A 54,939-nucleotide genomic window follows, 5' to 3' on the forward strand; every position below is an offset into this window, starting at 1 on the left:
AGGGTGAGGGCGGTGAGTTCGGGGGTCATTGATATCTACGCAAGCGCCTCATTCCACCGCCGTCAATGTCTCGCGCGCCTTGGCGATTTCCTCATCGAGAGAACGCCCTTCCTCATGCGCCTTGACGATCCGCTTCAGGACGGCACGCAGGCGGGCGGCCTCGCCGGGGGCGGCGGGGCGGGCGCGGGCAAAGAAATCCGTGTCAAGCGGCGGGTTATCGTCGTAGTTCTCGGGCGGTTTGGGGCGGGCGGTCATGGAATTTCCCTCCGGTTGGCCTTGCGCAGCGATATTACGCGGATGCGGTCCTTGCGCCAAGCATAGACAAGAACGTGGTATCTCTGTCCGATCATGCCAAGGGCCTGCATGCGCGTTTCGCCATAGTCATAACGGGTATCCTCGGCCTCTATCGCTGTGCTCCAGTCGAAATTCTCAACAGCCTCGAAGGGGACACCGTGCTTGGCCAGGTTTTGTGCGGCCTTTTCGATGTCCCATTCATAAAGTAGGGAAGTCACCTGCCTTACAAATCCATCAGCAACCGCCGCGGGTCTTCCAGCGCCTCTTTCACGCGCACGAGGAAGGTCACGGCGCCCTTGCCGTCGACGATGCGGTGATCGTAGCTGAGGGCGAGATACATCATCGGGCGGATCACGATCTCGCCTTTCACGACCATGGGGCGCTCCTGGATCTTGTGCATGCCGAGGATGCCCGATTGCGGCGGGTTGAGGATGGGCGATGACATGAGCGAGCCATAGACGCCGCCATTGGAGAGCGTGAAGGTGCCGCCCTGCATCTCGGCCATGGAAAGCTTGCCGTCGCGGGCGCGTTTGCCTTTCTCGCCGATCTCTTTCTCAATCTGGGCGAAGGATTTCGAGTCCACGTCGCGGATCACCGGCACGACGAGGCCCTGCGGGGTGCCCGCGGCGACGCCCATATGCACGAAATTCTTGTAGACGACATCGGTGCCGTCGATCTCGGCATTGACCTCGGGCACTTCCTTGAGGGCATGGACGCAGGCCTTGGTGAAGAAGGACATGAAGCCCAGCCGCACGCCGTGTTTCTTCTCGAACTCGTCCTTGTAGGTGTTGCGCAGGTCCATCACCGCGCCCATGTCGACCTCGTTATAGGTGGTCAGGATCGCGGCGGTGTTCTGCGCGTCCTTGAGGCGGCGGGCAATGGTCTGGCGCAGTCGGGTCATCTTGACCCGTTCCTCGCGCGCGGCATCATCGGCCGCCACCGGCGCGCGCTGCGTGCTGGTGGCGGGTTTGGGCTCGGGCGCCGGGGTGCTGGTGCGGGCATCGGACGTGCCTGCGGCAATGGCCTTTTGCACGTCTTCCTTCATGATCCGCCCGTCGCGGCCCGTGCCCTTGACCTGCGAGGGGTCGAGCCCGGCCTCGGCCATCATCTTTTCGGCCGAAGGGGCGTTCTCGACATCCTTTCCGGTGGCTTCGTCATCGCCGCTTTCCTGCGCCTCTTCGGCGCCCGGACGCAACCCGGGTTCGACGGTGCCATCGGCCGAGCCGCTGATCCGGGCCAGTTTGGCGCTGGCCTCGACCGTGCTGCCCTCTTCGGCGAGGATCTCGGCCAGAACGCCGGCGGCCGGTGCGGGCACCTCGACCGAGACCTTGTCGGTTTCCAGCTCGCAGAGCATCTCGTCCTGCGCGACGCTGTCGCCGACCTTCTTGAACCAGGTCGAGACGGTGGCCTCGCTCACGCTTTCCCCAAGGGCCGGGACCATCACATCGACGGTGTCACCGTCGCTTTTCGCGGGGGCCTTGGCGGGCTTGGCGGGTTTGTCTTCCTTGGCGGGTTTGTCTTCGGACTTCGGCTTTTCGGGCGTTGCCTCGCCGCTTTCCGAGATCATCGCCAGGAGCGCATCCACCCCCACGGTGTCGCCCTCGGCGGCGACGATCTCGCCCAGCGTTCCGGCGGCGGGCGAGGGCACCTCGACCGTGACCTTGTCGGTTTCCAGTTCGCACAGCATTTCATCCACCGTGACGGTATCGCCGGGTTGCTTGAACCAGGTGGCGACGGTGGCTTCGGTGACGCTTTCGCCCAGGGTGGGCACGCGGACTTCGGTTGCCATGTATCAGTTCCCTTCCAGATTGAGCGCGTCTTTGACCAGCGCGTCCTGTTGTGCCTTGTGCTGTTTTGCCAAGCCCGTTGCGGGCGAGGCCGCGGCGGGGCGCCCGACATAGGCGGGGCGTTCGTGCTTGGCCTTGATGCGGCCCAGCACCCATTCGATATTGGGTTCGATGAAGCTCCAGGCGCCCTGGTTCTTGGGTTCTTCCTGGCACCAGATCATTTCGGCCTTCTTGAACCGTTCGAGCTCTTTCACGAGGCTCATCGCGGGGAAGGGGTAGAACTGCTCGATCCTGAGCAGGTAGATGTCGTCGATCCCGGCCTCGTCGCGCGCTTCGAGCAGGTCGTAATAGACCTTGCCCGAACACATCACCACGCGGCGAACCTTGTCATCGGCCACCAGCCTGGTGTCGGAATGGCCCTTCTCGGCGTCGTCCCAGAGCACGCGGTGAAAGCTTGACCCGATGGTGAAATCCTCGGCGTTCGAGACCGCCAGCTTGTGCCGGAGCAGCGATTTCGGCGTCATCAGGATGAGCGGCTTGCGGAACGAGCGGTGCAATTGCCTCCGCAGGATGTGGAAATAGTTGGCTGGCGTGGTGCAATTGGCCACGATCCAGTTGTCGCCGCCGCACATTTGCAGGAACCGCTCAAGCCGGGCCGAGGAGTGCTCGGGCCCCTGGCCCTCGTAGCCATGCGGCAAAAGGACGGTCAGCCCCGACATGCGCAGCCACTTGCTTTCACCCGAACTGATGAACTGGTCGAACATGATCTGCGCACCGTTGGCGAAATCGCCGAACTGCGCCTCCCACAGGGTGAGTGCGTTGGGTTCGGCGAGGCTGTAGCCGTATTCGAACCCCAGCACCGCGTATTCCGAGAGCATCGAGTCGATGACCTCGTATTGCGCCTGGCCCTCGCGGATGTTGTTGAGCGGGAAATAGCGATCCTCGGTTTCCTGATCGATCAGGCCGGAATGGCGCTGGCTGAACGTTCCGCGGGTGCTGTCCTGGCCGGACAGGCGCACCGGGTATCCTTCGGTCAGCAGCGAGCCGAAGGCCAGCGCCTCGCTCGTGGCCCAGTCGAAGCCGTGCCCGGTTTCGAACATCTCGCGCTTGGCGTCGAGCAGGCGTGAAACCGTCCGGTGCAGCGGGAAGCCTTCGGGCGCGCGGGTCAGCGCGTGCCCCACCTCTTCCATCGTCTCGGTCTTGATCGCGGTTTCGCCGCGCTGGTATTCGTCGGCGTCACGCTTGTCGAGATGGCTCCAGCGGCCATCGAGCCAGTCGGCCTTGTTGGGCTTGTAATCCTTGCCGGCCTCGAACTCGTCGTTGAGATAGGCCTGGAATGCGGCCTTCATGTCCTCGATCTCGCCCTCGGGAATCAGCCCGTCCTGAACCAGGCGGTCGGTATAGAGGCTGAGCGTGGTCTTGTGCGTCTTGATCCGCTTGTACATCACCGGGTTGGTGAACATCGGCTCGTCGCCCTCGTTATGACCGAAGCGGCGATAGCAGAACACGTCGATGACCACGTCCTTGTGGAACTTCTGGCGGAACTCGGTCGCGACCTTGGCGGCGTGGACCACCGCCTCGGGATCGTCGCCGTTGACGTGGAAGATGGGCGCCTCGACCATCAGCGCGATATCGGTGGGATAGGGCGACGAGCGCGACAGGTGCGGCGCGGTGGTAAACCCGATCTGGTTGTTGACGATGATATGGATCGTGCCGCCCGTCTTGTGCCCCTTGAGGCCCGAAAGCCCGAAACATTCGGCAACCACGCCCTGACCGGCAAAGGCCGCATCGCCATGCAAAAGCACCGGGATAACCTGACTGCGCTTCTCATCGCTCAACTGGTCCTGCTTGGCGCGGACCTTGCCCAGCACCACCGGGTTGACCGCTTCGAGATGCGAGGGGTTGGCGGTGAGCGACAGGTGCACGGTGTTGCCGTCGAACTCGCGGTCGGAACTGGCGCCGAGGTGGTACTTCACATCGCCCGACCCATCGACCTCGTCGGGTTTGAAGCTGCCGCCCTGGAACTCGTTGAAAATGGCGCGATAGGGTTTGCCCATCACGTTGGCCAGCACCGAGAGCCGGCCGCGGTGGGGCATGCCGATCACGACTTCCTTGGCGCCGAGGCTGCCGCCGCGCTTGATGATCTGCTCCATCGCGGGAATGAGCGCCTCGCCCCCGTCAAGTCCGAACCGCTTGGTGCCCATGTACTTGACATGCAGGAACTTCTCGAAGCCCTCGGCCTCGACAAGCTTGTTGAGGATCGCCTTGCGCCCGTTCTTGGTAAAGGCGATCTCCTTGCCATAGCCCTCGATCCGCTCCTTGAGCCAGCCGGCCTGTTCGGGATCGGAGATATGCATGTATTGCAGCGCAAAGGTGCCGCAATAGGTGCGCTTCACGATGTCGATGATCTCGCGCATCGTGGCGAAATCGAGCCCCAGGACCTTGTCGATGAAGATCGGCCGGTCCATGTCGGCCTCGGTGAAACCGTAGGATTTCGGGTCAAGCTCGGGATGCGGGGTCTGGCTGCGCATGCCCAGCGGGTCGAGATCGGCCACGAGGTGGCCGCGGATGCGATAGGCGCGGATGATCATCAGCGCGCGGATCGAATCGAGCACGGCACGCTTGATCGCCTCGTCGGTGACCTCGACACCCGCGGCGCTGGCCTTGTCGCGGATCTTCTCGGCGGCGGTTTCCATCTCGTCGGGCAGCGGCGCCCAGTCGCCGGTCAAGGCACCGGTCAGATCGTCCTGCGGCATGGGCGGCCAGTCACGGCGCGCCCAGCTTGGCCCCTTGGCCTCGGCCTGCACGTCTTTTTCGGTATCGCCCATCTGCTTGAAGAACTCGATCCAGCCTTCATCGACCGATCCGGGGTCATCGGTATATCGCGCGTAAAGCTGTTCGAGATACTCGGCATTGTGCCCCTGCATGAAGGAGGAGGCACGAAACTGGTCATTGGGGGAATGTTCGGTCATGGCGATTACCTCGTGGGTTGAGGACCGTAATCATTGGGGCCGGGTTGGCTGGGGCGGGTCAGCCACCAGACGACAAGAATGAACAGGGCGATCTGGATCAGCCAGATCACCGCAAATCCGCCCAGTCCGAAGCCCGGCATCGGCATCGCCCCGTGTGACATCATCCCCAGCATGCCGCCGGTAAAGATGAGGCCAAGTCCAAAAGACACAAGGACAGGCAGGAGCAGCCACCAGCCGGGGCGCCCGGTGTCGTGCATTCTGCGCCACCCCACGGCCAGGAATGGCAGCAGGGTGGCAAGCTGAAACAGGGGCGCGAAGATGCGTGTCGCCTGGCCGTGCGGGTCCGGCTCTGTGGATGTGCCGAACACCAGCGCATCAAGCACGCCAAAGACCAACCCGCCAAGGAACACGAACAGCGCGAACCACCAGAATTCAGGGCGCGCCGCGCGGCCCGAAAAAGCGACGTATTTCTGCATCAGGCAGGTTTTCACGCTGGTCTGGAAATCCATCGCCGGCACTTTCCCGATCAGCCCTTGTCGATCGCGGCTAACATCGCCTCACCAAGCTGGGCAGGGCTGTCGGCGACCACGATCCCGGCGCTGCGCATGGCCTCGATCTTGTCGTCGGCGCCGCCCTTGCCACCGGCGACGATGGCGCCCGCGTGGCCCATGCGACGGCCCGGGGGGGCGGTGCGCCCGGCGATGAAGCCCGCGACCGGTTTCTTGCGGCCCTTCCTGGCCTCGTCTTTCAGGAATTGCGCGGCCTCTTCCTCGGCCGATCCGCCGATCTCGCCGATCATGATGATGCTTTGCGTCTCGTCATCGGCGAGGAACCATTCCAGCACGTCGATATGCTCGGTTCCCTTGATCGGATCGCCGCCGATACCCACGCAGGTCGATTGGCCCAGCCCCACGTCTGTGGTCTGCTTGACCGCCTCGTAGGTGAGCGTGCCCGAACGCGAAACCACCCCGCAGGAGCCGCGCTTGTGGATATGGCCGGGCATGATGCCGATCTTGCAGGCGTCGGGCGTGATCACGCCGGGGCAGTTGGGGCCGATCAGGACCGATGTGCTGTCTTCCAGCGCGCGCTTGACCTTCATCATGTCGAGCACCGGAATGCCCTCGGTGATGCAGACGATCACCTCCATCTGCGCGTCGATCGCCTCGAGGATCGAATCCGCGGCAAAGGGCGGCGGCACGTAGATCACGGTGGCGTTGGCGTCGGTCTCGTGGCGCGCTTCGTGAACGCTGTTGAACACGGGCAGGTCGAGATGCGTCTGCCCGCCCTTGCCCGGCGTCACGCCGCCGACCATCTTGGTGCCATAGGCGATGGCCTGTTCGGAATGGAACGTGCCCTGCGAGCCGGTGAAGCCCTGACAGATGACATTGGTATTTTCGTCGATGAGAACTGCCATTTTCTTATCCCTTCACCGCTTTCACGATCTTTTCCGCGCCGTCCTTGAGGTCGTCGGCGGCGATCACGTCGAGGCCGGAATTCTTGATGATCTCCTTGCCCTTCTCGACATTGGTGCCTTCGAGCCGCACCACGAGCGGCACCTTGAGGCCGACCTCCTTCACCGCGGCGATCACGCCCTCGGCGATCACGTCACAGCGCATGATGCCGCCGAAGATGTTGACGAGGATGCCCTTGACCTGCGGATCGCTGGTGATGATCTTGAACGCCTCGGTCACCTTGTCCTTGGTCGCACCACCGCCCACGTCGAGGAAGTTGGCAGGCTCGGCGCCGTAAAGCTTGATGATGTCCATCGTCGCCATGGCAAGGCCCGCACCGTTCACCATGCAGCCGATTTCACCGTCGAGCGCGATATAGTTGAGGTCGTATTTGCTGGCCTCAAGCTCCTTGGGGTCTTCCTCGGTCGTGTCGCGCAGGTCGGCGATGTCGGGGTGGCGATAGATCGCGTTGCCGTCGAACCCCATCTTGGCATCGAGGCATTTGAGATCGCCCTTGTCGGTGAGGATCAGCGGGTTGATCTCAAGCATCTCGACATCTTTTTCGATGAAGAGCTTGTAGAGCGTGCCCATCAGCGCGACGCATTGTTTCACCTGCGCGCCGGTCAGACCCAGCATGAAGGCGATGCGGCGGCCATGGAACGGCTGATAGCCGGTGGCCGGATCGACCGAGAAGCTCAGGATTTTCTCGGGCGTGCTTTCGGCGACTTCCTCGATATCCATGCCGCCCTCGGTCGAGGCGACGAAGGAGACGCGGCTGGTTTGCCGGTCGACCAGAAGGGCGAGGTAGAATTCCTTCTCGATGTCCGAGCCGTCCTCGATATAGATGCGGTTGACCTGCTTGCCCGCCGGGCCGGTCTGTTTGGTGACCAGCGTGCGGCCCAGCATCCGCTTGGCTTCAAGCTCGGCCTCCTCCACGGACTTGGCAAGGCGCACACCGCCCTTTTCGCCGGCATCGGCCTCCTTGAAGCTGCCCTTGCCGCGGCCGCCCGCGTGGATCTGTGCCTTGACCACCCAGAGCGGTCCGTCCATTTCGCCCGCGGCGGTCTTGGCCTCTTCGGCCCGGGTCACCACGCGCCCGTCGCTGACCGGCGCACCATAAGAGCGCAACAGCGCCTTGGCCTGATATTCGTGAATGTTCATCGGCTCACCTGTGTGGTTTACGTTGCCCTTCCTAGTGGCATATGCTTTTCCGAAACCTAAGTGCAAATCGAATGATACATGGAATTTCGCAGAATTTTTACATTTTGTGATCACACGATTTCCGGCTGTGATCACAAAATGAGACATGCACCGTTTCTCAGGTTGCGGAAAGAGAATCATCCCGGCACGCTGGACTTGCACCGATTGATATGGAACCTTTCGTCGCAGGCTGGAAAGGGCGGGCCGATGAAAGCGGCGGCACCGTGGCGGGGATGAGCGCGCCAGGCTGGGGCATCGTGATGACCGCGCGCGAGCCGGGCAACCTGGTGCTGGCGAACGTGGCCTATCACCTTGGCCTCGGCGCGGGCGAGGCGCATGTCTATCTCGACGACCCGGACGATCGGGCAGCCGAAACGCTGGCCGCGTTGCCCGGCGTGCGATTGACCCTCTGCGACACGGATCATTGGCAACGCCTGGCGCGGCGGCGCCCCGAGGGGCAGAACCGGCGGCAGGGACTCAATGCGACCCATGCCTATCGCCTGGCCGATGTCGACTGGCTGATTCATCTCGATGCCGACGAATTCTTGCGTCCGATGCGCGGTGTTGCGGCGATGCACGCGGAACTGGCCGCCTTTCCGCGTGGGTTCGGGTATGTCTCGGTGCCCCCGGCCGAGCGGGTCATGCCCCGCGATGCAGCGCAGGTGGGGCTGTTCGACGGGGTGTTTCGCCGCCCCGCGCGGGTGCCGCCGCGCCTGCATCGCGCGCTTTACGGCGAGGCGGCGGATTTCCTCGATGGCGGGATGTGCAGCCATGCCAGCGGCAAGGCGTTCACACCCACCGGGTTCGACTACCAGATCCGCATTCACCGGCCCCGCGCGGGCAAGACAGACCCTCTGCCCGCCCATTCTGCGCTGAAGGCACAGGCGGTGGAGCTGCTGCATTTCGACGGGCTGACGCCGCTGCACTGGTTGGTCAAGCTCCTGCGCTACGGTGAACACGCGGCCGAGGTTCAGGCCGGGATGAACGGACCGCACCGGATGCGGCAGGTGGCCGCGCTTCGCGATGCAGGGGATATCGCCGCGGTGCGGGCGCTTTACGAGCGGGTGCAGGTTCTTGCGCCCGCGCAGAAGGCGCGGCTGGCCGCGCTGGGATTGTGCGACACCGCGCCTTTCGATCCGGCGCCGGTCATCGCGCGGGTGCTCGAAGATGTGCCCGACCTGTCGGCAGCGCGCTTTGACGCCGATTTGCGCCGGGCGCATGAAAACAGTCCCAATCCGCGCCTTGCGGAGCTGGTCGGCCGGTGGCCCGGCTGACCATCAAGGCGGGCGCGGCGCGCCCCCGGTGACCCGCCCGACCCTGCCCGGGATGTGGATTCGCGGTGGAAAATGAAAGATGACCATGGGACAGTTCGCGCAAGGCAAGCAACACGACGAGAGGTGAGGAATGCAGGCAACGCCGGCAAGATGGTCCGTCGTGGCGACGGTGGCGGAACGCCCCGAGCCGCTCTTGGCCTTTGCCGCGCATCACGCCCTGCTCGGCGCGCATCGGATTCATCTTTACCTCGATCGCCCCGATCCGGACCTCAAGGCGCGCCTGGAACAGGTGCCCGGCTGCGATGTGACACTGTGTGACGATGCCCATTGGAAACGCCTGACCGGTGGCGCGCGACCCAAGCCGGTGGAGGCACGACAGATCGAGAACGCGGCCGATGCCTATCGCAGATCCGATGCGGATTGGCTGGCCCATCTCGATGGTGACGAGTTCATCAGTTGCACGCGAGAGCTTGGCATCGAGCTGGCGCATGTGCCGGAGGCGTTCTCGCTCGTGCACCTGGACGTGCGCGAGCGCGTTTACCTGGAACGCGACACCGATCCGGACCTGTTCTCCGGCGTGTTTCGCAAGCATTACAAGGCGCGCTTCGGCAATCAGCAGCATGTGCTGGGTGACCTGGCCCGCTATGCCGATGGCGGCTTTTTCGGACATGCGGTCGGAAAGTGCCTCGTCCGGACAGGGCGGGAGGGGTTGATCATGGGCATTCATCGCCCGCGCCCCATGCGAACGGAGGGCCGCCGCATGGAGCGCCCGCGGCGCATCACCGCCAGCAGCGCGGTGTTGCTGCATTTCGACGGCCTGACAGAGCGCCACTGGATCGAAAAGGTGAAACGCTATTGCACGCTCAAGCGGCCGGAGGGGGATATGAGGCGGGCGCAGGCCCGCAGGCGCCTGCTGGAGTTTTTCGACGCTCACATGCACGATGACGCGGCCTTGCTGGCCTTTCATCGCCGTATGAAAGTGCTTTCAAAGTCCGGGGAACGGACGTTGCGCGCCCTGGGCCTGATCGAGGATGCGGCGATCGATCCGAGGGCGGGACTGGCGCATTTCGGGCTGGCAGACAGCCTGGACCTTTCCGCGCGCAGCTTTGACCGGGCCCCGGCCGCCGCGCAGGAGAGCGGCCGATGAAAAGGGGCCCGCAGCGGTCGCAGCGGGCCCCTCATACATCATTTCACGGCATTCACGCCAGCGAGCTGTCGATCTCCTTGCAGGCCTTCACAAGACCCTTCACGGCATCGACCGACTTGTCGAACATCGCCTGCTCGTCCTTGGTGAGCTTGATGTCGATCACCCGCTCGACCCCGCCCGCGCCGATCACCGTGGGCACGCCCACGTAAAACCCTTCGAGCCCGTAGGGGCCATCGACATGGGCCGCGCAGGGCAGCACGCGCTTTTGATCCTTGAGATAGGAGATTGCCATTTCGATCGCGCTGGTGGCCGGGGCGTAATAGGCGCTGCCGGTTTTCAGAAGGCCGACGATCTCGGCGCCGCCGTCACGGGTGCGCTGCACGATCGCGTCGAGCTTGTCCTGCGTGGTCCAGCCCATCTTGACAAGGTCGGGCAGGGGGATGCCCGCAACGGTGGAATAGCGCGTGAGCGGGACCATCGTGTCGCCGTGCCCGCCCAGCACGAAGGCGGTGACATCGCGCATCGAGACCTTGAATTCCTCGGACAGGAAATGCCGGAACCGGGCCGAGTCGAGAACGCCCGCCATGCCGCAGACCTTCTCATGCGGCAGGCCCGAGAACTCGCGCAGCGCCCAGACCATCGCATCGAGCGGGTTGGTGATGCAGATCACGAACGCGTCCGGTGCATTGGCCTTGATGCCTTCGCCCACGGCCTTCATGACCTTGAGGTTGATACCCAGAAGGTCATCGCGGCTCATCCCCGGCTTGCGCGGCACACCGGCGGTGACGATGCACACATCGGCGCCCGCGATATCGGCATAATCCTGCGTGCCCTTGAGCTTCACGTCGAACCCTTCCGAGGGGCCGGATTCCGCGATGTCGAGCGCCTTGCCTTCGGGGATGCCCTCGGCGATGTCGAACAGGATGATATCGCCCAGCTCTTTCATTGCCGCCATATGGGCAAGGGTGCCGCCGATCATGCCTGCGCCGATCAGTGCGATTTTGGGTCTGGCCATTTGGTTTCACTCCGGGTGGTTGCCAATTTCGCGACTGCCTAAGCCGATCCGGCGCGCACTGCAAGGGTTCCACGTCGTGACGCGGCGGTCATGTCGGCCTGTCGCGCCCGTGCGTGAAAGGTTAAAGAGGTTGGGAAACCGTAATTTAACGAGGACCATCCCGTGCCGCCACTGGACCTGAGCTTTTTTGCCATCGCCGGCCCAGCGGTTGTTTTCGCGGGCATATCCAAGGGCGGTTTCGGCTCGGGCGCGGCCTTTGCCTCGGCGGCGATTCTGGCGCTGGTGATGGAGCCGGGGGCGGCCATCGGGGTCATGTTGCCGCTCCTGATGCTGATCGACCTGGCCACGCTCAAACCCTATTGGAAACGCTGGAACACGCATGACGCGCTCGTGCTGATCCTTGGCTCGCTGCCCGGCGTGGTGCTTGGCGCGGCCTTCTACACGGTGGCCGATGCCGACCATCTGCGGCTCTTGATCGGCGGGATCGCGCTCTTGTTCGTGGCCTGGCAGATCGCCGGGCGGGCCGGGAAAATTCCCGTGGCGGGGCGGCCCATACCGCTCTGGGGTGGGTTGGTGGCCGGGCTGGCGGCGGGGTTCACCAGTTTCGTGGCCCATGCCGGGGGGCCTGCGGCGGCGGTCTACCTCTTGTCGAAGCGCCCCGGCAAGACCGAGTTCCAGGCCACCACCGTGATCGTGTTCTGGGCCAACAACGTCCTCAAGGCCGCGCCTTACGGGATGCTGGGCATCTTCACCGCCGAAACCCTCTGGGCCGACCTGTGGCTGGCGCCGTTCGCGCTTTTCGGCACATGGCTGGGGGTGCGTGCGCATTTCGCCATTCCCGAACGGGTGTTCTTTGGCCTCACCTATGTACTCCTGTCCGTGACGGGGGCCAAGCTCGTTTGGGACGGGCTGACTTGAACCGACATCCCTGAAAGAAGCTGTCAGGTGACAGTGATGCGCCCTTTGGCGTCACCCGGAACAGCGGCGCAGCCGCCCGGGTAGCACACGGCCGCCCCGACGTGCCGGAGGCACGCCTTCGGCGTGACCGGGTGCTTTGGACGGGGTGTGCGCCGTGCGAGGCAAGGGATGACGCGGAGAGATAAAGTGCCTGCCGCATATGCCGTGCGCACCCGACCGCGGCCGTGCGCTTCCTTGCCGTTGCGTTCTGCCGCGCCCGCCTCTTCTGCGCTGCGGCGAGAAATCTCTTGAACATTTCGAGCAAAAAATGCTCTATCCGCAACAATATTACCGGAGAATCCCATGACCGTGCGCCCCTACCGTTCCGTCCTCTACATCCCCGGCTCGAAAGAGCGCGCGCTCGACAAGGCGCGGGGGCTGCCGGTGGATGCGATCATCTTTGATCTTGAGGACGCGGTGACACCAGATGCCAAGGTCGAGGCCCGCGCCACGCTGGCCAAGGCGCTCAAGGAGGGCGGCTATGGCAACCGGGCAAGGATCGTGCGGATCAACGCGCTCGATACCCAATGGGGCCGCGAGGATGCGCTGGCGGTCAAGGAGATGGAGGCCGATGCCATCCTCTTGCCAAAGGTCAACAACGCGCTCGACGTGCAGGCGCTGGGCGACCTGGTGGGCAAGATGCCGATCTGGGCGATGATGGAGACCTGCCACGGCGCCTGGAACGCGATGGAGGTGGCCGCGCATCCGCAGGTGCACGGGTTCGTCGCGGGGACCAACGACCTCGCCAAGGAGCTCAACTGCCGCGCCCGGGCCGACCGTCTGCCGCTGATGGGCGCGCTCCAGATGATGCTGCTGGCGGCGCGAGCGCATGGGGTCGTGGCGGTCGATGGCGTCTATAACCAGTTCAAGGACGACGAGGGCCTGCGCACCGAATGCGAACAGGGCCGCGACCTGGGCTTTGACGGCAAGACCCTCATCCACCCCGCGCAGGTCGACGTGACCAACGCCGTCTTTTCGCCGTCCGAGGCCGAGATCGACCTCGCCCGCCGCCAGATCGAAGCCTTCGAGGAAGTCGAGCGCACCGGGCAGGGGGTCGCCGTGGTCGATGGCAAGATCGTCGAGAACCTGCATGTCGAGACTGCGAAAAAGGTGCTTTCGATGGCCAGTTCGATCGCCTCATTGTAGGGTGGGGGCCAACCCACCGTTCCGAACGAAAAGGCATCCCCATGACCCTTCTGATCCTCGGCGTCCTTCTGTGGTCGCTTGCCCATCTCTTCAAGCGTCTTGCCCCGGCTCGCCGTGCCGCGATGGGCGACAGGGCCAAGGGCGGCGTGGCGCTGGCGCTTCTGGTGTCGCTGGTGCTCATGGTGGTCGGTTATCGCGCGGCCGACCCCGGCACGATCTTCTGGGGCCGCTCGCCGATGATGACGGGGATCAACAACCTGTTGATGCTGGTCTCGGTCTATCTCTTTGCCGCCTCGGGGATGAAAACCCGCGCCGCACGGATCATCCGCCACCCGCAGCTGACGGCGGTCAAGGCATGGGCACTGGGGCATCTGCTGGTCAATGGCGATCTGCCGTCGTTCATCCTCTTTGGCGGGCTGCTGGCCTGGGCGGTGGTCGAGGTGATCCTGATCAACCGCCAGACCGAATGGCAGAAACCCGCCCCCGCACCGATGGGCAAGGAAGTCGGCGCCCTCGTCGGCACCGTCGTCGTGTTCGGGGTGATTTCGCTCATCCATGCGTGGCTGGGCTATTACCCCTTCGGGTGATCCGCAAAATCAGGAGTGTGCGCATATGGCCAAGACCAATCCGGGCCGGTTCTTCGAGGATTACAGACTGGGCGAGGTGATCGATCACGCCGTCCCGCGCACCGTGGGCGAGGGCGAGCGCGCGCTCTACCACGCGCTCTACCCGGCGCGGCACGCGCTTTACTCGTCGGACGTGTTCGCGGCTGAATGCGGGCTGGAGGGCAGCCCGCTGGATGACCTCGCCGCGTTCCACGTGGTGTTCGGCAAGACCGTGCCCGACATCTCGCTCAACGCGGTGGCCAATCTCGGCTATGCCGAAGGGCGCTGGCTCAGGCCCGTCTATCCCGGCGACACGCTGCGTTCGGTGTCCGAGGTGATCGGCCTCAAGCAGAACTCCAACGGCAAATCCGGTGTCGTCTGGGTGCGCACCACCGGGCTCAACCAGATGGACGAGCCGGTGCTGAGCTATGTGCGCTGGGTGATGGTGCGCAAGAACGATACGGATGCCCCCGCGCCCGAAACCGTGGTGCCCGACCTCAAACCGGCGCTGGATGCTGCCGATCTGGCGGTCCCCGAGGGGCTTGATTTCACGGGCTACGATTTCGCGCTCGCGGGCGAGGCGCATCGCTGTGGCGACTACGCGGTGGGCGAGGTGATCGACCATGTGGACGGCGTCACCATCGAGGAGGCCGAGCACATGATCGCCACGCGCCTGTGGCAGAACACCGCCAAGGTGCATTTCGATGCCACCTTCCGCCCCGATGGCCAGCGGCTCATCTATGGCGGGCACGTGATCTCGATGGCCCGCGCGCTGTCGTTCAACGGGCTGGCCAATGCGCAGATGATCGCGGGGCTGAACGGCGGGGCACATGCCAACCCGTGCTTTGCCGGACTGACGGTCAAGGCATGGTCCGAAGTGCTCGACAAGGCCGAGACACCCGCGCCGGGTGTCGGCGCGATCCGCCTGCGGCTTGTGGCCACCTCGGACGGGTCGGTGGGCGAATTGAAGGGCGCGGATGGCAAATACCGTCCGGGCGTCCTGCTCGATCTCGACTACTGGGCGTTGATGCCGGTTTGACGGCATTCACATATGTGATCACAAATCAGACTCGACGCACCGGAGCATGGGGGCGACTTGTGCGGATTTAATGCATCAAGCTTATTTGTGATCACACGAATATTTCCGTGATCACAAATAGTCGGATTCTTCGAGGAATTTACCCAAAACCGTCGCGTCACATGTCAAACACCCGTGACACCGCCCTGCAATCCGTTTTAATCATGTGGCAGGCATCGCACGTATACTGACGTGTGCAAACCGAACAACAGGGGGATCGCCCATGGCCGAGACAAAACCCGTCGAACGCCCGCTCAGCCCGCATATCCAGATTTACCGCCCGCAGCTCACCTCGATCACCTCGATCCTGACGCGGATCACAGGCAATGCGCTCATCGTCGCCGTGATCCTCGTGGTCTGGTGGCTGCTCGCGGCGGCGGTGTCGGATGCGTCTTTCGCCACCGCCAACGCGGTGATGACCTCCTGGTTCGGCGACCTGGTGATGACGCTCTCGCTGCTGGGCATCTGGTATCATTACCTTGCCGGGCTGCGGCATCTCTATTTCGACGCGGGCCATGGGCTCGAGATCGAAACCGCCGAGAAGCTGGGCATCGCCTGTCTCGTCGGGTCGGTCGTCCTGACCGTCATCACCATCCTGATCGTGTGAGGGCCGAGCCATGCGTTACCTGACCGACCGCAAACGCGCCGAAGGCAAGGGGGCCGCGCATACCGGCACCGAACATCACTGGTACATGACCGTCAGTTCCGTCGGCCTGGCCTTCCTGGTGCCCACCTTCCTGATCGTCTTCGGCAGCGCGCTGGGCGGCACACGCGAAGAGGTGCTGGCCACGTTCGCGCGCCCCTTCCCGGCAATCCTGACCGCGCTCACCCTGCTGGTGGGGATGATGCATTTCAAGAACGGCGCCAAGATGATGATCGAGGATTACTGGCAGGGCACCCTGCGCAAGGCGCTGATCATGCTCGTGGTGGGCCTGAGCTGGACCATCATCGCCACCGGGCTTTACGCGCTCGCCAAGATCGCACTTTGAAGGATTGACCATGGCTGCTTACGAATACGAAACACATGAATATGACGTGGTCGTGGTCGGCGCCGGTGGCGCGGGCCTGCGTGCCACGCTGGGCATGGCCGAGCAGGGTTTGCGCACCGCCTGCGTGACCAAGGTCTTCCCGACCCGCTCGCATACTGTCGCGGCGCAGGGCGGTATCGCCGCCTCTCTGTCGAACATGGGTCCCGACCACTGGCAATGGCACATGTTCGATACCGTCAAAGGGTCTGACTACCTGGGCGACACCGACGCGATGGAATACCTTGCCCGCGAGGCGCCCAAGGCCGTGTACGAGTTGGAGCATTACGGCGTGCCCTTCTCGCGCACCGAAGAGGGCAAGATCTATCAACGTCCTTTTGGTGGCCACACCACCGAGTTCGGCGAAGGCCCCGCGGTGCAACGCACCTGTGCCGCCGCCGACCGCACCGGCCACGCGATCCTGCACACGCTCTACGGACAAAGCCTCAAGGAGAAGGCCGAGTTCTATGTAGAGTATTTCGCCATCGACCTCGTCATGAGCGACGACGGCGCCTGCACCGGCGTGGTGTGCTGGAAACTCGATGACGGCACCATGCATGTGTTCAACGCCAAGATGGTCGTGCTGGCCACCGGCGGCTATGGCCGCGCCTATTTCAGCGCGACCTCGGCCCATACCTGCACCGGCGACGGCAACGGCATGGTGGCGCGCGCGGGCCTGCCGCTTCAGGACATGGAATTCGTGCAGTTCCACCCCACCGGCATCTATGGCGCGGGCTGTCTCATCACCGAGGGCGCTCGCGGCGAGGGCGGATACCTCACCAATTCCGAGGGCGAACGCTTCATGGAGCGTTATGCGCCCCAGTACAAGGATCTCGCCCCGCGCGACTATGTCAGCCGCTCGATGACCATGGAAATCCGCGAGGGCCGCGGCGTCGGCCCCGAGGGCGATCACATCCACCTCAACCTCAGCCACCTGCCCGCCGACGCGCTGCAACTGCGCCTGCCCGGAATCTCGGAAAGCGCGCGCATCTTTGCCGGCGTCGATGTCACCAAGGAACCGATCCCTGTGCTGCCCACGGTGCATTACAACATGGGCGGCATCCCCACGAATTACTGGGGCGAGGTGCTCAACCCCACCAAGAGCGATCCCAATGCAGTGGTGCCCGGCCTCATGGCCGTGGGCGAGGCCGCCTGTGCCTCGGTGCATGGCGCCAACCGGCTTGGCTCCAACTCTCTCATCGACCTCGTGGTCTTTGGCCGTGCCGCCGCGATCCGCGCGGGCAAGGTGGTCGATGCTGAATCCGCCAACCCAGCCCTCAACACGGCATCGGTGGACAAGGCGTTCGACCGGTTCGACGGGCTGCGCCATGCCAAGGGTAGCGTCCCGACCGCCGAATTGCGGCTCGAGATGCAAAAGACCATGCAATCCGACGCTGCCGTGTTCCGCGCCGCCAAGACCCTCTCCGACGGGGTCGAAAAGATGATCTCCATCGCCGGCAAGGTGGATGACCTTTCGGTTACCGACCGAAGCCTGGTGTGGAACAGCGACCTGATGGAGACGCTGGAACTGACCAACCTCATGCCCAACGCGATGGCCACCATCGTCAGTGCCGAGGCCCGCAAGGAAAGCCGCGGTGCCCACGCGCACGAGGATCACCCCGAGCGCGACGACAAGAACTGGCGTGTGCACAGCATCGCGCGGGTCGATGGCGCCGAGGTGACGCTTTCCTATCGCGACGTGATCAAGGATCCGCTCACCACCGAGAAAGAGGGCGGCATCGCGATCAAGAAAATCGCGCCCAAGGCGCGGACGTTCTAAGGAGACCGACAATGGTTCAACTGACTCTACCAAAGAACAGTCGCATGACCACTGGCAAGACCTGGCCAAAGCCCGAGGGCAAGAACGTGCGCAAGTTCCAGATCTATCGGTGGAACCCCGATGACGGCAAGAATCCGCAGATCGATACCTATTTCGTCGATCTCGACGATTGCGGGCCGATGGTTCTGGATGCGCTGATCTACATCAAGAACAATATCGACCCGACGCTGACCTTCCGCCGCTCGTGCCGCGAGGGGATCTGCGGCTCCTGCGCGATGAATATCGACGGGATCAACACGCTGGCCTGCATCTATGGCATGGACGAGGTCAAGGGCGACGTGAAGATCTATCCGCTTCCGCACATGCCGGTGGTCAAGGATCTCATTCCCGACCTCACGCATTTCTATGCCCAGCATGCCAGCATCATGCCGTGGCTGGAAACCAAGACCAACCGCCCCGCGAAAGAGTGGAAACAGTCGATCGAGGATCGCGAGAAACTCGACGGGCTCTATGAATGCGTGATGTGCGCGTGCTGTTCGACCTCCTGCCCGTCTTACTGGTGGAATGGCGACAAGTATCTCGGCCCGGCCGCGCTCCTGCATGCCTATCGCTGGATCATCGATTCCCGCGACGAGGCCACGGGCGAACGGCTCGACGATCTCGAAGATCCGTTCAAGCTCTACCGCTGCCACACCATCATGAACTGCACCAAGACCTGCCCCAAGGGCCTGAACCCGGCCAAGTCGATTGCCGAGATCAAGCGCATGATGGTCAACCGCGTGGTGTGACCGCCGCTCGGGGCGACGGGATCGCGAGTCCGTGCTAACCTTCCCGCGAGGGAGGATTGCACGATGGAAACCACCATATGCCTCGGCACCACCAAGGGGGCCTTTCTGATCACCTCATCCGGTGAACGGGCCGATTGGCGCGTCTCCGGTCCGCATTGCGACGGCTGGCCGATCAATCATGTGCTCGGCGACCCCGTGTCCGGTTCGATCTGGGCGGCGGGTGGCGGCGAATGGCATGGCGCCGGGGTCTGGCACTCGGACGATGGCGGGCAAAACTGGACCCTGTCGCATCTCGCGGGCGGGCTTGTCGATGAATGGGCGGCCAGTGATTCCGACCTCGCCGCGATGATCGGCTGGGAGCCCAAGGATTTCCCCTTCCCTGGCGAGATCGACGCGATCTGGTCGCTGCATCATGCCCGTGGCGCGCTCTATGCCGGTGCCAAGCCCGCGAACCTCTACGTGAGCCGCGACAACGGCAGGACATGGGAACGCAACGCGGCCTTGGCGGAGTTTCCCGGCCGTGACGACTGGAACCCCGGCGCGGCAGGGCTGACACTGCACACGATCCTTACCGTCCCTGACGATCCGGCGCGGATGTGGCTGGGCATTTCCGCCGCGGGCGTCTTCGCAACCGAGGATGGCGGCGCAAGCTGGGATCGGCGCAACCGGTTGTCAAACGCGGCGGCGCAGGCGACGCATGACCACCCCGCCGCACCCTCCGGGGGCGAGATCGGCCATTGCGTGCACAACATGGCCCGTGCCGCCGATGGCACGATCTACCAGCAGAACCACCACGGCACATGGCGGTCACGCGATGACGGGCGCCATTGGGATGACATTGGCACCGGCCTGCCCTCGACATTCGGATTTCCGATCGCGGTGCATCCCTCCGATCCGCACTCGCTCTGGGTGATCCCCCTCAATGGCGACATGGCGGGTCGGTTTCCCCCGGACGCCCGCGCGGCGGTCTGGAAATCGACCGACGGCGGCGAGACATGGAGCGACAAGCGCGCCGGCCTGCCGGGCGAGTCCTGTTTCTTCACGGTTCTCAGGCAGGCCATGGCGACCGACCGGGCCGATCCGGCGGGCGTCTATTTCGGTACCAACACCGGCTCGCTCTTTGCCAGTTTCGACGCGGGCGAAACCTGGTCCGAAATCGCCCGCCACCTGCCCACGATCCTCTCGGTCGAAGTGACGACCCGTTGAACTGGCTCCGGATCGCGAGGACCAGCGCGCTGGCTGTGACGGCAGAGTTCATGCCGCCGCCTTTTCTCCAATTGATGCGCGCGTTATGGAACGGGTTCCACGCCTGCCCGCTGCAAGAGGCCCTGAATGATCATCGTTGTCGGCCTGATCCTGGCCTTCATTCTGATCCTGATCTTTTCCAACCGCGCCATGCGCCATTGCCGCTGGCGTGCGCAGGGCATGGACGATGACGGCAAGCGCGACTTTCGCTGCATGGCCTGCGGTGCACGCACGACCACGTCCGACGGCAACCCGCCACGCGTCTGCCTGCGTCCGGACGCGCCGCACGGGCGTTGATATCGTGCCTGGTTGCGATTTGGGTCCGCATGTCCGAATGTCGCGTGAAACCGAACCGGAGGACCGCCATGCACCCGCCCGCCGACGCCGATGCCCGCCGCGCCATCGCGCCCGTGATCTGCTATCCCAACGACAGCCTGCCCGCGCCCGATCTCGCGCTCTACCGCGCGGCGCGGGACGGCGCCGACAAGGCCGGCGAGGTGCTGGTGCCGCCGCGCGATGCCCGGGCCTTCCGCGTGCCCGCCGGGCATGTCTTTCGCATTTCCTCGGTCGAGGGGCCACAGGTGGGCGACCTCAACCTGTGGAACGCGCATGACCTTTCCGAACGCTTCTACTCGGGCAAGTCCCGCGCGCTGCATGGCACGCATCTGGCAACGGGCGAGCGGATGTGGTCGTCCTTCCCGCATCTGCGCCCGATGGCCACCATCATCGAGGACACGCTTTCATGGTATGGGATCGACAAGTATGGCGGATCGGTCCATGACGTGATCGGCACGCGGTGCGATCCCTATACCGGCAACCTGCTCTCGGGCACCCAGTATCACCATTGCTGTCATTCGAACCTGACCCGCGCGCTGGCCGACGAAACCGGCATGACCGTGCACGAGGCCGAACCGCATGTGCACGACGTGCTCAACGTCTTCATGTGCACCGGCTTCACCCGCGACACCGGGCAATATTTCATGAAGGCGTCGCCGGTGCGGCCCGGCGATCATCTCGACTTCTTCGCCGAGATCGACCTTCTGGGCGCGTTGTCGGCCTGTCCGGGGGGCGATTGCTCGTCCGAGCATTCCTCGGATGCGGCCGCCTGTCACCCGCTCCTGGTCGAGGTCTTTGCCCCGCAGCCGGGCGCGCTGGATGGGTGGACCTCGCCGCCGGTCAACGGCTATGATCGCAGCCACGGGCGCTGACCGGCGCGCGCCGGGTTAACCAAGTTTATCGTGAAAAATACCCGGCATACCCCGGCAGCCGGATGGCAGCCGGGCGGCAGCCGGGAGTCACCCCCCGAAACTGGCGTAATATGTGCCGTTAACCGCAGCGAACGGTGGGGTCAGTCGAAGGCCGCTTCCAGGGCGATCTCCACCATGTCGCCAAAGCTGCGCTCGCGCTCGGCGCTGGAGAGCGCTTCCTGGCGCAAGAGGTGGTCCGAGACGGTCAGCACCGCCAAGGCCCGCACCCCGAACCGCGCCGAGACGGTGTAAAGTTCAGCCGCTTCCATCTCGACCGCAAGGAGACCGTGGCGCGTCATTTCTTCATTGAGATCAGGACGTTCGTCATAGAACGCATCCGCCGAATAGATGCCGCCTACATGCGGCGACACCCCCCGGGCCCGCGCTGCCGCGACCGCGCGTTCCAGCAGGCCATGATCGGCGCAGGGAGCGAATTGCAGCTCTCGGAAAATACCGCGCGACGGTGTCGAAATGCTGCTCGCCGTCATCGCGATCACCAGGTCGTGGAGGTTCACACTGTCCTGCATCGCCCCGCAAGAGCCGATGCGGATCAGCGTTTTCGCCCCGAAATCGCGGATCAGCTCATTGGCATAGATCGACAGGCTCGGCATCCCCATGCCCGACCCCTGAATGGTAACGCGCTGGCCCCGCCAGGTTCCGGTCAACCCCAGCATCCCCCGGGTTTCATTGACAGTTTTGGGGTCGTCCAGAAACCTCTCGGCGGCCCATTTGGCGCGCAACGGATCGCCTGGCATGAGAACGGTCTCGGCGATCTCGCCCGGTTTCGCACCGATATGGATGGTCATGCGGCGCTTACCTCTGGTACTTGATGAATGGCGTGAGGGTGGCGATCCGGTCGTAAAGCCGCCGCGCCGTTTCGTTGAAATCCTGCGTCATCCAATAGACCGAAGGGGTGTCATTGGCATCTGCCGCGGCATAGACCGCCTCGATCAGCTTGCGTCCGACACCGGTTCCGCGCACATCCGGGTCAGCGTACAGATCTTGCAGATAACACACATCTTCGACCCGCCAATTGTGCGGATGGAAAATGTAGTGCACGAGCCCCACCGCGCGCCCGTCCTGCCGCGCGATCAGCCCGTTCTGAGGTGGATGATCGGGGTCGCAAAGGCGGGCGAAAGTCGTCTGGTAAACTTCTTCCGGGACTGCGGTTTCGTAAAATTCCAGATACCCGGTCCAGAGACGGCGCCAATCGTGCTCGTCGGCGGGGCTCAGGGGGCTGATGACGGTGTCCATGGCGGTTCTCCACGTTATGTCGCTTCACTTTGCCCACCGGGTGGTGCGGGAGCAATGGTCAAAGGCAGATGGCGATGGGCATTTTTCCGCCTGCCTGTTTGAATTTCCCGTTCCGATGCTCCAACTCTGTCCTGTCCCCAAGCCGGGGAGACATGCGCAAAAATGGAGAAGACTGTTGAAACTCAAACCGAAATTCCTGACTGCCATCGCCGCCATCGCGCTTGGTTTTTCCACGCCGGTCGTTGCCCAACAAAGCGAAGTGCCGAGCATCGCCGCCGAAGACGTCACCGAGACGCAGGTGAACGCTTTTGTTGATGCAGCGCTCGCGGTGCAGGATGTGCAGAACGAGTACATGCCCAAGATTCAAGCCACCGAGGATGAGACCGAGCGTAACGAGATCATCGAGGAAGCCAATACGGCAGCAGCCGCCGCCGTCGAGTCGGTGGAGGAGTTGACGATCGACGACTATCTGGCCATCTCGGAAGCCGCCCGGCAGGATGAGGATCTGAATGCTCGGATCATGGCGCGGCTTCAATCCGAGCAGGAAGAGTAAGCCGTAGCGCAGCGGCCGTTTTCGAATTTTCAAAGGGCAGCAACATAGTAGCTGCCCTTTGAAACAGTATCCTACTCGGCTGCGATTTCCTTGGGATCAGCCAAGCTCACGATATCCATCATTATGGTGTTGAGCTCGAAATCCTTGGGGGTATAGACCTGCGCGATGCCGAGATCGCGCAGGGTTTTCGCGTCTTCTGCGGGAATTATCCCCCCTACGATCACCGGCACATGCCCAAGACCCGCATCGCGCAAGCGGTTCAGCGTATCTTCGACGAGGGGCATGTGGCTGCCTGACAGAATCGACAGACCGATCACATGAGCGGCGCTCTCCTTTGCCGCGTCGACGATCTCTTCGGGGGTCAGCCGGATACCTTCGTACTCGATATCCATCCCGCAATCGCGGGCGCGAAAGGCGATTTGTTCGGCGCCGTTGGAATGACCATCAAGCCCCGGTTTGCCGACCAGAAACTTGAGCCGGCGTCCGAGACGGTCGCTCACGGTGTCCACCGCCGCGCGAATGTCGTCGAGTCCCTCGGTCTTGTTCGAAACCGCCCGCGAAACGCCTGTGGGGCCACGGTATTCGCCGAAAACCTCGCGCATGACTTCGGCCCACTCACCGGTCGTGACGCCGGCCTTGGCCGCGGTGATCGACGGTTCCATGATATTCGCCCCGCTTGTGGCGGCAGAACGCAGGTCGGCCAATGCCTGCTCTACGGCGGCGGTGTCGCGAGCGGCGCGCCAGTCATCGAGCCGCTCGATCTGTTCTGCCTCGACCGCTGGATCAACCGTCAGGATACCACCCTCGCCACTCGTAAGGGGGCTGGGTTCGCCCTCTATCCATTTGTTGACCCCGACGACCACGGTTTCACCGGCTTCGATCCGGTTCAATCGTTCGGCATTGGAGTCGACGAGACGGGCCTTCATGTACTCGATCGCGGCCACCGCGCCGCCCATCCCGTCGAGTGTTTCAAGCTCATGTCGTGTGCCCTCTTTCAACGCGGCGACCCTGGCATCGACTGCCGGGTTGTTGTCGAACAGGTCGTCGTATTCGAGAAGATCGGTTTCATAGGCCATGATCTGCTGCATCCGCATTGACCATTGCTGATCCCATGGGCGCGGCAGGCCAAGCGCCTCGTTCCAGGCCGGAAGTTGTACCGCGCGGGCACGGGCCTTTTTCGACAGGGTCACGGCCAGCATCTCGATGAGGATGCGGTAGACATTGTTTTCCGGCTGTTGCTCGGTCAGGCCAAGGCTGTTGACCTGGACACCATAGCGGAAGCGGCGGAATTTCGGGTTTTCGACGCCGTAACGGTCAAGCAGGATCTCGTCCCACAGGTCGACAAAGGCGCGCATCTTGCACATTTCGGTGACGAACCGGATGCCGGCATTGACGAAAAAGGAAATCCGTCCGCAGAGCGCCGGGAAATCCTCGGGTGGAACGCGTGGTTTCAACTCGTCGAGAACGGCAATCGCGGTGGCCAGCGCAAAAGCCAGTTCCTGCTCGGGCGTGGCTCCGGCCTCTTGCAGGTGATAGGAACACACGTTCATCGGGTTCCATTTCGGCACGTTTGCATAGCAGTATTCCGCGACGTCACCGATGAGTTTCAGCGATGGTTTCGGCGGGCAGACATACGTGCCGCGGCTTAGGTATTCCTTAATGATATCGTTTTGTACTGTGCCTTGCAGCTTGGTCACGTCCGCGCCCTGTTCCTCGGCCACCGCGATGTAAAGTGCCAACAGCCATGGTGCGGTCGCGTTGATCGTCATCGAGGTGTTCATCTGATCGAGAGGGATCTGATCGAACAGCGTGCGCATGTCGCCAAGATGGCAGATTGGAACGCCGACCTTGCCGACCTCACCCCGGGCCAAAACGTGGTCGCTGTCATATCCTGTCTGGGTCGGCAGGTCGAAGGCCACCGAAAGCCCGGTCTGGCCCTTGGCGAGGTTGCCCCGGTAGAGCGCGTTCGAGGCTTTGGCGGTCGAATGGCCGGAATAAGTGCGGATAAGCCACGGACGATCGGCCTGGCGATCGGACCTGCTGGTCTGGCGGTCTTCGTGTGTCTTCGACATGGGTGGCCTCGTGAATCGGGTGGGCAATTTTGTTGCGTCCTGATGTTGATACTTGGAACTTTGTGGCGCTGTCAATTCGCTGCGTCGCGGCATGGGGTGATTTACCCTTGGTGAAAACCCTGCCACGGTGTGCCGATGACAAGCTCCGTAACCATGCCGCTCTGGCTCTTGATCGTGATTCTCGGCTTCGCGGCGGTCACCTTCGCGTCGCATTTCCTGTTTCCTTCCGTGCGCTGGTTCTTCCGCCTGCGCATGGAAAGGGTCGTCGCGCGCCTGAACGAACGGCTGGAGCGGCCGATCCAGCCATTCAAGCTGGCGCGTCGCCATGACATGATTCAACGTCTCATTTATGATCCCGAGGTTTCAAAGGCCATCATCGAACATGCCCGCCGCGAGGGCGTGCCCGAGAATGTCGCGTTTCAGAGGGCAAGGGGGTATGCGCGCGAAATCGTTCCGTCCTTCAGTGCATCGCTCTATTTCGGTCTGGCCATCAAGCTGGCAAGACTGATCAGCACCTCGCTTTACCATGTCCGGCTCGGGCACCATGCCGAAGATCACCTCAAGGCGATTGACCCCGAAGCCACTGTGGTCTTCGTGATGAATCATAGATCGAACATGGACTATGTCCTCGTCACCTACCTGGCCGCCGAGCGCAGCGCGCTGTCCTATGCCGTTGGCGAATGGGCGCAGGTTTGGCCTCTGAGCCGCCTGATCAAGGCGATGGGCGCCTATTTTATCCGGCGCAAGTCGCGCAATGCCCTCTATCACAAGGTGCTGGAGCGTTATATTCGCCTGGCAACGGACGCTGGGGTGATGCAGGCCGTGTTTCCCGAAGGTGGCTTGTCGCTTGACGGGGCATTGGCCGAGCCCAAGCTTGGAATATTGAAATACATCGTCGAAGGGCATGATCTGTCATCGCGCGATGTCGTTTTCGTGCCAGTGGCAATCAATTACGATCGTGTTTTCGAAGATCGAATCCTCGTGAAGGCGGAACAGATCGGCACGCGGCGCTTTCGGGCAAGAATTTCGGTTATTCTTCGGTTTCTGTTCAAGCAGGCCTGGCTTCGGCTGCGGGGCCGCTATCATCGGTTCGGCTATGCGGGAGTGAGTTTCGGGCCGCCTGTGAACCTGCGCAGGTTTCTTGAGGACGAACCCAATAACACGATTCAGAAACTTGCCCGGCAGCTGATGTGGCGGATCGGAAAAGAGATCCCGGTGCTGCCCGTTCCGCTGGTGGCGTCGGCGTTGCTTGTCGCGTCCGCTCCGCTGGATCGCCCGGCACTGGAAAAACGCGTCAATGATATTGTGGCTCGATTGCCTGAGGCGCATTTGTATTTGCCCCGCAACGATCTGTCATATGCCGTGGAAGTGGGAGTGCGAAATCTCCTTGGCCGTGAACTGGTGGAGGAAAATGAGGGCCGGTTCACGGTGACGCAGGAAGGACGGGCGCTTGTCGCCTTCTATGCGGCCTCGATCGAACATCTTTTCGAAAAGCCGCGTCACGGCGATTTTTCTGCGGCTGCGAGGTTATAAAATTTCAATATGCGGCGCTTGGGGATTGCATTGTTGCGTGATGCTCGATATCTCGTCTTGAACAGCCGCGATTCTGCGCTGCGGCACAGTTGCAAGGGAGCATGACATGGCACTGGATACGGATATCGGGATCGCCTCCTATGACGCGCCTGAGAAAGATCTCTACGAAATCGGGGAAATGCCGCCGCTGGGACATGTTCCCAAGCAGATGTATGCATGGGCGATCCGCCGTGAGCGGCATGGCGAGCCGGACAAGTCGTTTCAGGTCGAAGTCGTGGATACCTGGGAGATCGACAGTCACGAAGTGCTGGTTCTCGTGATGGCCGCAGGTGTGAACTACAACGGTGTCTGGGCTGGCCTCGGTGTGCCGATCAGCCCGTTCGATGGTCACAGGCAACCCTATCATATCGCGGGGTCCGATGCCTCGGGTATTGTCTGGAAGGTCGGTGACAAGGTGAAAACCTGGAAAGTCGGTGACGAGGTGGTCATTCACTGTAACCAGGATGACGGCGACGATGAGGAATGCAACGGTGGCGACCCGATGTTTTCGCCCACCCAGCGGATCTGGGGATATGAGACTCATGACGGTTCGTTCGCGCAATTCACTCGTGTGCAGGCTCAACAGCTCCTGCCGCGCCCCAAGCATCTGACCTGGGAGGAGTCGGCTTGCTACACGCTGACCCTAGCCACGGCCTACCGGATGCTCTTCGGGCATCACCCGCATGAACTCAAGCCCGGGCAGAACGTGCTGGTATGGGGTGCGTCGGGCGGGCTTGGATCCTATGCGATCCAGTTGATCAACGCGGCTGGTGGTAACGCGATCGGCGTGATCTCCGACGAGGACAAGCGCGACTTTGTCATGGATCTCGGCGCCAAGGGCGTGATCAACCGCAAGGATTTCAACTGCTGGGGGCAGCTTCCGACGGTCAACACCGAGGAATACAAGCAGTGGTTCAACGAGGTTCGCAAGTTCGGCAAGGCGATCTGGGATATCACGGGCAAGGGCAACAATGTCGATATCGTCTTCGAGCACCCGGGCGAGGCGACGTTTCCCGTCTCGACCTTCGTTTGCAAGAAGGGTGGAATGGTCGTGATCTGTGCCGGGACCACCGGTTTCAATTGCACCTTTGATGTCCGCTATGTCTGGATGCATCAGAAGCGCCTGCAGGGTTCGCATTTCGCGCATCTCAAGCAGGCAGCATCTGCCAACCGTCTCATGGTCGAGCGGCGTCTTGATCCTTGCATGTCGGAAGTGTTCCCCTGGAACGAGATTCCGCATGCACATATCAAGATGATGCGAAACGAACACAAGCCCGGCAACATGGCGGTCCTCGTTCAAGCGCCGACGACCGGGCTTCGCACGGTGGAAGATGTGGTTGCGGCGGGCAAGTCCTGACTTTGGAAGGTAACGAGAATCGCCCATGCGGAACACGCGTTGTGCATGGGCGATCCGCGTTTCGGCGTTGGGACTCGCGCCAGCCCGGTGCATTGCCTATTACGACCCCGCAATCCCCAGAAATGTCGGAGATTATAATGCCCCTGTGATCTGACCGGTGCCTTGGACCCGGGCGAAAACGGGGCACTTGCTCTGCGAGCAAAGGCGCCATGTTGTGAATGGTGAGGCCGCTCGATAATGTCTGCGCATGAATTCGCCCAGTCCGACCTTTTCCCATGATCAGGCAGATGCCTTTGACCGCATTGCGCAAGCCTTGTGCGAAATGGGTATCGATCTTGAAGATTGCATTCTGACACCGCCGCGTGATGGCAAGGGCGCGGTACTGGCCATCGTTGGCAAGGCCGGTTCGGGCAAGACACTTCTCCTGGCCGAACTGTTCAAGGCGATGGAGAACTGTGGCGTGGAAGTGGTTTCCGGCGACTATGAAAGCCGCCGCCGCAAGGATCGCCGCACATTGGCCGTGTTGGCCCCGACGAACAAGGCTGCCAGCGTATTGCGGACACGGCGTGTGCCTGCGACCACAATCCATCGCATCCTTTACACGCCCGTCTATGACCCGGAATATGAGCGCATCGCGGAATGGTTGGCTGGAGAGGGTGAGCGCCCCGATATAGAGGGGTTGACTGAGATTGCGCTCGAACGGGCGGCGGCTTTTTTCAAGACACACCGTTCCATTCCCGGGGCCCTAGCGGCGGCTGGATTGCGTGGCTCGGACTTCATTACCGGCTGGAAACGTCGCGAAGAGCCGCTCGATGTTGGGTTCGTTGACGAGGCCTCGATGCTCGATGACCGACAATTCGACGACCTGCGCGAAATCTTCCCGATGCTGGTGCTGTTCGGTGATCCTGCGCAGCTCGCACCGGTCAATCAGTCCGGCACGATGGTCTTCGACAAGCTTGATGATGATGCGAAACTGATCTTGCATCGCGTTCACCGTCAGGACGCCGACAATCCGATCCTCGATCTCGCGCATGCACTATCCGACCCTGACTTGGGTTTCGAAGACTTTGAAACCATGATCGAGGAGACCGCGCGTCGCGATGATCGCGTTGTCTGGGGGCAGCGCGTCGAAGTTGACCTGATGGCGCGGAGCCCGGTGTTGGTGTGGCGCAATGCGACCCGAATTCGCCTCATCAATGCATTTCGGCGGGTGCATGATGCGCCGGAAATGGAATTGCTGCCGGGCGAACCGCTGATTTGTGACGGTCTCGAGCTTCCGCTGAAGCATCGCAAAAAGCGGCTCGACCTGGAGGCGCGCGGACTGATCAAGGGGGCGCAGGTTATCTATTTGGGGCCCGGACGTAAGGCCGGATTTTCCCGCTTGCATGTGATCGGAGCACCTGATCCGCAAGTATCGGCCGCGTCAATCGTGAAGATTGAAAAACCGGACGAGGAAGAGCCGTTCATTCCCTTCGCTGCCCGAATGGGAGCGACCTTTCTGCACGGGGCCGCGGTCACGATCCACAAGGCGCAGGGCTCGCAATGGGAGAACGTGCAGGTCTTCGCCCCTGATTTATATGCAGCGGCGCGCATGGGGCGTATGGAGGCGGGGCAACCGCTCTGGAAACGCCTTGCCTATGTCGCGATCACGCGGGCACAAGAACGGCTTTTCTGGGTGGTGCGGAACCGCCTGTCGAAGCCGACCGAGCAGTTAAGGACCGACGATCTTGCCGTTCCCGTTGTGCCGCTTGAGCTGGAAGGAACAGACATATGAAATCGATCCTGATCACCGGCGCAAGCGCCGGAATAGGGCGTGCCACAGCTCGTCGCTTTCTTGCAGAGGGCTGGTATGTAGGGTTGATGGCACGGCGCCGCGATGCGCTGGAGGATGTGGCCGAGGGGTTCGAGAATGCGGTGACGCTGCCCGGTGATGTGGTTTCTGAAGCCAATGTGGATGCAGCTGTTTCAGCCTTTCTTGAGCGCGCGGGACGGTTCGATGTCCTCTTCAACAATGCCGGGATGTTCGGTCCGGCCAGCCTGATTGACGAAATCGGATTGGACGAGTGGCGCACAGTGGTGGATGTGAATCTCAACGGCATGTTTCTTATGGCGCGCGCGGCATTTCGCGCCATGCGGGCGCAAGCTCCCCAGGGCGGTCGGATCATCAACAACGGTTCGATTTCGGCGCATGCGCCGCGTGACAGGTCGATTGCCTATACGACGACGAAACACGCGATCACGGGCATGACCAAGTCGTTGTCGCTCGATGGGCGGGCTTTCGATATCGCCTGCGGTCAAATCGACATAGGCAACGCGCGAACCGAACTTCTCGAAGGGTTGATCCGCCGCAATCCCGAAAATCCGCCGCCGGTGATGGACGTGTCACATGTCGCGGATGCCGTCTTTCAGATGTCCACGCTGCCGCCGGAAGCAAATGTGCAGTTCATGACGATGATGGCGACAAAGATGCCTTTCATCGGACGTGGGTGACTGGGGAAGCGGCAGGTCAAGCTCGACGAAAAATCCTGAAAGCTGCCGAAGCGCCCCAACCGGCCGCGATGGCAATTGCGAGCGAAAGCAATCCATAGATGACGGGTTGTTCCCGCGACAGGTTGAACAGGAAGCGTTCCAGCCCAACTTTGCGCACGTTGATCACAGTTTCATAATCCGCAACAACAGTTCGGTCCCTCAACAGGAATACACGCGTCTTGTAATCGCCCTCGGTAAGGTTTGAGGGCAGGGAGATTGATGTTCTGAACAATGTCTGCTGATCGACGCGGACGGCGTTTTCCAGGAACTGGTACAGGCCGTTCTTGCTTCGAATTCGGATCAGGGCGTCGGAAAAGGCGTCGGCGTCCATGATATGGCCAGGCGCCCCGACAAACCGGATCGAGCGCGGGATCGAAACATGATGCCGCATGTCATCAGAGTCGGAGATGATTTCATTGAAGGGGCCGCTGGTCGCCACTGCATAAAAAGCAGGAGCCGAGTCAATTTCAAGCGCATCGGTATTGATCCAGATGCCGTACCGTTTTTCCTTGCGGCGGACAGTTACGGGAAGGGATGGACCTTCGATCGTGACAATCACATCCAGAGGCTGGTCCGCCGGGGGCAGGCTCTCACGCTTGACGGCCCCGAAAATCAGGATCTCCGATCCATCAAAATTGGCGGTGATCGCAACCCGGTTTTGGCTCAATCCCAGAACGACCTCTTCACCAGCATCGGCTGCCGTGAAAGGCAGCAACAGAAGGAAAAAGGCAAGGAGACGGCGCATCAATGACCCCCTGCCGCGCCAAGGGAATAAAGCTCTGCAGGTTGCAAGAGCAGTTCCAGCGCGAGTTTCGCACAAACGACAAGCACCATCATGGCCAGAAGGACACGCAATTGCTCGGCTTTCATGTGAACGCCGATACGTGTGCCGATCTGGGCGCCAATCACGCCGCCGATCAGAAGCAAGACGGCCAGTGCCATGTCGACCGTGTAGTTGGTGGTCGCATGCAGCATCGTTGTGAATGCGGTCACAAAAATGATCTGGAACAACGAGGTTCCAACCACCACCTTGGTCGGCATGCCGAGCAGATAGATCATCGCCGGAACCATGATGAACCCGCCGCCCACGCCCATGATCGCCGCGAGGACGCCGACGGACAGCCCGATCAGGAGCGGCGGTATCACCGAGATATAGAGGCCCGAGGCGCGAAAGCGCATCTTGAAGGGCAGGCTGTGCACCCAGTTGCGTTGCCGGCGTCTGGGCGCCGTCGCGGCTCCTGCCTTCCGCGAGCGACGGATCGCATTGACGCTCTCGATGAACATCAAACCACCCACCACACCAAGAAAAACGACGTAGGACAGCTTGACCAGAAGCTCGACCTGGCCCAGCGCCTTAAGGTAATTGAACAGCAAGACACCTAAAGCGGCACCGACGAGGCCACCGATCAGCAGCACAGTACCCATCTTGAGATCGACGGTCTTTCGCTTGAGATGGGCCAGCACACCCGAGAATGACGAGGCGACGATCTGATTGGCTTCGGTTGCAACCGCAACGGCGGGTGGGATGCCGATGAAGAACAGGAGCGGTGTCATCAAGAAGCCGCCACCCACCCCGAACATGCCCGACAAGATGCCAACGATCCCGCCAAGACCAAGCAGGAGAAACGCGTTGACCGACACTTCGGCAATGGGGAGATAGATTTGCATGGTCGTAGCTAGCGCGGGAGAGATCGGCAATGCAAGGAGGCGAATGCGGCTTTGCAGCACGTTAGGTCAAATTATCCACGAGTCGGCGTGCATTTCTGTTCGAGTTCACGGCTCGTTCATGTGGGGCCGGCCGCCGGCTTCGGGTGGAGCCGCCCTGCCAACACGCGCGGTGAGAATCACTTTGGCCAGGTTTGTTGGCAGCACCTGTAAGAAGGGCTGGTGGTCAGTTCCCGATGCGCTTCTCCATGATCAACGCATCACTATGCCGGCCGTCCTGATAGGAATAGTAGGTGCTGCGTCTTGCAATCAGGATGTAGCCGCAGGTCTTGTAAAGCCTGTGTGCCGCCGTGTTCTCGGCGGACACTTCCAGAAAAGTGCGGGTTGCGCCGCGTGTTCTGGCCATGTCCTCGAACCGTTTCAGACAGGTGCGGGCCTGTCCTTGCCGGCGCGCGCCGGGATCGGTTGCCAAGGTCAGCAATTCGGCTTCATCCGCGATTACACGCCCAAGCGCAAAGGCGTTTTCGGTCGTGGTCAGGAACACATGATCGCTTGAAAGCAGTTCAGAAAATTCATGCGCGCGCCATCCGCGTTGGTCGGCAAAGGCACGCTGGTGAATCTCGGCGAGCGTCTCAGGCGTCATCTAGGAGTTCGGGTGCAGCATCGCGGGCAGGCGCGGCATCAGCAGGGCGGATGTAGAGGGGGGCCGGGAGCGTCGTGTTCGTCTCGATGCGGTTGGCCGCGATTCGCGCGATGGCCTCGACGCAGGCGAGGGTCGGTTCGGACACCACGCCAGACAGGCGTGCGGCGCATTCTTCTGCATGGGCGCCGATCCATCGTTGGTTCAGATACCCGGACCTGGTGTCGATCTCGTCCAACATGCTCAGCTTCGGCGGGGCCGCCCCGGACTCTTCGAAACGCTGGAGATAGAATTGACCGCGCGGCGCATCGACAAGGGTGATGCAGGGGCGTGGTTGACCAAAGGCAAGCGTATCGAACCGGGTGACTCCGATGGCGGGGATGCCAAGCGCCAGCGCAAGGCCGCGTGCCGTGGCGACCGAGATGCGAATACCGGTGAAGTTTCCCGGTCCGGTTCCGACGCCGATCGCGCTCAGATCGTTCCAGCCGAGCCCGGCCTCCGTCAGAGTTTCGTCAAGCAAGGGCATGAGGCGCTCTGCCTGGCCGCGGCCCATGTTTTCCTCGCGCAAGGATCGAAGCGAATGGTCTGACAGCAAAGCGGCGGCGCAATGCGCCGCCGATGTGTCAAAGGCCAGAATATGCGTGTTAGACCCCAATCGGGCGCACCTCGGTCACCTCGGGGATATAGTGCCGCAACAGGTTCTCGATTCCCATCTTGAGCGTCAGGGTAGACGAGGGGCAACCGGCGCAAGCGCCTTGCATGTGGAGATACACGACCCCTTTTTCAAACCCGTGAAAGGTGATGTCGCCACCATCCTGCGCCACGGCCGGGCGCACACGTGTATCGAGCAACACCTTGATCTGATCTATGATTCCGCTGTCCGGCCCATCGTTTTCGGCATGTCCGCTGGTACTTTGGGCCCCATCTGCCATGACGGGCGCACCGGACTGGAAATGCTCCATGATCGCGCCGAGGATGGCCGGCTTGACGTGATCCCATTCAACGTCGTCGGTCTTGGTCACGGTCACGAAATCGTTTCCCAGAAACACCCCCTTGACCCCGTCGATGCCAAACACGCGAGCGGCCAGTGGCGAGACGTTTACGTCAACGGCTGCCGGAAAGTCGGCGGTGCCACTTTCCATCACGGTCTGACCTGGCAGGAACTTGAGCGTGGCCGGGTTGGGCGTGGACTCGGTTTGAATGAACATATCTGGCACACCTTTTCGTTTCACTTCATGATATGCGCGTCTTGCATCGTGAAGTCAAGGTTTGGAACGATTCTAAAGTTTCAGGTGATCGCCTCGAGCCGTTCGCGCGACATGTCTCCGGGGACGATGGTAATCGGAATGCTCAGGTTGCCTGATGAACGGGTGAGTTCCGTCACAAGTGGGCCCGGACCCTTCTTGTCGACCCCGGCGCCCAGAACGAGCACCCCGATTGCGGAATCGTCCCTGATCTGGGCTAGGATCTCAGTCATGGGATCGCCTTCGCGGATCACGAGTTCGGGGTCGACATTCTGCTTGTCCCGCATCCATTTGGCGAAGACCTCGAAATGTGCCTCGATCCTCTCGCGGGCCTCTTCGCGCATCAGATCGCCGACGCCGATCCAGTGGTTGAATTCTTCCGGCGGTATGACGGCGAGCACCTCGACCCCGCCGCCGGTCTTGGCGGCGCGCATGGCCGCGAAGCGCATGGCGTTGAGGCATTCACGACTGTCATCGAGGACGACGAGGAATTTCCGCATTCGGTTTTCTCCTGTCACTGGGGCCGGTCCTGTTACGGGCCTTTGGTTCATTCTAGCCGTTCGACGCGGCCCAGTCCCAATAAAGTTCGCGCACCCGGCGAGCGACAGGACCAACCTGGTATTGCGTGTCGTCAAAGGCCGTGACCGGCGTGACCTTGGACATGTTGCCCGAGAGGAAGACCTCGTCGGCGTCGTGGAAATCCTCGAAGGTGAGCACGGTCTCATGGACCTTGATGCCCTCGCCCGCGAGGTTCGAGATATGGCGCCCCCGGGTGATGCCGGACAGGAAGGTACCGTTCGGGATCGGGGTAAAGATCTCGCCATCCTTGACCATGAACACGTTGGCGGTCGCGGTTTCGGCCACGTTGCCCATGGCGTCGGCGACAAGCGCATTGCCAAAGCCCTTGGACTTCGCCTCTTTGAGCATCCGGGCGTTGTTGGGATAGAGGCAGCCCGCCTTGGCGTTCACCACCGCATCGTCGAGCACCGGGCGGCGGAAACGGGTGCGGGTGAGCGTGGTGGTGGCGCCCGGATCGGCCATCGGGATCACTTCGAGGCAGACGCAAAACCCGGTGTCATCGGGTTTGGGTGCGATCGCGCTTGTGGTCATGTCGCCGTCGATCCCCCAATACATCGGGCGAATATAGACGGCTTCGGATTTGTCATACATCTCAAGACCTTCGCGGATGATTTCGACCATCCGGCCGGCATCAATGGTCGGGGTGAGCATCAACGCCGCGGCCGAGCGGTTGACCCGGGAGCAATGGGCATCGAGATCGGGCGCGAGCCCGTTGAAATACCGCGCGCCGTCGAACACCGTGGTTCCGAGCCACGATCCGTGATCGGCGGATGTCATGACTGGCACTTCGCCCTCGTGCCATGTGCCGTTGAAATAGGTTCGGATATTGCTGCCAACTGCCATTTGTCTTGTCTCCTCACTTGGGCGTGAGGTTATGGCGCGGGGGCGGGGGCGTAAAGGGGGCAGATGGGTGGCGTGACAGAATGTGCCCCCGGAATCGTTAACGAATGGTTAACGCACCATGCCGACAATGTCGTAGGTGCGGTCCAGGATCGGCGCGGCAATCGCGCGGGCACGGGCGGCGCCATTATGCAGTATACGGTCGATCTCGGCCTTGTCCTGCATCAACCGGGCCATTTCAGACGAGATCGGGGCCAGTTTCGCGACCGCGAGATCGGCCAGCATCGGCTTGAACTCGGAAAACTGTTTTCCGCCCTGATCGCTCAGCACCGCATCGACGCCCTGTTCGGACAATGCCGCATAAATATTAACAAGGTTGCGCGCCTCCGGGCGGTCATCGAGCCCCTTGGCCTCGGAGGGCAGGGCGTCGGGATCGGTCTTGGCCTTGCGGATCTTGCGCGCGATCGTGTCGGCGTCGTCGGTCATGTTGATGCGGCTGGCATCAGAGGTGTCGGATTTCGACATTTTCTTCGATCCGTCGCGCAAGCTCATCACCCGCGTCGCCGCCCCTTCGATCACCGGTTCGGTGATCGGGAAGAAATCGACGCCGTAATCGTGGTTGAACTTGATCGCGATGTCGCGGGTCAGTTCGAGATGCTGCTTCTGGTCCTCGCCCACGGGAACGTGGGTGGCGTGATAGGCAAGGATGTCTGCGGCCATGAGCGACGGATAGGCGAAGAGCCCGAGTGAGGCATTCTGCTGGTTCTTGCCGGCCTTGTCCTTCCACTGGGTCATCCGCTGCATCCAGCCCATGCGGGCGACGCAGTTGAAGATCCAGGCGAGCTGGGTATGTTCGGCCACCTGGGACTGGTTGAAAAGAATGGATTTTTCCGGATCGAGTCCGGCCGCGATGAACCCGGCAGCCAGCTCGCGCGTGGCGTTGCGCAGGTCGGCGGGGTCCTGCCAGACGGTGATGGCGTGCAGATCGACCATGCAGTAGATCGACTCGATCCCGTTGTTCTGCATTTCCACGAAGCGTTTGAGCGCGCCGAGATAATTGCCCAGATGCAGGTTGCCCGAGGGCTGAATCCCCGAGAACACCCGGGGCGTGAAACCCGCCCCGCCCGCTGCGTCTGTCATGGCCGTTTCTCCGTCTGGATTTATGGGTGCGGCTGGCTTACCCATGGGGGATGGCGCCGTCAAGGAAGTGAGGCATGAGCAAAGAGTTCAATCCCGGTCCGGTCAACCCCATGCCGCCCGTGGTGGTGGGGCTGTTTCTTGTGATGCTGGGCATCGAGGCAGTCTTGAGCCTTGGAAACATGGGATATATCGGTGGTCCGGGGGCGGTGGGATGGCGCGCGGGTGCGATCCAGACCTATGGTATCAACGGTGCGGTCATTGAGTGGATGCTGGAGCAGGGGGTGTTTCCGGCCGTGCATCTCATGCGGTTCGTGACCTATCTTTTCGTACATGGATCGCTCACGCACATGATCATCGCGGGTGTTCTGCTGCTGGCGCTGGGCAAGTTCGTGGGCGATGTGTTCGCGTGGTGGGCAGTGGTTGTGGTGTTCTTGGGGTCGGGGATCGGCGGGGCGATGATCTGGGCCGTTGTACTCAACGATCCGGGCTATATCTTCGGCGCCTATCCGGGGGTTTACGGGCTGATCGGGGCGTTCAGTTTCATCCTGTGGCTGCGTCTCGGGCAGGCGGGTGAGAACCGGGCGCGGGCCTTTGTGCTGATCGGGTTCCTGATGGTCATCCAGTTGATTTTCGGGCTACTTTTTGGGGCGCGCAGCGATTGGCTGGCCGATCTTGGGGGCTTTGCCTGCGGGTTTCTGCTGTCCTTTCTGGTCAGCCCGGGCGGTTGGCGGAACCTGCGCGCACGGTTGCGCCACCGCTAGCGCAGGGTGCAGCGTTCGGCGGGGTTAACGCGGGTTTTGAGGGAAAATTCGGGGGGGTGATCTTCGGCTGCTGCCCGGCTGCCAGGCGTGCACCGCCGCAATGCAGCGAAAACGCGGGTCACAGGCGTTAACGTGACGCGCGGCGCGGCATCCCTGCCCGGTCACTTCCGGCTTGCGACGGACGGTCGGAAAGCGGTAGACGGGAGGGGACTGCCCCGATCGTCGAGGAGAGACCACATGCCCGCGCGCATCTATCAGCCGAGCCGCAATGCCATGACGTCCGGCACCGCCAAGACCAAGCACTGGGTGCTGGAATTCGCGCCTGCCGAGGCGCGCGACATCGACCCGCTGATGGGCTGGACCTCGTCCGGGGACACGCAGTCGCAGGTGCGGATGAAATTCCCGACCAAGGAAGCGGCGCTGGCCTATGCCGAGTCGAAGGGGATCGACGCGGTGGTCCTGCGTCCGCACAAACGCAAACCCAACATCCGCCCCGGTGGCTATGGCGACAATTTTGCCACCAGCCGTCGTCAGGTCTGGACGCACTGAAGCCGATGCCGACCTGCGCTTGCCTTTGCGGCGCCGAGGCGGCATTCAGTCAAGAGCGGTCCCGTAGCTCAACTGGATAGAGCAGCTGACTTCTAATCAGCAGGTTGGGGGTTCGAGTCCTCCCGGGATCGCCAATGGCTTGGTTGACGAGGAAGGCGACATGGACAGGCTGCCACTCACCGTTGTCGGGGGCTATCTGGGGGCGGGCAAGACCACGCTGATCAACCGGCTCTTGCGCGAGGATCACGGGCTGCGCCTGATGGTGATGGTCAATGATTTCGGATCGGTCAATATCGATGCGGAGCTCTTGAAAAGCGTGGGCGAGGACACGATCGAGCTGACCAATGGCTGCGTGTGCTGCACGATGGGCGCGGATCTCTTCATGGCGCTCGGCGACGTGCTGGACCGCGTGCCGCGCCCCGATCACCTCGTGATCGAGGCGAGCGGGATCGCAGACCCCAAGAAGATCGCCGACGCGGCGCGGGCCGAGCCCGAGATGGAATATGGCGGAATCGCACTTGTCGTGGATGCGGGGAATTTTGCCGCGCTGGCGGCGGATGCACAGATCGGGGCGCAGATTCGCGGGCAGGTCGGCGTGGCGGATCTCCTGCTGGTGTCGAAATGCGGCGCCGAGGTGCCGGGCGCGCTGGCGATGCAGCTTGCCACGATGTCGCCCGCTCCCATCGTGGCGCTGGACGGGCTGGAGGCGGTGGCGCCGCTCTTGCTGGGCGGGATCGAGCCGGGCACGGGGCGCGGGACCGGTGCGGACCATGGCGCCTATGTCACGTGGGGGTATGACAGTGACGAGGTGATGGATCACGAAGCATTGCGCGCGCGGCTCGAGGCGGCGCCGGCGGGACTCTACCGGGTCAAGGGGTTCATGCGTGGACCCGAAGGCGGATTCGAGTTCCACAAGGTCGGCCCTTCGGTCGAGATCACGCGGTTGGAGCAGCCCCCCGCAGTCTCGCGCGTGGTGGGAATCGGGCCGGCGGCGCAGATCAGCGCAGAGGAGATCGCCGCGTGGTGGTCGGACCGTGAAGAGGCTTGACCGGCGGTTACCGGGCAAGATGCTGCGCCTCGACAAGGTGGGAGCGCTCTTAATCCTTGCGTTCAAGGCCCGAACCGCCTAAGACACCCGCGTCGACAAGGCGGGAAACGCCGCGAAACGAAAGAGACGAGCAGGGTCGGGCGGTTTCCGGCCCTCTTTGTTTTGCGCACCGTCTGACCAACGAAACCCCCAAAGACCGGCGGAGACAACCGCGCGGCCGGAAAAGCATCTAAAAGGACTGATACGCCACATGGCTCAAAACGCAACGATGGAGGAATTCGAAGCCCTCCTGAACGAAAGCTTCGAAATGGACACGCCCGAAGAGGGCAGCGTCGTCAAGGGCAAGGTCATCGCGATCGAAGCGGGACAGGCCATCATCGATGTCGGCTACAAGATGGAAGGCCGCGTCGATCTCAAGGAATTTGCAAACCCCGGCGAAGCGCCCGACATTTCCGTCGGTGACGAGGTCGAAGTGTTCCTGCGCGCCGCGGAGAACGCCCGGGGCGAAGCCGTCATCAGCCACGAAATGGCCCGCCGCGAAGCGGCCTGGGACCGGCTGGAGAAAGCCTATGCCGACGAGGAACGGGTCGAGGGTGCGATCTTTGGCCGCGTCAAGGGTGGCTTTACCGTCGATCTCGGCGGAGCCGTGGCCTTCCTGCCTGGCAGCCAGGTCGATGTGCGCCCGGTGCGCGACGCCGGGCCGCTGATGGGTCTGAAACAGCCGTTCCAGATCCTCAAGATGGACCGTCGCCGTGGCAACATCGTGGTCTCGCGCCGTGCCATCCTCGAAGAGAGCCGTGCCGAACAGCGCGCCGAAGTGATCGGCAACCTGACCGAGGGGCAGACCGTGGAAGGTGTTGTCAAGAACATCACCGAATATGGCGCCTTTGTCGATCTGGGCGGTGTCGATGGCCTGTTGCACGTCACCGACATGGCGTGGCGCCGGGTCAACCATCCCAGCGAGATCCTGTCGATCGGCGAGACCATCAAGGTGCAGGTCATCAAGATCAACAAGGAAACCCATCGCATCAGCCTCGGCATGAAGCAGCTGCAGGAAGATCCGTGGGATCTGGTGGGTGCGAAATACCCGCTGGGTTCGGTTCACAAGGGCCGTGTGACCAACATCACCGATTACGGTGCCTTCGTCGAACTGGAACCCGGCATCGAGGGGCTGGTTCATGTCTCGGAAATGAGCTGGACCAAGAAGAACGTGCATCCCGGCAAGATCGTCTCGACCAGCCAGGAAGTCGATGTGATGATCCTCGAGATCGATCCGGCGAAACGTCGCGTGAGCCTTGGCCTCAAGCAGACCATGCGCAACCCGTGGGAAGTGTTCGCCGAAACCCATCCCGAGGGCACCGAAGTCGAGGGCGAGGTCAAGAACATCACCGAATTCGGCCTGTTCATCGGTCTCGAAGGCGATATCGACGGCATGGTTCACCTTTCGGACCTGAGCTGGGACGAGCGCGGCGAGGACGCGATCCAGAACTATCGCAAGGGCGATGTGGTCCAGGCCGTCGTGTCGGAAGTCGATGTCGAGAAAGAGCGCATCTCGCTCAGCATCAAGGCGCTGGGTGGTGACAAGTTCGCCGAGGCCGTGGGCGGCGTGAAGCGCGGCTCGATCATCACCGTCGAGGTGACGGCGATCGAGGATGGCGGCATCGAGGTGGAATACGAGGGCATGAAATCCTTCATCCGCCGTTCGGACCTGTCGCGTGATCGTTCCGAACAACGCCCCGAGCGATTCTCGGTCGGTGACAAGGTCGATGTGCGCGTGACCAACGTGGACAGCAAGACCCGCCGTCTGGGCCTGTCGATCAAGGCGCGCGAGATCGCCGAAGAGAAGGAAGCCGTGGCGCAATACGGCTCGTCCGACTCCGGTGCGAGCCTGGGCGACATCCTGGGCGCGGCTCTCAAGAGCGACGAAAAGTAATCCTGTCGCGAAAACTGCAAGCCGGCCCCGCCACCCCGGTGGGGCCGTTTGTTTTGCCGAATCAAGGGTTTCGCCGCACTGCGGCGCCATGCCTGACGACGGCGTTATCGGTCCGCCCGGGGTGCTGGCGCATGCGGATTTGCCGGTATCGGCGGGTTTTGGCCTGAAATCTTCTGCCCGACATTTGGGTTTGATGTTCCTTGCGCGATCAATTCTCTCTATAGTCCGAGAAAAAGAGATGCCTGCGAAAACAACCCCGGGGAGAGTGATCCGATGATACGATCGGAACTGATTCAAAAGATCGCCGATGAGAATCCGCATCTTTATCAACGCGACGTCGAGCGTATCGTGAACACCATATTCGAGGAAATCACTGAAGCGATGGCCAACGGCAACCGGGTCGAGCTGCGCGGCTTTGGGGCTTTTTCGGTCAAGCAGCGTGACGCGCGCATCGGGCGCAACCCGCGCACCGGGGAGGCGGTCGAGGTCGAGGAAAAGCACGTGCCCTTCTTCAAGACCGGCAAGCTGTTGCGTGATCGACTGAACGGGAAATCGTGAATGCGCTATATCCGCTATGCGTTCCTGGGCCTCTTGGCCCTTTGTCTGATCTCGGTCGCGATGGCCAATCGTGGCATGGTCGAGCTGCGGCTTTTGCCCGAGGAACTGGGCAACCTGTTCGGGCTGACCCGGTCGGTCGAGCTACCGCTTTTCATCGTGATCTTCGCGGCGATCGTGGCGGGGCTGATGATCGGCTTCGTCTGGGAATGGCTGCGCGAGCACAGGCACCGCGCCGACGCCGCGCGCAAGGACGGTGAGGTCAAGGCGCTCAAGCGTGAAATGCAGCGCCTGAAGCGCGGCGAGGGCAAGAGTGACAGGACGGACGAGGTCCTGGCGCTGCTGGACCAGTCACGCTGAACCCCGCGAGCCGTGGCGCCCGTTTCGGGCTGCGGCATTTCGAGTATTTTTCCCAAGAAAGAGCAGGGACGGTTTTCAGGCCCTCCGCTTTCACATAGGTCAGGGCCATGAGCATCAGGGTGAAATTCTGCGGTCTGACCCGACCCGAGGATATCCTTGCCGCCGCGCAGGCGGGGGCGAGCTATATCGGGTTCAATTTCTTTCCCAGAAGTCCGCGATACGTGACGCCGGATCAGGCGCGCGACCTTGCGGTGGAAACGCCGGTGGGCGTGGCCAAGGTCGCGCTGGTGGTCGATGCCTCGGATGCGGAACTGGACGCGATCACCGGGCAGGTGCCGCTCGACATGATCCAGTTGCACGGGGCTGAAAGCCCTGAGCGCGTGGCCGAGGTCAAGGCGCGCTATGGCCTGCCGGTGATGAAGGTGGTCGGGGTCCGTGAAAGGGCCGATCTCGAGGCGCTGGCCGGGTATGAGGCCGTTGCCGACCAGATCCTTCTGGATGCCAAGCCGCCAAGGGACGCACCTTTGCCGGGTGGCAATGGTATCCCGTTCGACTGGCGGCTTGTGGCCGGGCGCGCATGGGCGAAGCCGTGGATGCTGGCCGGGGGGCTGACCCCGGAGAACGTGGCCGAGGCGATCCGGCTTACCGGCGCGCGGCAGGTCGATACCGCGTCGGGCATCGAAAGCGCGCCGGGGGTGAAGGATGCGGGCCTGATGCGGGCCTTCGTTGAGGCGGCGCGATGCGGGTGACATTCCGCGCGGCACGCATCGCCGATGTGCCGGCCGTGGTGGCGCTTCTGGCCGATGACATGCTGGGCGCGGCGCGGGAACGCCAGCAGCTGGAGCCCTATCTTGCCGCCTTCGAGGCGATGCGCGATGAGGGCACCAACCACCTGATCGTGGGCGAAGACGAGGTGGGGCGGATCGTCGCCACCTATCAGGTCACGTTCATCTCGGGTCTGAGCCTGGCCGCGGCCCGGCGGGCGCAGGTGGAATCGGTACGCGTGGCCTCGGACCTGCGGGGGGCCGGCGTGGGGCTGACGATGTTTGCCGATGTCGAGGCAAGGGCGCGGGCGGCCGGATGCCGCCTTGTCCAGCTTACCATGAATGCGGCCCGCACGGAAAGCCGCCGCTTCTATCAATCGCTGGGTTTCGAGGCGAGCCATGTGGGGTTCAAGAAGCCGCTCGGGTGATAGAAACGGGCGCGTGCCCCGCCCTCTATTGCCCCTTGCGGCGTTCGGGTTTACATCACGCTGAAGCAACCGGGAGGCGCAGCATGGCCGACGATCTTTTCAACAGTTTCATGAACGGCCCCGACGAGCGTGGGCGGTTCGGCAATTACGGCGGGCGGTTCGTCTCGGAGACGCTGATGCCGCTGATCCTCGAGCTCGAGGCCGAATACGAGAAAGCCAAGCTCGATCCCGGTTTCTGGGCCGAGATGGACGATCTGTGGAAACACTATGTCGGTCGCCCCAGCCCGCTTTATTTCGCCGAGCGGCTGAGTGAACATCTTGGCGGTGCCAGCATTTACATGAAGCGCGACGAGTTGAACCATACCGGTGCGCACAAGATCAACAATGTGCTGGGCCAGATCCTGCTGGCGCGGCGCATGGGCAAGAAACGCATCATCGCCGAGACCGGCGCGGGCCAGCATGGCGTGGCCACGGCCACGGTCTGTGCCAAGTTCGGCCTGCAATGCGTGGTCTACATGGGCAAGCACGATGTCGAGCGCCAGGCGCCCAACGTGTTTCGCATGCGCCTGCTGGGGGCCGAGGTGATCCCGGTCACATCCGGCCGCGGCACCTTGAAGGACGCGATGAACGACGCGCTGCGCGACTGGGTGACGAATGTGCGCGACACCTTCTATTGCATCGGCACGGTGGCGGGGCCGCATCCCTATCCGGCGATGGTGCGCGATTTCCAGTCGATCATTGGCAAGGAAGTGCGGTGGCAACTGGCCGAACAGGAGGGCGAGGGGCGTCTGCCCGACACGGTGATTGCGGCCATTGGCGGAGGGTCGAACGCGATGGGGCTTTTCTTTCCGTTCCTCGATGATCCCTCTGTTCGGATCATCGGCGTGGAAGCGGGCGGCAAGGGCGTCAACGACAAGATGGAACATTGCGCCTCGCTCACCGGGGGGCGGCCGGGGGTGCTGCATGGCAACCGGACCTATCTCTTGCAGGACGACGATGGCCAGATCCTCGAAGGGTTCTCGATCTCTGCGGGGCTGGATTATCCGGGGATCGGACCGGAGCATAGCTGGCTCCACGATACGAGACGTGCCGAATATGTCTCGATCACCGACCGCGAGGCGCTCGAGGCGTTTCAGCTTTCCTGCGCCACGGAAGGAATCATCCCGGCGCTGGAGCCAAGCCATGCACTGGCACATGTGATGAAGATAGCGCCGGACCTGCCGCGCGAACATATCATCGTGATGAACATGTGCGGGCGCGGCGACAAGGACATCTATACGGTCGCCAAGCACCTGGGCTTTGACATGTCCGACACCGAGGGGCGCGAACTGGACTGAGTAAGGCGCGGCCGGGGTTAAAGCGTTTCGCCTTATTCCTGAGACAGGGACAAGGAGAAACGCAGCGCATCATTTCAGTGAAGCGCGTTCCGCGAAAAGCTGTGATCCAGGTTTTTCGCGAAACGCTTTAACCCCGGCCGCGCGCGGCATATCAGCTTTCGTGCACGACCGTTTCGAACCCTTCGAATTGCGGCGGGCCCATCATCACGCCGTCGGTGCGGCCGGAGCCTGCGTTCTTGTGGGCGTCTCGGAACTGCTGGGACTTGGTCCAGGCTGCGAAATCCTCGCGGCTGTCCCAGATCACGTGGCTGGCATAAAGGCGGTATCCGTCGATCTCCGGCCCCTTGAGCAGGCGAAACTCGCGGAAACCTTTCAGTTCCTTGAGTTTGCTTTCGCGGCTCTTCCAGATGTTTTCGAACTCGTCCTCGCGTCCGGGCGCGACCCGGAACCGGTTCATGGCAATGAAGCTCATTCAAGCCTCCCTCTGTCTGTCGGAATGGAATGGCTTGCTGAAGCGGATGCTTTCGCTGGCATGGGCATCACGTAGCACCGGCGGGCAGGGCAGGCAATGCGTCGTCACCGCGCGGCATGCGCTTCGAGCACCGAGAGCGGCACGATGTCGAGCGCGCGGGCATGAGTGGCGGCAAGGTTGACGCGCGGCGCGCAGCCTTCGTCGGCGGCCTGAAGGAAACGCGCGGCGCAGACGCACCAGTGGTCGCCGGGTTTGAGGCCCGCGAAATCGAACTCGGGGCGCGGGGTGCTGAGGTCGTTGCCCACGTATTTCTCATAGGCGAGGAACTCGGCCGTCATCTCGCAACAGACGGTATGAGAGCCCATGTCGGCCTCGCAGGTGTTGCAATGTCCGTCGCGGAAAAAACCGGTCACGGGATCGCTCGAACAGGGGGCGAGCGGGGCGCCAAACACGTTGACGGGGCGTTCAGGTTCGGCCTTCATGGTGTCTCCTTCTCAAGCGTGGCGGCGATGCGCGAAACATCGCGATGTTTCAGCCGTGCAGGTCCGCTTCGCGAAAGCCGCGGTCTGCGGCGTCGGTGGCGATCATCACGTCGCGGGTGTGGTTGGAACAGGCATACTTGCCATGGCTGCCACGTGCAAAGAATTCTCCCGTGCGCGTCGGGGGGCATCGGCCATTGCAACCCGCATTCATGGATGCCTCGTGGGCGACTGGCTTGCCACCTCCCGGGTGGGATCAGCGGAAACGGTCCACCAGTTTCTGCAAGGGGGAGCGGGTGTCCTCTTTCGGGAGTGGCTCGGGTGTCTCGGGCCGGAGGGCGGGCTTGGGCGCGTCCGGTTTCGCGCGGGGCCTGTCGTCAGGCTTGGTCGAGGAGCGGGGCGGGTTCACCCGCGACGCCACCGCATTGAGGAAGCGCCCGGTATCGCCCCGTGCCAGGTCGGGCGCGCCATCGGCGCAGCCACGCATCACGTCGTCGAGCCAATCCGCGTCGGACTTGGCGAAGTCGTGGAGCACATAGGCCGCGACGCGATCCTTGTGGCCGGGATGCCCTATCCCGAGGCGCACGCGGGTATAATGCGGGCCGATGTGGTCGTGAATCGAGCGCAGACCGTTATGGCCTGCATGTCCACCGCCATGCTTGACGCGCAGCTTGCCGGGCGCGAGGTCCAACTCGTCGTGGAAAACGGTGATGTCGGTCGAGTCGAGCTTGTAAAAGCGCATGGCCTCGCCGATCGACTGACCCGAGAGGTTCATGAAGGTCTGGGGCTTGAGAAGCAGGATCTTGTCATTGCCCAGCCGCCCCTCGCTCACCAGCCCCTGGAAGCGTGATTTCCACGGGCCGAAGCCGTGTTCCTCGGCGATCCGGTCGATGGCCATGAAACCGATATTGTGCCGGTTATGGGCGTATTTCGCCCCGGGATTGCCGAGGCCGACAAAAATCTGCATGGGTGGCGCCCCCTTTTGCGGTCGCGCAAAGGTCTAGGACGGTTACGTGCGGGAATCAATCGCCGTGGCGCAAGCCATTGCCGCAAAAGAAAACGCGGCCCCCGAGGGCCGCGCTTCCTGTTCGGTCCGATACCCGGGGATCAGTCGTCCGACGCCTCGGATTCGGCGACGGTTTCCACCTCGTCGGCGGCCACTTCCTCGGCTTCTTCATCCTCGGATGCGCGCAGGCTCGACGGGGCCGAGATGTTGGCGATCACGAAATCACGCTCCACCGTGGGCTTGGCGCCCTTGGGCAGGGTGACGTCGGAGATGTGGACGATGTCGCCGATCTCCATCCCTTCGAGATCGACGGTGATCAGTTCGGGGATGTCGCCGGCGACGACGTTCAACTCGACCTCGGGACGCACCACGGTCAGCACGCCGCCCTTCTTGAGGCCCGGTGCCTTGTCTTCATTGATGAAATCGACATGAATGAAGAGGCTGATCCGGCTGGTGCGGCGCAGGCGCAAGAGGTCGATATGGGTGGGCAGATCCTTGACCACGTCGCGCTGAACGCTGCGGCAGATGACGCGCACATCGTCCTGGCCCTCGACCTTGAGGTTCCACAGGGTCGACAGGAAGCGGCCGTTTTTCAGGCGCTTGATCAACGCGTTATAAGGAATGTTGATGGGCAGCGGGTCAACGTCGCCGCCGTAGACGATACCGGGCACCATGCCATCGCGGCGTGCCTGACGAGCGGCGCCCTTGCCTGTCCCCGTCCGTGCCTCGGCGTGAAGATCTGGGATCTGTCCAGCCATGAGAGTTCTCCTGTTTGAGGCGGGGCTCCTCCAAGGCTGTAGCCCCGCGTGAAGCGTGGCGCATAGCCGGAATCGGACGGGTTGGCAAGGGGGATCTGGCGGCGGTCCGGCCAACGTTAACACCCGAATCGACGGTGAAAAAGGGGGGTGATATCCGGCTGCCATCCGGCTGCCGCCCGGCTGCCGGGGACCGCGGGTCGGGGCGGGGGCCGAAGGTTAACCGGGGGCGCGGTGGGGCGAGGCGTCGGATGACGGTGCCGAGGCGCAGGCGGGCGTTGCCGGTTCACGCAAGTGTTGCGGTCGGCCGGCCTCCAGCCCTTTCTCGACATTCATGCAGCCGCTCGGCCCCAGCTCGCCTTGTGCTGCAAGGGCCGCATCTTGCCGTCTACCAGGAAACATGGCTCGGTCTGCGTTCAACCTCCCTGCCGGGTTTACGTGGCATTCGAAAGATGGTGAGCTTTCCACAGCCAAATCGCCGAATTGCGGGAGTCACTTTGATGCGTTCTTCTTTGTCGTCGCTAATCCTGACGGTAACTCTTGTCGTCTTCGCTGGTCAGGTTCCGGCCCAATCGACCGAGAGCCGCGAATATCAGGACGGCAAGCGGGGCAAGGTGACGTTGCCGCAGGGGGATCGATCCTTTGCCGATGTGGTGGTTGATTACCATCGGGGAACTGGTGAGATCGAGCAGACTGCTGGCGACCCACAGGCCGCGCTTCATGCGCCTGATTTTTCCGGTGATGTCGACGATGGCAGCTTCCTCTCCCTTGGTTGCGATGGGTCGGTCATTCTTCAGTTCACCGACAATGCTTTGATCGACGTCGAAGGGCCTGACCTGTACGTGTTCGAAGTGGGTCCCAATGTCGAAGCGATGAGCCTTGCAATTTCGGAAGACGGAAAGACCTGGGAGGAACTGGGCGAGATCAGCGGCGGCCGCGCCGAGGTGGATATCTCCGGACGTGTCGCTGTGGATAGGAATTTCCGCTATGTGCGCTTGACCGATGACGGGATCGATTGCGGCACGCGGTTCGCAGGCAGCGATATCGATGCGGTCGCGGCGATCGGCTCCACGACGCGGTTCGTTCTGGACGGCAAAGTTCTGTTTGCAGTGGACAGCACCGAGCTGCGCGAGGAGGCGCGGGCGGCTCTGGATGCGCTCGCGGAGGATATTGCCGAAGCCGATCTTGACCGGTTCCGTGTCGTCGGACACACCGACTCCGAAGGGAGCAACGCCTACAATCTTGAGCTTTCACGTCAACGTGCGGTTTCGGTTCGGACATACCTGAGTCGCCACCCCGATCTGGAAGGCATGGCCATCACCTCTGAGGGCCGAGGAGAGGCCGAGCCTGTCGCCAGCAACGCGACGGAGAGGGGCCGCGCCAGGAACCGTCGGGTGGAGATCATCGGGCATTAGGTCGCCCAGCGCCTTCGCGCTCGGTGCAAAGGTTCCTTGATCAAATACAGTTTGGCTGGCTCACACATGACATGGCGCGGCCCGTCTCAGCACGGGTCGGTCCTTGGAATGGGGCGCAGCATGCTATAGTTGGTTGAGTGTTCAATCGAGAAAACGAAAGACACCGCGATGACATTGCTGATCATCTTTGTGCTGCTGGCGATCGGGGTGTCGTTTCTTTGCTCGATCCTCGAAGCAGTCCTGTTATCCATCACGCCATCCTTTGTCGAAGCCGCCGAGGAGGAGCAGCCGCGTTTCGCGAATAAACTCAGGACGTTGCGGGCCGATATCGAACGCCCACTCGCGGCCATCCTTTCGCTCAACACGATTGCACATACCGTCGGCGCCACCGGAGCCGGTGCGCAGGCTGCCGTGGTGTTCGATGATACCGGCGTGGGTATCTTTTCCGCCGTATTGACGTTTGGCATTCTCGTCCTCTCTGAGATCATTCCCAAGACGCTCGGCGCCACTTATTGGCGCGGTCTGGCACCCTTTGCGGTACGGGTGCTTCCGTGGCTAATCATCATTCAGCTGCCCTTGGTATGGATGAGCCAGGCGATTACACGGCTGCTGACGGGTGGTGAACGCCACGCAGAAGTGTCGCGCGACGAGATTATGGCGCTGACAACTGCGGGCCAGCGTCTCGGGGTTGTCGAGGAAGATGAAACGCGTGTTATGACCAACCTGTTTCGCCTTTCGGAGATATCCGCCAACGAAATCATGACGCCGCGCACGGTCATCGAGCATGTTGGCGCTGACGAGAAAGTCGATGCCTTCGTGAGGTCCAGGGACACGTTTCCGGTTTCCCGCTATATCGTGACCGGCGAGAACATAGATGACGTCAAAGGCTTCGCGCTGACGCGCGATCTTTTTCTGGCCGGATTGCGGGACGGCAAGGACAAGACCGTTTCAGACTTCATGCGCGACATTCAACGCATTCCGGAAACAACAGACCTCGATACGTTGTTCGATCTGCTCATGGAGAATGAGGCGCATATCGCACTGGTCGTAGATGAATATGGTGGAACGGCTGGCCTTGTGACCATGGAAGACGTCATAGAAACATTGCTCGGTGCCGAAATTGTCGATGAGAGTGACGCGGTCGAGGATTTGCAAAGCCTCGCAAGATCACGGGCCATCCGTCGGCAGGATGCGCGTGGCAAGTCAGGCGTTTGACCCCCCGCAGGGCGGCATCGGGTGCTTTTGATGGGTTGCGCTCCGCCTCGTGCTGGGGATGACGCGGCAAGATGAACTGCACTGCGCTGACGTGGCCGCACACGGCCGCGGCGGTACAGCCAGTCTTGTGGAAGCGGCTGGCCAAAGGCAGGATCCCGGCTGCGGGCGCCCGAACACCCGAATTGTCAGAAGGCCGCGACCCTCAGGGGATGCTCCCGCGCATGGCGGTCACGCAGCAGGAGGGCCGTCGCCGCCGGCAGTGTTGCGGTGGCAATGAACATGGCCCCGGCCCCAAACGCATCCGCAGCGACGGCGGCGAGCGCCGGTCCCGCGATGCTGCCCACCGCCGTGGCGAAAAGGGCCGCCGTGAAACTGAATGACGGCTTCGAGGGGAACAGGCGCTCTGACCAGAAAGCGAGGATCGCGCTTGTCATCATGACGTGCAGGCCCTGCAGCCCGGCCGACAAGACCAGCCCCGTCCAGCTGCCGGGCAGGGCGGCGACCAATGCGACCGACAGCGCCCCGGCCAGCATCACGAGCCGCAAGAGCCACAGCAGGCGGATCGCGTCCTTCACGTGACCGGTGAAAAGCCCGGCCAGGCCGAAAACGCCATAAAATATGAAGATCAGGGCGGGTGCGGCCGCCGCGGGGACGCCCGGAACGCCGCCCCTTGACAACATGTGGTCGGCCGCAAAGGAGATGTAGATTGCCGAAGTCGTGCCGTAGACGAAGGCAATGGAGAACAGGGGCAGCGCCCCGATCTGCAACACATCCTGCCAACGCCGCTCCAGGTTGGCTTCCGGGTTCTTTTCGACCCCGCGCAGGGCGGCCCAGTTGGCAATCAGCGCGGCGGTGGCAGCAATCGCGAAGAACGCCCAGCAAACCCGCCAGGACAAACCATTCAGCACCATGGCAAGTGCCGCGAGGCCCGCCATGGCGACCCCGACGCTGGTGCCGGTGCTGATCTCCGAAAGCGCCGCCGGCCGGTCCACCTCGCGGATCTTGCGGTGCACTGCGTCGTTGAACGGTGTCCAGGCGAAGCCGGCGCTTGACGCCGAGAAGAACACGCCGATGGCCAGCAAGAAAACGTCGGACGCGAGGGCGACAATTCCCATGCCGAGCATGGCGGCAAGCAGGCCCGACAGGACCGGCGTCGCCGGCCCCCGCCGCGTGAGCATGGCCTGCGCGATTACAAGCCCGACAAGGAAGCCGAGAAAGCCGAGGCTGGACACAAGACCGATGGCCGGGGTCGACATCGAGAATGCCGATCTGAACTCTGGCACGAAAAGGCCGAAACCGATGCGCCCGGGGCCGAAACTGATTGCGGTCGCTGCGAAACCGGCGGCAGAGAGACTCTGGAAATAGGTGATGACAATCCTCCGCGTTTGCCCGGCCACCCAGCCGCACGGTTCCGGGCACCAGTGTGGGAGCGTTTGCGATGCCGGGCAATGGGGCAGGCAACGAATTGCCGGCCTCGTCCAGCTTGCCCACGGGACAGACCCCCGGCCGCAACCGTAGCGCAGCCACCGGGGCCGCGCGGCAGGGATTTCACATAAGGGTCTCGTTCGGGCCGATCCGTGCGCTCGCCGGTTGTGCCGGGTGCGGCGCTATGCGGTTGCGACCTCGTGCAGCCGGATATCGGGCGCGTCGAACCTGATGACCCGCCCGTTGACGATGGCGACCGGCTCGATCAGTGCCTTGATCCCGCCGATACCGAGATCGGGAAAATCCAGACCCATCGAATGGAAACAGGCGAAGCGCTGTCCCGGCTTCGGATTGAGGCCCGGGTGGATGTCTCGTGTCCCGAGCTTGAGGTGGTGCGCGATGTCCCATTCGAGCGTTGCGCCCCCGATCCGCGTCACGACCCAGCAATGACCATCCTTGCAGGTGCCGCCATTCTCCTGCGGGAAAAAGTAGCCGGTGATGTAGCCCGCCTCGATCCCGGCAGCGCGCAGGGCAGCGATGAAATAGGTGTTTATGTCCACGCAGGAGCCTTCGGTGACGCCGCATCCCAGCGCGGGGATCGTGTCCAGACCGTCGTTGAAGGCGGTTTCCGGATGCCCGTAGGTGAAACGCTCGGCGACATGACAGGCCACGGCGCGGGCGCGGTCGGTCCCGGTCAGGGTGCTGCCGACCGCACCGATTTCGGCGACCAGTTCCTCGGCGAAGCGGGTGAATTGCGATGCGCGCGGCGCGAACATCGCGTCGGGATAGGGGCTGTTCGACGGTCCGAAGCGAAAGGTGATTGCAACGTCGTCTCCCACTGGTGCCATGCGAAAGGCGCGCTGTCCGGTGGTCGCCTCACGGATCTCGGTCAGGCCCGGCGCGTCGACGGCGACACAGCGCCCATGCGGGGTGCCTATCCCGCCGGGGATCAGAACCTCTTGCACGGTTTCGGGCAGGCGCGCGGAATATGTCACGTCCATCTTGCAATCCTTCGATCCTGGGGCAGGTGCACTCTTGCCAGCCAAAAGTGACAGGTATGTTACAAGAGACCCGCGAAACGTTCGATCGACCGTCACGCCCCGGAAGTGACGTTGGTGTCTGTTGCCGCGGACCGGGGGGCCGGTCCTGGCAGGTCTATCCCGTGCGCCAGTCCAGCACCTCGTCCAGCGGGGCGCGGGTCGTGCGGAAGGCGTTGGCGGGGTGGTCCGCGTCTTCGTATCCGAACGAGATCGCGGCGATCACCAGGCGGGTGTCGGGAATGTCGAAGAAATCGTGCACGAAGCCGCCATGTCCGGCGATGGCCGCCTGCGGGATCGTCGCCACGCCCAGCGCCTGTGCGGCGAGGCAGAACCCGGTGATGAAGCCGCCGCAATCCATCACGCCATAGGTGCCCAGATCGGCCTCGGAGGTCAGGATCGCCACATGCGGCGCGCCGAAGAGGCGGAAATTCTCCATCATCTGCGCCGTTCTGCCCGCACGGTCGCTTTTTTCGATTCCCACCGCCTCGTACAACTGCCAGCCGCAGGTGCGCCGCCGCTCCTGGTAGGGGCCGGTATATTGCTTGGGCCAGTCGAGATCGGGCTCGGAACTGTTGGCGGAGGCATGGGCGAAAAGCGCCTCGCGGAAGCGGTCGGTTTCGGGCGGGGCGGTGACGATGGCCTGCCACGGCTGGGCGTTGCACCAGGACGGCACGCGGCCCGCGGCGGTGACGATTCGCTCCACCGTCTCGCGCGGGACCGGGTCGGGGCGGAAGGCGCGGCAGGAATAGCGGGAATCGAGGATATCGGTCAGCGTGTCGAATGCGGTCATAGGGCCCCCTGTTCGAGTGCGATGAGATAGCCGGCCCCGCCGGCCAGGATCAGGCCGAGGATGACGGCGAAGGCGATTTTCCACGCCGACCAGGGCCGTTCGCCCTGCACCCGGCCGGTGCGGCCGTTGACGACGAAGCGATAGCTTTGCCCGCGATACCTGTAGGCCGCAAGCCAGACCGGCAGCAGCACATGCTTGAACGTCACGTCCGAAACCTTCGTGTCGATCGTGTGGATGCGCTGGCGGTCGCCGCCGATGTCGAACCGGACGTCGCGCTGGATCACCCGGTCCATATGGTGGCGGGCCTCGATGAACCCCTCGTCAAGCGCGACCTGGTAGGCCTCGGCGCGGAACCCGGCCAGAAATTCGGGCTGATAGGGTTCGAGCGCGGACAGGTCCCAGGGCGCCAGCCCGTCGGTGAACCGCTTGGGCAGGCTGCGAGAGGCAAGCACCAGCACATCGTCGAAGAACCGCGCCACCCGGCCCGAGGCGCGGTGCCAGCGGATCTTCTGCACCCGCTGCTGCACCCGCTTGCCGTTGCGCGTGACCGTCCGGGTGACGTAATAGACCGTGCCGCGTTCACCGGTATAGCTCGAGCGGGTCTGGGCGTCGAAGGTCCAGAACGGCACGTAGATGCCCTGCATCCTGCGGCCCTTGCGCGCGTAGTCCTGCAAACCGTTCGGGGCGAACCAGAGCCGCCCCAGCCAGTCGTTCATAGCCTGTTTCGCGGCGCGTTCGTCAAGCGCGAAGGGCAACACGCCGCGCGGCTTGATATGGCGGTGCGTGCCGGTATCGGCGACGACCGGCGTGGCGCAGAACGGGCATTCGAGGGCGTGGATATCGGGATCGAACTCGACCTCGGCGCCGCAACCGGTACAGCGGGTGACGCGGGTTTCCTCGATCTCCTGCTCGGGCAGGCGCGCGTCGATCGCGGCCTTGAAATCAAGCTCCCTGATCGGGTGCAGATCGGCGCCGCTCCCGGCGATCGGCTCTTCATGCCCGCAATGGTCGCAGATGAGCCGGCCCGCGCCCGGATCGAAGCGGTAATCGGCGCCGCATTGCGGACATGGAAAACGGTGCTCTTGCAGTGGCGGGTCGGCCGTTGGTGCAGGGGGCGGGGTCTTTGACACGGGATTTCATGCCTCCGGCGGGAGTATCTGGGGCAAGATGAAGGGCAGGGGAAACGGCCTGGCGGTGGCGGGGCCGCGCGTCACGCGCCCGGTGGTGGCGGCGGCGGCGGCAGCACGGTGAAGAGCTGGGCCAGTTCGGCCACTTCGCCCGCACGCATCCAGCCGTCCTGGCCCGGGGTCCAGACATGGGTATCGCGGGTGAGCGCGCCTTCGGCGGCCATGCGGCCCATGGTGGCCTTGGAAAAGGGGCCCTTGGTGGCGCCGTTCTCGGCGATGTGCCAGACATGTTCGACCGGCGGCGGCGGTGGGGCCTTGGCGGGCGCGGCGGCGGGGTCCGCGTTCCTTTCGCCCGCGCGCGCGCCCCATGGCCCGGCTTGCGCGCCCATCTGCATGCCGATCCCGGCGCCGAGCCCGGTTTGCAGCGCGGCGGCACCGGCGCCTTCGCGGCCCAGTGCCTCGGCGGCCTGGAACTGCATGTAGCTGGAGAGATCGCCGATGATGCCCATCGACGTGCGCTTGTCGAGCACCTTTTCCACAGCCTCGGGCAGCGAGATGTTCTCGACGTAAAGCTCGGGCAGGTCGATGCCGTATTCGGCCAGCGTGGGGGCGATCTCGCGCGCGACAAGCTCGCCCAGGTCGCGGGTGTTGGCGGCCATGTCGAGCACCGGGATGCCCGAGGCGGCGATGCTGCGCGAAAACTCCTGCACGATGATGTTTCGGATCTGGAAGCTGATCTCGTCCATGGTGAATTCGCCATCGGTGCCGACGATTTCGACCAGGAACCGCGCCGGATCGGCGACCTTGACCGTGTAGGTGCCGAAGGCGCGCAGGCGCACGGGGCCGAACTCGGGGTCGCGCGCGATGATCGGGTTGCGCGTGCCCCATTTGAGATTGCCGAACCGCGTGGTGTTGACGAAATAGATCTCGGACTTGAAGGGCGACTGGAACGCATGATCCCAGTGGTTGAGCGTGGTCAGGATCGGCATGTTGTTGGTCTCGAGCATGTAGAGACCGGGGGTGA

At 62.8% G+C, this 54,939-nt stretch carries 58 protein-coding genes and 1 tRNA gene (1 of these 59 only partly in view); 30 read left to right on the forward strand and 29 right to left on the reverse strand.

Annotated elements, in window-relative coordinates; genetic code table 11:
• Positions 1–48: 48 nt before the first annotated feature.
• Genes ACESL9_RS04650 through sucC form a run of 7 tightly spaced genes read right to left on the reverse strand, consistent with a single transcriptional unit; the run spans position 49 to position 7,665 of the window.
• Positions 49–255, reverse strand: coding sequence for a hypothetical protein (locus ACESL9_RS04650; RefSeq protein ID WP_372613653.1), 207 nt, complete (start codon positions 253–255; stop codon positions 49–51).
• Positions 252–512 (reverse strand): BrnT family toxin, encoded by a 261-nt coding sequence (locus ACESL9_RS04655; protein WP_372613651.1) that lies wholly within the window; start codon positions 510–512, stop codon positions 252–254. Before ACESL9_RS04655 ends, ACESL9_RS04650 begins: the two co-directional genes overlap by 4 nt.
• A gap of 5 nt (positions 513–517) precedes the next feature.
• A complete protein-coding gene (gene odhB / locus ACESL9_RS04660; protein WP_372674554.1) occupies positions 518–2,083 on the reverse strand; it encodes a 2-oxoglutarate dehydrogenase complex dihydrolipoyllysine-residue succinyltransferase in 1,566 nt (521 codons plus the stop codon).
• Positions 2,084–2,086: 3 nt separating this feature from the next.
• The gene (locus tag ACESL9_RS04665; RefSeq protein ID WP_372613647.1) at positions 2,087–5,053 is read right to left on the reverse strand and encodes a 2-oxoglutarate dehydrogenase E1 component; all 2,967 of its coding nucleotides are present in this window, start codon (positions 5,051–5,053) and stop codon (positions 2,087–2,089) included.
• A 5-nt stretch (positions 5,054–5,058) separates the two neighbouring features.
• Positions 5,059–5,562, reverse strand: coding sequence for a DUF805 domain-containing protein (locus ACESL9_RS04670; RefSeq protein WP_372613645.1), 504 nt, complete (start codon positions 5,560–5,562; stop codon positions 5,059–5,061).
• Positions 5,563–5,579: 17 nt separating this feature from the next.
• On the reverse strand, positions 5,580–6,467 hold the full coding sequence (sucD, locus tag ACESL9_RS04675; protein WP_372613644.1) for a succinate--CoA ligase subunit alpha: 888 nt from the start codon (positions 6,465–6,467) through the stop codon (positions 5,580–5,582).
• A gap of 4 nt (positions 6,468–6,471) precedes the next feature.
• A complete protein-coding gene (gene sucC / locus ACESL9_RS04680) occupies positions 6,472–7,665 on the reverse strand; it encodes an ADP-forming succinate--CoA ligase subunit beta (protein ID WP_372674555.1) in 1,194 nt (397 codons plus the stop codon).
• A 209-nt stretch (positions 7,666–7,874) separates the two neighbouring features.
• Between sucC and ACESL9_RS04685 the strand changes: the two genes are divergently transcribed.
• Both ACESL9_RS04685 and ACESL9_RS04690 read left to right on the forward strand, forming a co-directional pair.
• A complete protein-coding gene (locus ACESL9_RS04685; RefSeq protein WP_372674556.1) occupies positions 7,875–8,978 on the forward strand; it encodes a glycosyltransferase family 2 protein in 1,104 nt (367 codons plus the stop codon).
• Between the two features lie 130 nt (positions 8,979–9,108).
• Complete coding sequence (locus tag ACESL9_RS04690) at positions 9,109–10,125, forward strand: glycosyltransferase family 2 protein (RefSeq protein ID WP_372613870.1); 1,017 nt, start codon at positions 9,109–9,111, stop codon at positions 10,123–10,125.
• 52 nt (positions 10,126–10,177) lie between these two features.
• On the opposite strand, the gene mdh is transcribed toward ACESL9_RS04690, so the two are convergent.
• Positions 10,178–11,140: a malate dehydrogenase gene (gene mdh, locus ACESL9_RS04695; protein ID WP_372613872.1), complete on the reverse strand. Its 963-nt coding sequence runs from the start codon at positions 11,138–11,140 to the stop codon at positions 10,178–10,180.
• A 162-nt stretch (positions 11,141–11,302) separates the two neighbouring features.
• On the opposite strand from mdh, the gene ACESL9_RS04700 reads away from it, so the two are divergent.
• From ACESL9_RS04700 to ACESL9_RS04750, 11 genes are all read left to right on the forward strand, one after another.
• Positions 11,303–12,058: a sulfite exporter TauE/SafE family protein gene (locus ACESL9_RS04700; protein WP_372674557.1), complete on the forward strand. Its 756-nt coding sequence runs from the start codon at positions 11,303–11,305 to the stop codon at positions 12,056–12,058.
• Between the two features lie 342 nt (positions 12,059–12,400).
• Positions 12,401–13,243, forward strand: a complete 843-nt coding sequence (locus ACESL9_RS04705) for an HpcH/HpaI aldolase/citrate lyase family protein (protein WP_372613876.1) — start codon at positions 12,401–12,403, stop codon at positions 13,241–13,243.
• A gap of 41 nt (positions 13,244–13,284) precedes the next feature.
• Positions 13,285–13,830, forward strand: coding sequence for an NnrU family protein (locus ACESL9_RS04710; protein WP_372613878.1), 546 nt, complete (start codon positions 13,285–13,287; stop codon positions 13,828–13,830).
• Between the two features lie 25 nt (positions 13,831–13,855).
• Entirely contained in the window at positions 13,856–14,887 is a 1,032-nt protein-coding gene (locus ACESL9_RS04715) for a MaoC family dehydratase (RefSeq protein WP_372613880.1), read from the forward strand.
• A 262-nt stretch (positions 14,888–15,149) separates the two neighbouring features.
• Positions 15,150–15,533, forward strand: a complete 384-nt coding sequence (gene sdhC, locus ACESL9_RS04720) for a succinate dehydrogenase, cytochrome b556 subunit (RefSeq protein WP_372613882.1) — start codon at positions 15,150–15,152, stop codon at positions 15,531–15,533.
• Between the two features lie 10 nt (positions 15,534–15,543).
• Positions 15,544–15,915, forward strand: coding sequence for a succinate dehydrogenase, hydrophobic membrane anchor protein (gene sdhD / locus ACESL9_RS04725; RefSeq protein WP_372613884.1), 372 nt, complete (start codon positions 15,544–15,546; stop codon positions 15,913–15,915).
• A 10-nt stretch (positions 15,916–15,925) separates the two neighbouring features.
• Positions 15,926–17,731 (forward strand): succinate dehydrogenase flavoprotein subunit, encoded by a 1,806-nt coding sequence (sdhA, locus tag ACESL9_RS04730; protein WP_372613886.1) that lies wholly within the window; start codon positions 15,926–15,928, stop codon positions 17,729–17,731.
• Positions 17,732–17,742: 11 nt separating this feature from the next.
• Positions 17,743–18,519: a succinate dehydrogenase iron-sulfur subunit gene (locus ACESL9_RS04735; protein WP_372613888.1), complete on the forward strand. Its 777-nt coding sequence runs from the start codon at positions 17,743–17,745 to the stop codon at positions 18,517–18,519.
• Between the two features lie 63 nt (positions 18,520–18,582).
• Positions 18,583–19,725: a WD40/YVTN/BNR-like repeat-containing protein gene (locus ACESL9_RS04740; protein ID WP_372613890.1), complete on the forward strand. Its 1,143-nt coding sequence runs from the start codon at positions 18,583–18,585 to the stop codon at positions 19,723–19,725.
• 126 nt (positions 19,726–19,851) lie between these two features.
• Positions 19,852–20,061, forward strand: a complete 210-nt coding sequence (locus ACESL9_RS04745; RefSeq protein ID WP_372613892.1) for a hypothetical protein — start codon at positions 19,852–19,854, stop codon at positions 20,059–20,061.
• A gap of 68 nt (positions 20,062–20,129) precedes the next feature.
• Positions 20,130–20,972, forward strand: a complete 843-nt coding sequence (locus tag ACESL9_RS04750; protein ID WP_372674558.1) for an urea carboxylase-associated family protein — start codon at positions 20,130–20,132, stop codon at positions 20,970–20,972.
• Between the two features lie 140 nt (positions 20,973–21,112).
• Here ACESL9_RS04750 and deoD read toward each other — a convergent pair whose 3' ends face one another.
• Both deoD and ACESL9_RS04760 read right to left on the reverse strand, forming a co-directional pair.
• Entirely contained in the window at positions 21,113–21,817 is a 705-nt protein-coding gene (gene deoD, locus ACESL9_RS04755) for a purine-nucleoside phosphorylase (RefSeq protein ID WP_372674559.1), read from the reverse strand.
• 7 nt (positions 21,818–21,824) lie between these two features.
• The gene (locus ACESL9_RS04760; RefSeq protein ID WP_372674560.1) at positions 21,825–22,265 is read right to left on the reverse strand and encodes a GNAT family N-acetyltransferase; all 441 of its coding nucleotides are present in this window, start codon (positions 22,263–22,265) and stop codon (positions 21,825–21,827) included.
• On the opposite strand from ACESL9_RS04760, the gene ACESL9_RS04765 reads away from it, so the two are divergent.
• Positions 22,264–22,818 carry a DUF4168 domain-containing protein gene (locus ACESL9_RS04765; protein WP_372613900.1) on the forward strand — a complete coding sequence of 185 codons (555 nt, stop codon included), beginning with the start codon at positions 22,264–22,266 and terminating at the stop codon, positions 22,816–22,818. The genes ACESL9_RS04760 and ACESL9_RS04765 overlap by 2 nt on opposite strands.
• Before the next feature lie 71 nt (positions 22,819–22,889).
• On the opposite strand, the gene ACESL9_RS04770 is transcribed toward ACESL9_RS04765, so the two are convergent.
• On the reverse strand, positions 22,890–24,890 hold the full coding sequence (locus ACESL9_RS04770) for a methylmalonyl-CoA mutase family protein (protein WP_372613902.1): 2,001 nt from the start codon (positions 24,888–24,890) through the stop codon (positions 22,890–22,892).
• A 135-nt stretch (positions 24,891–25,025) separates the two neighbouring features.
• Between ACESL9_RS04770 and ACESL9_RS04775 the strand changes: the two genes are divergently transcribed.
• The 4 genes from ACESL9_RS04775 (at position 25,026) to ACESL9_RS04790 (ending at position 30,309) form a co-directional block, all read left to right on the forward strand.
• Positions 25,026–26,423, forward strand: coding sequence for a 1-acyl-sn-glycerol-3-phosphate acyltransferase (locus ACESL9_RS04775; RefSeq protein ID WP_372613904.1), 1,398 nt, complete (start codon positions 25,026–25,028; stop codon positions 26,421–26,423).
• Positions 26,424–26,529: 106 nt separating this feature from the next.
• A complete protein-coding gene (gene ccrA / locus ACESL9_RS04780; protein ID WP_372613906.1) occupies positions 26,530–27,819 on the forward strand; it encodes a crotonyl-CoA carboxylase/reductase in 1,290 nt (429 codons plus the stop codon).
• A gap of 247 nt (positions 27,820–28,066) precedes the next feature.
• Entirely contained in the window at positions 28,067–29,593 is a 1,527-nt protein-coding gene (locus tag ACESL9_RS04785) for an ATP-dependent RecD-like DNA helicase (protein ID WP_372674561.1), read from the forward strand.
• Positions 29,590–30,309 carry an SDR family oxidoreductase gene (locus ACESL9_RS04790; protein WP_372613910.1) on the forward strand — a complete coding sequence of 240 codons (720 nt, stop codon included), beginning with the start codon at positions 29,590–29,592 and terminating at the stop codon, positions 30,307–30,309. Before ACESL9_RS04785 ends, ACESL9_RS04790 begins: the two co-directional genes overlap by 4 nt.
• Before the next feature lie 16 nt (positions 30,310–30,325).
• Here ACESL9_RS04790 and ACESL9_RS04795 read toward each other — a convergent pair whose 3' ends face one another.
• The 8 genes from ACESL9_RS04795 to trpS form a co-directional block, all read right to left on the reverse strand.
• The gene (locus tag ACESL9_RS04795) at positions 30,326–31,093 is read right to left on the reverse strand and encodes a TIGR02186 family protein (protein ID WP_372613912.1); all 768 of its coding nucleotides are present in this window, start codon (positions 31,091–31,093) and stop codon (positions 30,326–30,328) included.
• Positions 31,093–32,016: a sulfite exporter TauE/SafE family protein gene (locus ACESL9_RS04800; protein WP_372613914.1), complete on the reverse strand. Its 924-nt coding sequence runs from the start codon at positions 32,014–32,016 to the stop codon at positions 31,093–31,095. The genes ACESL9_RS04795 and ACESL9_RS04800 overlap by 1 nt, the downstream gene beginning before the upstream one ends.
• A gap of 223 nt (positions 32,017–32,239) precedes the next feature.
• A complete protein-coding gene (locus ACESL9_RS04805) occupies positions 32,240–32,656 on the reverse strand; it encodes a GNAT family N-acetyltransferase (RefSeq protein WP_372613916.1) in 417 nt (138 codons plus the stop codon).
• Positions 32,646–33,308 carry a tRNA (adenosine(37)-N6)-threonylcarbamoyltransferase complex dimerization subunit type 1 TsaB gene (gene tsaB / locus ACESL9_RS04810; protein WP_372613918.1) on the reverse strand — a complete coding sequence of 221 codons (663 nt, stop codon included), beginning with the start codon at positions 33,306–33,308 and terminating at the stop codon, positions 32,646–32,648. Before tsaB ends, ACESL9_RS04805 begins: the two co-directional genes overlap by 11 nt.
• Entirely contained in the window at positions 33,298–33,861 is a 564-nt protein-coding gene (locus ACESL9_RS04815) for a NifU family protein (RefSeq protein ID WP_372613920.1), read from the reverse strand. The genes tsaB and ACESL9_RS04815 overlap by 11 nt, the downstream gene beginning before the upstream one ends.
• Before the next feature lie 80 nt (positions 33,862–33,941).
• A complete protein-coding gene (locus tag ACESL9_RS04820) occupies positions 33,942–34,397 on the reverse strand; it encodes a universal stress protein (protein ID WP_372613922.1) in 456 nt (151 codons plus the stop codon).
• Positions 34,398–34,449: 52 nt separating this feature from the next.
• Positions 34,450–35,319 (reverse strand): branched-chain amino acid aminotransferase, encoded by an 870-nt coding sequence (locus ACESL9_RS04825; RefSeq protein WP_372613924.1) that lies wholly within the window; start codon positions 35,317–35,319, stop codon positions 34,450–34,452.
• 108 nt (positions 35,320–35,427) lie between these two features.
• Positions 35,428–36,456, reverse strand: coding sequence for a tryptophan--tRNA ligase (trpS, locus tag ACESL9_RS04830; RefSeq protein WP_372613926.1), 1,029 nt, complete (start codon positions 36,454–36,456; stop codon positions 35,428–35,430).
• Positions 36,457–36,530: 74 nt separating this feature from the next.
• Here trpS and ACESL9_RS04835 point away from each other — a divergent pair, with 74 nt between their 5' ends.
• From ACESL9_RS04835 to trpB, 10 genes are all read left to right on the forward strand, one after another.
• Positions 36,531–37,217 (forward strand): rhomboid family intramembrane serine protease, encoded by a 687-nt coding sequence (locus tag ACESL9_RS04835; RefSeq protein ID WP_372613928.1) that lies wholly within the window; start codon positions 36,531–36,533, stop codon positions 37,215–37,217.
• 237 nt (positions 37,218–37,454) lie between these two features.
• A complete protein-coding gene (locus ACESL9_RS04840; RefSeq protein WP_372613930.1) occupies positions 37,455–37,766 on the forward strand; it encodes an ETC complex I subunit in 312 nt (103 codons plus the stop codon).
• 57 nt (positions 37,767–37,823) lie between these two features.
• Positions 37,824–37,900: transfer RNA gene (locus ACESL9_RS04845), tRNA-Arg, on the forward strand.
• A gap of 26 nt (positions 37,901–37,926) precedes the next feature.
• Positions 37,927–38,814, forward strand: coding sequence for a CobW family GTP-binding protein (locus ACESL9_RS04850; protein WP_372613932.1), 888 nt, complete (start codon positions 37,927–37,929; stop codon positions 38,812–38,814).
• A 250-nt stretch (positions 38,815–39,064) separates the two neighbouring features.
• A complete protein-coding gene (gene rpsA, locus ACESL9_RS04855; RefSeq protein WP_372613934.1) occupies positions 39,065–40,747 on the forward strand; it encodes a 30S ribosomal protein S1 in 1,683 nt (560 codons plus the stop codon).
• A 273-nt stretch (positions 40,748–41,020) separates the two neighbouring features.
• A complete protein-coding gene (gene ihfB, locus ACESL9_RS04860; RefSeq protein WP_111367437.1) occupies positions 41,021–41,305 on the forward strand; it encodes an integration host factor subunit beta in 285 nt (94 codons plus the stop codon).
• On the forward strand, positions 41,306–41,662 hold the full coding sequence (locus tag ACESL9_RS04865; protein WP_372613936.1) for a lipopolysaccharide assembly protein LapA domain-containing protein: 357 nt from the start codon (positions 41,306–41,308) through the stop codon (positions 41,660–41,662). It begins immediately after the preceding gene.
• A 107-nt stretch (positions 41,663–41,769) separates the two neighbouring features.
• Entirely contained in the window at positions 41,770–42,411 is a 642-nt protein-coding gene (locus ACESL9_RS04870) for a phosphoribosylanthranilate isomerase (protein WP_372613938.1), read from the forward strand.
• Positions 42,402–42,854 carry a GNAT family N-acetyltransferase gene (locus ACESL9_RS04875; protein WP_372613940.1) on the forward strand — a complete coding sequence of 151 codons (453 nt, stop codon included), beginning with the start codon at positions 42,402–42,404 and terminating at the stop codon, positions 42,852–42,854. Before ACESL9_RS04870 ends, ACESL9_RS04875 begins: the two co-directional genes overlap by 10 nt.
• A gap of 83 nt (positions 42,855–42,937) precedes the next feature.
• Positions 42,938–44,191 (forward strand): tryptophan synthase subunit beta, encoded by a 1,254-nt coding sequence (gene trpB, locus ACESL9_RS04880; RefSeq protein ID WP_372613942.1) that lies wholly within the window; start codon positions 42,938–42,940, stop codon positions 44,189–44,191.
• Between the two features lie 151 nt (positions 44,192–44,342).
• Here trpB and ACESL9_RS04885 read toward each other — a convergent pair whose 3' ends face one another.
• From ACESL9_RS04885 to ACESL9_RS04905, 5 genes are all read right to left on the reverse strand, one after another.
• Positions 44,343–44,663: an antibiotic biosynthesis monooxygenase family protein gene (locus tag ACESL9_RS04885; RefSeq protein WP_372613944.1), complete on the reverse strand. Its 321-nt coding sequence runs from the start codon at positions 44,661–44,663 to the stop codon at positions 44,343–44,345.
• A 104-nt stretch (positions 44,664–44,767) separates the two neighbouring features.
• Entirely contained in the window at positions 44,768–45,145 is a 378-nt protein-coding gene (locus ACESL9_RS04890; protein ID WP_372613946.1) for a DUF2237 family protein, read from the reverse strand.
• Positions 45,146–45,194: 49 nt separating this feature from the next.
• Positions 45,195–45,356, reverse strand: a complete 162-nt coding sequence (locus tag ACESL9_RS04895; protein WP_372613947.1) for a hypothetical protein — start codon at positions 45,354–45,356, stop codon at positions 45,195–45,197.
• A gap of 42 nt (positions 45,357–45,398) precedes the next feature.
• A complete protein-coding gene (pth, locus tag ACESL9_RS04900) occupies positions 45,399–46,109 on the reverse strand; it encodes an aminoacyl-tRNA hydrolase (protein WP_372674562.1) in 711 nt (236 codons plus the stop codon).
• 140 nt (positions 46,110–46,249) lie between these two features.
• Complete coding sequence (locus ACESL9_RS04905; protein WP_372613951.1) at positions 46,250–46,906, reverse strand: 50S ribosomal protein L25/general stress protein Ctc; 657 nt, start codon at positions 46,904–46,906, stop codon at positions 46,250–46,252.
• Positions 46,907–47,403: 497 nt separating this feature from the next.
• Between ACESL9_RS04905 and ACESL9_RS04910 the strand changes: the two genes are divergently transcribed.
• Complete coding sequence (locus ACESL9_RS04910; protein WP_372613953.1) at positions 47,404–48,318, forward strand: OmpA family protein; 915 nt, start codon at positions 47,404–47,406, stop codon at positions 48,316–48,318.
• Between the two features lie 168 nt (positions 48,319–48,486).
• Positions 48,487–49,533, forward strand: coding sequence for a CNNM domain-containing protein (locus ACESL9_RS04915; protein ID WP_372674563.1), 1,047 nt, complete (start codon positions 48,487–48,489; stop codon positions 49,531–49,533).
• 185 nt (positions 49,534–49,718) lie between these two features.
• Here ACESL9_RS04915 and ACESL9_RS04920 read toward each other — a convergent pair whose 3' ends face one another.
• The 5 genes from ACESL9_RS04920 to ACESL9_RS04940 form a co-directional block, all read right to left on the reverse strand.
• Positions 49,719–50,930: an MFS transporter gene (locus ACESL9_RS04920; protein ID WP_372613957.1), complete on the reverse strand. Its 1,212-nt coding sequence runs from the start codon at positions 50,928–50,930 to the stop codon at positions 49,719–49,721.
• 210 nt (positions 50,931–51,140) lie between these two features.
• Entirely contained in the window at positions 51,141–51,959 is an 819-nt protein-coding gene (locus ACESL9_RS04925; RefSeq protein WP_372613959.1) for a transglutaminase-like domain-containing protein, read from the reverse strand.
• 154 nt (positions 51,960–52,113) lie between these two features.
• A complete protein-coding gene (locus ACESL9_RS04930) occupies positions 52,114–52,788 on the reverse strand; it encodes a nitroreductase (protein WP_372613961.1) in 675 nt (224 codons plus the stop codon).
• Positions 52,785–53,918 (reverse strand): TFIIB-type zinc finger domain-containing protein, encoded by a 1,134-nt coding sequence (locus ACESL9_RS04935; RefSeq protein WP_372613963.1) that lies wholly within the window; start codon positions 53,916–53,918, stop codon positions 52,785–52,787. The genes ACESL9_RS04930 and ACESL9_RS04935 overlap by 4 nt, the downstream gene beginning before the upstream one ends.
• An 80-nt stretch (positions 53,919–53,998) precedes the next feature.
• Positions 53,999–54,939: the 3' portion of an SPFH domain-containing protein gene (locus ACESL9_RS04940; protein WP_372613965.1), read on the reverse strand. 184 nt of this gene lie beyond the right edge of the window; 941 of the gene's 1,125 nt are visible here — the last part of the coding sequence; its start codon lies beyond the right edge, outside the window — the gene reads right to left on this strand; the stop codon is at positions 53,999–54,001.

It is taken from the genome of Aquicoccus sp., assembly GCF_041686535.1.
Lineage (GTDB): Bacteria > Pseudomonadota > Alphaproteobacteria > Rhodobacterales > Rhodobacteraceae > Aquicoccus.

What these genes read in the sequence shown, in the direction of transcription:
- sdhA (WP_372613886.1), top strand. Translation starts at nt 15,926, where the DNA reads ATGGCTGCTTACGAATACGAAACACATGAATATGACGTGGTCGTGGTC.
- deoD (WP_372674559.1), bottom strand. Translation starts at nt 21,817, where the DNA reads ATGACCATCCATATCGGTGCGAAACCGGGCGAGATCGCCGAGACCGTT.
- ACESL9_RS04865 (WP_372613936.1), top strand. Translation starts at nt 41,306, where the DNA reads ATGCGCTATATCCGCTATGCGTTCCTGGGCCTCTTGGCCCTTTGTCTG.
- odhB (WP_372674554.1), bottom strand. Translation starts at nt 2,083, where the DNA reads ATGGCAACCGAAGTCCGCGTGCCCACCCTGGGCGAAAGCGTCACCGAA.
- ccrA (WP_372613906.1), top strand. Translation starts at nt 26,530, where the DNA reads ATGGCACTGGATACGGATATCGGGATCGCCTCCTATGACGCGCCTGAG.
- ACESL9_RS04930 (WP_372613961.1), bottom strand. Translation starts at nt 52,788, where the DNA reads ATGACCGCATTCGACACGCTGACCGATATCCTCGATTCCCGCTATTCC.
- ACESL9_RS04790 (WP_372613910.1), top strand. Translation starts at nt 29,590, where the DNA reads ATGAAATCGATCCTGATCACCGGCGCAAGCGCCGGAATAGGGCGTGCC.
- ACESL9_RS04820 (WP_372613922.1), bottom strand. Translation starts at nt 34,397, where the DNA reads ATGCGGAAATTCCTCGTCGTCCTCGATGACAGTCGTGAATGCCTCAAC.
- ACESL9_RS04715 (WP_372613880.1), top strand. Translation starts at nt 13,856, where the DNA reads ATGGCCAAGACCAATCCGGGCCGGTTCTTCGAGGATTACAGACTGGGC.
- ACESL9_RS04795 (WP_372613912.1), bottom strand. Translation starts at nt 31,093, where the DNA reads ATGCGCCGTCTCCTTGCCTTTTTCCTTCTGTTGCTGCCTTTCACGGCA.
- sdhC (WP_372613882.1), top strand. Translation starts at nt 15,150, where the DNA reads ATGGCCGAGACAAAACCCGTCGAACGCCCGCTCAGCCCGCATATCCAG.
- ACESL9_RS04875 (WP_372613940.1), top strand. Translation starts at nt 42,402, where the DNA reads ATGCGGGTGACATTCCGCGCGGCACGCATCGCCGATGTGCCGGCCGTG.
- sdhD (WP_372613884.1), top strand. Translation starts at nt 15,544, where the DNA reads ATGCGTTACCTGACCGACCGCAAACGCGCCGAAGGCAAGGGGGCCGCG.
- ACESL9_RS04825 (WP_372613924.1), bottom strand. Translation starts at nt 35,319, where the DNA reads ATGGCAGTTGGCAGCAATATCCGAACCTATTTCAACGGCACATGGCAC.
- ACESL9_RS04915 (WP_372674563.1), top strand. Translation starts at nt 48,487, where the DNA reads ATGACATTGCTGATCATCTTTGTGCTGCTGGCGATCGGGGTGTCGTTT.
- ACESL9_RS04925 (WP_372613959.1), bottom strand. Translation starts at nt 51,959, where the DNA reads ATGGACGTGACATATTCCGCGCGCCTGCCCGAAACCGTGCAAGAGGTT.
- ACESL9_RS04750 (WP_372674558.1), top strand. Translation starts at nt 20,130, where the DNA reads ATGCACCCGCCCGCCGACGCCGATGCCCGCCGCGCCATCGCGCCCGTG.
- sucD (WP_372613644.1), bottom strand. Translation starts at nt 6,467, where the DNA reads ATGGCAGTTCTCATCGACGAAAATACCAATGTCATCTGTCAGGGCTTC.
- ACESL9_RS04870 (WP_372613938.1), top strand. Translation starts at nt 41,770, where the DNA reads ATGAGCATCAGGGTGAAATTCTGCGGTCTGACCCGACCCGAGGATATC.
- pth (WP_372674562.1), bottom strand. Translation starts at nt 46,109, where the DNA reads ATGCAGATTTTTGTCGGCCTCGGCAATCCCGGGGCGAAATACGCCCAT.
- ACESL9_RS04890 (WP_372613946.1), bottom strand. Translation starts at nt 45,145, where the DNA reads ATGAAGGCCGAACCTGAACGCCCCGTCAACGTGTTTGGCGCCCCGCTC.
- sucC (WP_372674555.1), bottom strand. Translation starts at nt 7,665, where the DNA reads ATGAACATTCACGAATATCAGGCCAAGGCGCTGTTGCGCTCTTATGGT.
- rpsA (WP_372613934.1), top strand. Translation starts at nt 39,065, where the DNA reads ATGGCTCAAAACGCAACGATGGAGGAATTCGAAGCCCTCCTGAACGAA.
- ACESL9_RS04840 (WP_372613930.1), top strand. Translation starts at nt 37,455, where the DNA reads ATGCCCGCGCGCATCTATCAGCCGAGCCGCAATGCCATGACGTCCGGC.
- ACESL9_RS04815 (WP_372613920.1), bottom strand. Translation starts at nt 33,861, where the DNA reads ATGTTCATTCAAACCGAGTCCACGCCCAACCCGGCCACGCTCAAGTTC.
- ACESL9_RS04895 (WP_372613947.1), bottom strand. Translation starts at nt 45,356, where the DNA reads ATGAATGCGGGTTGCAATGGCCGATGCCCCCCGACGCGCACGGGAGAA.
- ACESL9_RS04710 (WP_372613878.1), top strand. Translation starts at nt 13,285, where the DNA reads ATGACCCTTCTGATCCTCGGCGTCCTTCTGTGGTCGCTTGCCCATCTC.
- ACESL9_RS04785 (WP_372674561.1), top strand. Translation starts at nt 28,067, where the DNA reads ATGAATTCGCCCAGTCCGACCTTTTCCCATGATCAGGCAGATGCCTTT.
- ACESL9_RS04805 (WP_372613916.1), bottom strand. Translation starts at nt 32,656, where the DNA reads ATGACGCCTGAGACGCTCGCCGAGATTCACCAGCGTGCCTTTGCCGAC.
- ihfB (WP_111367437.1), top strand. Translation starts at nt 41,021, where the DNA reads ATGATACGATCGGAACTGATTCAAAAGATCGCCGATGAGAATCCGCAT.
- ACESL9_RS04770 (WP_372613902.1), bottom strand. Translation starts at nt 24,890, where the DNA reads ATGTCGAAGACACACGAAGACCGCCAGACCAGCAGGTCCGATCGCCAG.
- ACESL9_RS04650 (WP_372613653.1), bottom strand. Translation starts at nt 255, where the DNA reads ATGACCGCCCGCCCCAAACCGCCCGAGAACTACGACGATAACCCGCCG.
- ACESL9_RS04745 (WP_372613892.1), top strand. Translation starts at nt 19,852, where the DNA reads ATGATCATCGTTGTCGGCCTGATCCTGGCCTTCATTCTGATCCTGATC.
- mdh (WP_372613872.1), bottom strand. Translation starts at nt 11,140, where the DNA reads ATGGCCAGACCCAAAATCGCACTGATCGGCGCAGGCATGATCGGCGGC.
- ACESL9_RS04685 (WP_372674556.1), top strand. Translation starts at nt 7,875, where the DNA reads ATGGAACCTTTCGTCGCAGGCTGGAAAGGGCGGGCCGATGAAAGCGGC.
- ACESL9_RS04885 (WP_372613944.1), bottom strand. Translation starts at nt 44,663, where the DNA reads ATGAGCTTCATTGCCATGAACCGGTTCCGGGTCGCGCCCGGACGCGAG.
- ACESL9_RS04690 (WP_372613870.1), top strand. Translation starts at nt 9,109, where the DNA reads ATGCAGGCAACGCCGGCAAGATGGTCCGTCGTGGCGACGGTGGCGGAA.
- trpB (WP_372613942.1), top strand. Translation starts at nt 42,938, where the DNA reads ATGGCCGACGATCTTTTCAACAGTTTCATGAACGGCCCCGACGAGCGT.
- ACESL9_RS04760 (WP_372674560.1), bottom strand. Translation starts at nt 22,265, where the DNA reads ATGGACACCGTCATCAGCCCCCTGAGCCCCGCCGACGAGCACGATTGG.
- ACESL9_RS04800 (WP_372613914.1), bottom strand. Translation starts at nt 32,016, where the DNA reads ATGCAAATCTATCTCCCCATTGCCGAAGTGTCGGTCAACGCGTTTCTC.
- ACESL9_RS04850 (WP_372613932.1), top strand. Translation starts at nt 37,927, where the DNA reads ATGGACAGGCTGCCACTCACCGTTGTCGGGGGCTATCTGGGGGCGGGC.
- ACESL9_RS04735 (WP_372613888.1), top strand. Translation starts at nt 17,743, where the DNA reads ATGGTTCAACTGACTCTACCAAAGAACAGTCGCATGACCACTGGCAAG.
- ACESL9_RS04665 (WP_372613647.1), bottom strand. Translation starts at nt 5,053, where the DNA reads ATGACCGAACATTCCCCCAATGACCAGTTTCGTGCCTCCTCCTTCATG.
- ACESL9_RS04910 (WP_372613953.1), top strand. Translation starts at nt 47,404, where the DNA reads ATGCGTTCTTCTTTGTCGTCGCTAATCCTGACGGTAACTCTTGTCGTC.
- ACESL9_RS04905 (WP_372613951.1), bottom strand. Translation starts at nt 46,906, where the DNA reads ATGGCTGGACAGATCCCAGATCTTCACGCCGAGGCACGGACGGGGACA.
- ACESL9_RS04835 (WP_372613928.1), top strand. Translation starts at nt 36,531, where the DNA reads ATGAGCAAAGAGTTCAATCCCGGTCCGGTCAACCCCATGCCGCCCGTG.
- ACESL9_RS04740 (WP_372613890.1), top strand. Translation starts at nt 18,583, where the DNA reads ATGGAAACCACCATATGCCTCGGCACCACCAAGGGGGCCTTTCTGATC.
- ACESL9_RS04775 (WP_372613904.1), top strand. Translation starts at nt 25,026, where the DNA reads ATGACAAGCTCCGTAACCATGCCGCTCTGGCTCTTGATCGTGATTCTC.
- ACESL9_RS04705 (WP_372613876.1), top strand. Translation starts at nt 12,401, where the DNA reads ATGACCGTGCGCCCCTACCGTTCCGTCCTCTACATCCCCGGCTCGAAA.
- ACESL9_RS04765 (WP_372613900.1), top strand. Translation starts at nt 22,264, where the DNA reads ATGGCGGTTCTCCACGTTATGTCGCTTCACTTTGCCCACCGGGTGGTG.
- trpS (WP_372613926.1), bottom strand. Translation starts at nt 36,456, where the DNA reads ATGACAGACGCAGCGGGCGGGGCGGGTTTCACGCCCCGGGTGTTCTCG.
- ACESL9_RS04670 (WP_372613645.1), bottom strand. Translation starts at nt 5,562, where the DNA reads ATGGATTTCCAGACCAGCGTGAAAACCTGCCTGATGCAGAAATACGTC.